Origin of the sequence: Aquimonas sp. (assembly GCF_044377145.1) — a bacterium.
Taxonomy (GTDB): domain Bacteria; phylum Pseudomonadota; class Gammaproteobacteria; order Xanthomonadales; family Xanthomonadaceae; genus Aquimonas.
Genome location: NZ_JBILJQ010000031.1, coordinates 1 through 53,779, shown reverse-complemented (window position 1 = coordinate 53,779; position 53,779 = coordinate 1). Strand labels below are relative to the sequence as shown.

Below are 53,779 nucleotides of genomic sequence, written 5' to 3'. Positions count from 1 at the left end.
AAGATGTTTCTGGCGGGCGAACCCGCAACGGCTTTGGCATGGGAGTCTCCGAACAAAGCCGCCCTAGAATGAGAGATAACGTGCTGCGTCACTGTCTCGTGGAGTGTAGGCGCGTAGGGTGGAAACCGGGCTTTGCCCACGACCGACCGTTACGATCTCCGGCTTCACACTGTAGAAGTACTCGCCATGGCCCGCATTGCCTCCGAATCCGACATAGGCGATGGTGAACTGTACTTCGATGGTCTTGGTATTCATGGCAGCGAATCTCCGTTTTGGGTGGGGTGGTAGAACTGAGTGAATCCGGGATGCTGATAGCCGATCTCCTGCAGCCGGTGCAGCGCCGCCGCGGCATTGCGCTGTTCGCCAAGGCGCTGATGCAGGCGCACCCACAAGTCCAGCAGGCTGCGATCACGCGAGCTCGGCGCAGCCTCCGCCAACAGCGCGCGTGCGCGCAGCCAGTCGTCTCGTGCTGCAGCTTGATCTCCCGCAACGTGTCGCACGTCGCCCTGCCAAGTCAGCGCGTAGGCAAGCGCTGCCGAAATCTGCAGGTCATCGCTCCTGTCGGCATGCATCGTTTCCAGTGTGGCCAGCGCAGGAGCCGCCATCTGAAGCGCAGCCGGCATCGCATCCAGCTTCGCAAGCCGTACGTGTACCAGCGCGTCGAGCAGGCTCCACTCCGGCAACGGTCGGTCGAGATGCATCAGCGGCGCCAAAGTGGCCTGCGCGGCTCGCAGTTGATCGCGCGCGCGCTCAGGCTGTCCCGAGAACTTCGCTACCCAGCCGGCTTGAGCCTGCGCATGGCCAAGATCGCGTCGCCACACGCGGTTGTCCGGCCGCTGTGCTGTCAACACCCTGAGCAGATCGACGCTCTCGTCGACATCACGCTCGGCCTGCGCGATGCGACCCTGGTCGAGCGCGAGATGCGAACTGCGCAACAGCGATGTCGCCAGTCGTCGGCGCCAGGCATCCGCGTCCGGGTCGCTGCGCAGCAGCACGCGCAACATACCAATCTGCTGCCGGTAGCCCGCTGCCGCATTCACCATCAGGCCGCGCGCGTCCTGTGTGCTGCTCAACCACGAAAGACTGTCGATCAATTCGAACTGCAGCGAGCGGTCATCCGGACTTCGCTTGAGCAGTTCGCGCTTCAAATTGACCGAGCGGGCGAACAGGGTTGCGGCTTCGTCAAGGCGCTGCTTCTTGTGCGCCAGGGTTCCGAGATTATTGAGCGCATAGGACAGCTCCAGCCGAGCCCGCGGGTCCTCAGGTGACCGTGCGATCAGATCCTCCGCCGCACGCAGATACGCCTCCCAATGCACCTGCGCCTGGTCCAGACGGCGTTCGCGGAAGGCCAAGTATCCGAGCCAGTACGCCGTCGATCCCGACTCGGCGAGCGCGACCAGCGACTGCGGCGCCAGCTGCCGGGCATGCCGGGTCGCCGCATCGGCGCGCGTGAACGCCGCCTCAGCCTCATCGAAACGCCCCTGCCCCAACAGAACTTCACCCACCGTGCGCAGCGCCTGCGCGTGGCTGACCAGCTCGCTCTCCTGCATGTCCGCTTGCGGCAAGCCTTCGAGATACCCCAGCACTGCACCGCCGACGCCATCGAGCAGCTTCAGATTTCCCATGGGCCGCAGGCGATCGGCCAGCTCGCCAAGCATGAAGCTGACCAGATGCTGCGCCTGGTCGCGCCGCAGTTCCGCCCGTCGCTGCGCCTGTTCAGCCTGAAACCCCAGAACGACGGCCACACAGGTGGACAGCACCAGCGCCGCCACGCCCGCCAGCCGCCAGCCTCGACGGCGCTGATGCTGTCGTTCGGAGGCGCGCAAAAACGCCCGATCTTGCGGATCGATCTCTGCCGCCAGTCGACGCACCACCTCCTGCGCTTCTTCCAGCGGACGCCCCGGGTTCAGCAGATGATCGTGCCGATACTGCTCAGCCTGCCAATGCCGGGCGGCCCGCTGCAGGCGGTGACGCGCCTGCAGCAAACCACGGTTTTCCATGATCCATGCCACTGCACGCGGCCACTGCCTGAACAAGGCTTCATGCGCTACACAGAACACGGGCTCGCCGTCGCGAAGCTCGGCGACGAACAGGCGCACCTGGACAAAGGCCTCGACCAGTTGACGAGCTTCGGCAGATCCGAGTGCAGACAGCAGCGCCGGACGCGCGGTGATCGTGTCGCTGTCGGCCTGGACAACAACCAAGGCCGCGAACACACGCTCCAGCTCCGCGGCGGCAGCCCGCGGCAGGCCGGCAAAAGCCTGCTCGGCGCGATGCGCCAACGCACCTTCCAGCCCACCAAAGTCGCGGTAGCTGCGAAAGCTCAGCTGGCCTTCGGCGCTGCGCCCTTCGTACAGCATGTGCAACGTGTGCTGCAGCAGAGGCAAAGCATCAGGCTGCCGCGCCGCCGCATCCCGCAGCACGTCGTCCAGACGGACCGCCTGGATCGCGTCTTCTTCGAAATGCAGCCCTGCGAGAGCCGCGGGCGAGCGGATGATCTGGCCGATCTCACCGGCGAGAGGGGGCAGCAAGTCGATGTGGCCCGCATTCGACTTGAGTTCGGCGATGCACGGGATCGCCTCGATGAGGCGAGGGAAAAAATCGCTGCGTGTTATCGCCACTACCGCAACGCGGGCCAGACCGCACAGTTGGGTCAGCGCGGCCGCAAAGTCGCTCCGATCGTCTGCAGTCATCGCCGGGACCGCGACGACGGCCTCTGCGTGATCAACCACCAGCAAGAGGACAGGCTGGCAATTGGGATCAAGGCTGCGGTCGAGCCGTCGCAACAACGCATCTTCCAGTCGAAGGCGCAGCGATTCAGAGCCGCATCGCAGCTGCTGCATCAGAGTCGGAACCTCGGGGGGCAGAAAGACCGAACGCCCATCGATCGACCACTGGCACAACGATTCTGCCAATCGAAGCAACAAGTCGCTGCCACGGCAGAGGCCAAGATCGAAGCGTGCGTTGGCGATGGCCTCCAAGCCCTGGAAGCCACCGCTCCGGGTCAGCAAGGGCAGCACGCTCGCGCATACCAGGGATGTCTTGCCACAACCGCTGGCGCCGGAGACGAGCACGAACCGTTGTTGTGCTTCGATCTGACTGCGCAAAGCGATCATCAGGTCAGCGGTCGCTCGACTGCGGCCATAGAAGACGGCTGCGTGATCACTGTCGAACGCGCGCAGGCCGACATAGGGTGAGGCGCCGTCCCAATGGCCGCGCTTCACCGGAGCCGGGCGGTATCCGTCAGGGAAAACCACACTCGCGATCAGGCGGTAGCCGCGCTTGCGGATGGTTTCAATGAAGCGCGGCTCGCGGCGGTCATCGCCCAGGCGGCGGCGCAACTGCGCCATCGTCTTGTGCACCGGGTTGTCGCCGTAGAACGTTCCATGCCAGACCTCGATCAGGAGTTGCTCGGCGCTCAGTACCTCACCTGCGCGCTCGCACAGCGCCACCAGCAGTTCCATCATTCGCGGTTCAAGCGCGATCTCGTCACCCGCCCGAACCAAGCGCAGCCGCTGCGGCTCGACACGCAGCTCACCAAGGCGAAACTGGGCGACACAGGCCAGGGCGCTGACTCGATCGCTGCGAATGCTCATGCGGGAGGGGGTCTGGGTCGCTGCCTGCGAAGAACACGGTCGCTGAAAGGTCACCGCCCAGCTTAGGTGCCCGGTGCTAAGCTCGATACCTGTCGGATTCGCCAGCTTTTCAAGCGCGCGATTCCATGATTTCGACGGCGCCAACGCCCGTCAATGCGCAGGGCGCGCGGAGCTCACAGGCCACGTGCAGGCCAGAGGTACGGGTTTCGCCAACAGGCAGAATTGTCGCCTGCAGTCACTCCTCGCGGTCGCGCCCGCCCGGGCCGAACGCTAGCAGCCTGTCGGGCTTTGGGCGTCGAGGCGAGAATCCGACTGCGCGAGGACAGTTTTTCGACGATTCGCAGGCGCCAGTGGGCTCTCTTGATCAAGAATCGGCGGATAGTGGACCGCGCAGGCGGATTTGCAGCCCGGCCAACCAGAGTCCGACAGGCTGCTAGCGCCACACCGCTGATCCTCACCCGGCATGCTTCGGAAGCGCAGCCAGACTCACGTCACCTGCGCACGCGTCCCCAGCACGAACTCCGCCAGCGCCAGGTCGGCCGGCGTGGTGATCTTGAGGTTGTCGTCGGCGCCTTCGACCAGCATCGGCTGTGCGCCGCTGCGCTCCATCGCCATGGCCTCGTCGGTGACCGCGATGCCCGCCGCGATCGCGGCATCGAGCGCCGCTACCAGCGCCTCGGCGGGGAACAGTTGCGGAGTGAGTGCGCGCCAAAGACCGGCGCGGGCTTCGGTGGCGAGCGCGCGCTGCTGGTCGGCCGGGCGTGATGGATCGACGCGCTTCAGGGTGTCGCGCACCGGTGCCGCCAGCAGACCGCCCTCGCCCGCCTGCAGGCAACGTTCGATGAGACCATCGAGGTCACTGGCGCGCAAGCACGGCCGCGCGGCATCGTGTACCAGCGCCCAATGCGGGCCCGTACCCATGAGCAGCTGCAGGTGCCGCAGTGCCGCCCGCACGCTGTCGGCGCGGTCGCTGCCGCCGACGCAGCGCAGCACCGGCTTGTTCAACAGGGTTTCAAAACCGGGCCACAGCTGATCGTCGGGCGCGAGTGCGACGACGGCGCCCACCACCCGCGGGTGCTGCAGCAAGGCGCGCAGGCTGTGCTCCAGCACGGTTTGCCCGGCGATCTGCAGGTATTGCTTGGGGATCGCAGCGCCCATGCGCTGGCCGCTGCCGGCCGCCGGCACAATGGCCCAGATCGGTGCCTGCCGAAGCGGGTGGCCTGACGCGTTCACTGCTGCGGCTCAGCCTCGACTGCAGGGGCCGGCTCCGGCACCTGATCGCCGTCGACCACGCGGTAGAACTCCTCGCCCGGGCGGATCATGCCGAGTTCGGCGCGGGCGCGTTCCTCGACTGCCGACTCGCCTTCCTTCAGATCGGCGACTTCGGCCTCCAGCGCCTGATTGCGCGCCGCCAGCTGGCGGTTCTCGCTGCGCTGGCGTTTGACCGATTCTTCCAGCGTCGCGACCTGCGCGCGTCCGCCCTCACCGGTCCACAGCTGCACCTGCAGGTAAACCAGCAGGGCGAGCAGGACGAGGGTAAGGAGTCGGAACACGGCAGCCCGCGGGGGCGGAATCCAGAATCAGCGGAACGACTTGAGCTGCGGGAAGGCCGCGCGGCCGGCGTAGCGCGCCGCCGAGCCGAGCGCCTCTTCGATGCGCAGAAGCTGGTTGTACTTGGCCACGCGGTCGCTGCGGCACAGCGAGCCGGTCTTAATCTGGGTCGATGCAGCCGCCACCGCGATATCGGCGATGGTGGTGTCTTCGGTTTCGCCGGAGCGATGCGACACCACCGAGGCATAGCCGGCCGCTTCGGCCATGGCGATCGCTTCCAGGGTTTCGGTCAGCGTGCCGATCTGGTTGACCTTGATCAGGATGGCGTTGCCGATCTGCTTGGCGATGCCCTCGCGGAAGATCTTCGGATTGGTGACGAACAGGTCATCGCCGACCAGCTGCACGCGATCGCGCAGGCGCGCGCTGTGGATCGCCCAGCCGTCCCAGTCGTTCTCGGCCATACCGTCTTCGATGGTGATGATCGGGTACTGTTCGCACCAGCCGGCCAGGAAATCGGTGAACTGCTCCGACGACAGGCGCTGGCCTTCGCCCACCAGCTGGTACTTGCCGTTCTCGTAGAACTCCGAAGCCGCGCAGTCAAGGCCGAGGTAGATGTCCTCACCGGCGCGATAGCCCGATTTGCCGACCGCCTCCAGAATGACTTCGATGGCTTCTTCGTTCGAGCGCAGGTCCGGCGCGAAGCCGCCCTCGTCGCCGACTGCCGTAGACAGGCCACGCCCCTTCAGCACCGACTTCAGCGCGTGAAAAATCTCGGTGCCGGCGCGCAGCGCTTCAGCAAAGCTCGGCAGGCCGACCGGCAGCACCATGAACTCCTGGATGTCGACATTGTTGTCGGCATGCGCACCGCCGTTGATGATGTTCATCATCGGAACGGGCAGCTGGGCCTGACGAGCGCCCAGCAGGTGCTGCCACAGCGGCAGACCCTTGGCCGCCGCCTGCGCATGCGCATTGGCCAGCGACACACCCAACAGCGCATTCGCGCCGAGATGGCTCTTGGTGTCGGTGCCGTCCAGCTCGATCATGCGCTGGTCGAGCCCAGCCTGATCCGCACCGTCAAAACCGCGCAATGCATCGGCAATCGCCCCGCGCACATTGCCGACCGCTCGGGTCACGCCCTTGCCGAGGTAGCGTGTGCGGTCGCCATCGCGCAGCTCCACGGCTTCGCGCGTGCCGGTCGATGCGCCCGAGGGCACCGCGGCGCGGCCCATATGGCCGGACTCCAGGGTGACCTCGGCCTCCAGGGTCGGATTGCCGCGGGAGTCGAGGATTTCGCGGGCGTGGATGCTGCGGATCGTGCTCATGGGGTTTCCGTCAAGTCAGAACGTGGGAAGTCGATAGTCCACCGGGCGCGTCTGCGGCGCTCAGCTCATCTCGATGAAAGGGCGTTTTTTCACAGCGCGGTCGATCTCGACCAGGCTTTCCAGCAGCTCGGCCATGCGGTGCAGCGGCCAGGCATTGGGGCCATCCGACAGCGCCTTGTCCGGGTCGGGGTGGGTTTCGGCGAACAGGCCGGCGATACCGACCGCGACAGCCGCGCGCGACAATACCGGCACGAATTCGCGCTGGCCGCCGCTTTTGCCGCCGGCACCGCCAGGCAGCTGCACCGAATGAGTGGCGTCGAACACCACCGGGCAGCCGGTATCGCGCATCACGCTCAAACTGCGCATGTCGCTGACGAGGTTGTTGTAGCCGAAGCTCACACCACGCTCGCAGGCCATGATCTGGGTGTTGCCGGTGGCCAGCGCCTTGTCGGTGACGTGCTTCATTTCCCAGGGCGACAGGAACTGGCCCTTCTTGATGTTCACCGGTTTGCCGGCACGGGCGACCTTCTGGATGAAGTCGGTCTGCCGGCACAGGAAGGCCGGCGTCTGCAGTACATCGACGACGGAAGCGACCTCATCCATCGGCGTGTATTCGTGCACGTCGGTCAGCACCGACACGCCGAGCTGGCGACGCACTTCGGCCAGCACCTTCAGGCCCTCTTCCATGCCCGGGCCACGGAAACTCGTCGCCGAGGTGCGGTTGGCCTTGTCGAAGCTCGACTTGAAGATGAAAGGCACGCCCAGCTTGGAGGTGATCTCCTTGAGCTTGCCAGCGGTGTCGATCTGCAGCTGCAGGGACTCGATCACGCAGGGCCCGGCGATCAGGAACAGCGGCTGGTCCAGGCCGACTTCAAAGCCACACAGGTTCATGCGTCTGCCTTGGCCGCGTGTGCGGCTTTGTGGTCGCGCGCGGCGCGCACGAAACCGATGAACAGCGGGTGCCCGTCGCGGGGCGTGGAGGTGAACTCCGGGTGGAACTGGCAGGCCAGGAACCACGGATGGCCCGGCAACTCGATGATCTCGACCAGCAGGTCGTCCATCGATTTGCCGGCGATGATCAGGCCGGCATCTTCCAGCTGGGTGCGGTAGTAGTTGTTGAACTCGTAGCGGTGACGATGGCGCTCGCCGATCACGTCCTTGCCGTACAGCTCGCGCGCACGCGTGTTCGGCTTCAGGCGACACTCCTGCAGACCGAGGCGCATGGTGCCGCCGAGGTCCGAGGCCTCGGTGCGACGCTCCACCTCACCGGTGGAGGTGCGCCACTCGGTGATCAGGCCGATCACCGGATGCGGCCCGCTGCGGTCGTTCTCGGTGGTGTTGGCGCCGGTCAGGCCGACCACGTTGCGGGCGAAATCCACTACCGCCGCCTGCATGCCGTAGCAGATACCGAAGTACGGAATGCCCTGCTCGCGCGCATGCTGCACCGTGCGCACCTTGCCCTCGAAACCGCGATCACCGAAGCCGCCCGGCACCAGGATCGCGTCGACGCCATCAAGTGCGGACACGCCCTGCGACTCGACCTCTTCAGACTCGATCCACTTCAGGCGCACGCGGGTGCGCTGGCGCAGGCCGCCGTGCTTCAGCGCCTCGGCCACCGATTTGTAGGCGTCCTGGTGGTCAACGTACTTGCCGACCACGCCGATGGTGACTTCGTCGACCGGGTGGTCGACCGCGTCGATCACTTCCATCCAGTCGGACAGGTCCGCCTCGCGCGGCGCCTGCAGATGCAGCTGGCGCACCGCAAGTTCATCAAGCTTTTGTGCATGCAGCCAGGGCACGATGCTGAAGATGTTGGCGACATCGACCACCGAGATCACCGCGCGCTCGGGCACATTGGTGAACAGCGCGATCTTGCGGCGCTCGCCTTCCGGCAACGGCTGCTCGCTTCGACACAGCAGCACATCGGGCTGGATACCGATCGAGCGCAACTCCTTCACCGAGTGCTGGGTGGGCTTGGTCTTCAGCTCGCCGGCTGCCGCGATGTAGGGCACCAGGGTCAGGTGCATGAACAGCGCACCCTCGGGCCCGCGCTCGCTGCGGATCTGGCGGATCGCTTCCAGGAACGGCAGCGATTCGATATCGCCCACGGTGCCGCCGATCTCGACCAGGCCGACATCGAAGCCATCGGTGGCTGCATCGATACAGCGCTTGATCTCGTCGGTGATGTGCGGGATCACCTGCACCGTGGCGCCGAGGTAATCGCCGCGGCGCTCCTTGCGGATCACGTTCTCGTAGATGCGGCCGGTGGTGACGCTGTTCAGCCGGCCCAGGCGCGTGCGCACGAAGCGCTCGTAGTGGCCCAGGTCGAGGTCGGTTTCGGCGCCGTCGTCGGTGACATACACCTCACCGTGCTGGAACGGGCTCATGGTGCCGGGGTCAACGTTGATGTAGGGGTCGAGCTTCATCAGCGTGACCTTCAGGCCGCGCGATTCGAGGATGGCCGCAAGCGCAGCCGACGCGATGCCCTTGCCAAGCGAAGAGACCACGCCACCGGTGACAAAAATCAGGGGAGTCATGTGTAGACACGCAGCGGGAAAACGCGATTCTACAGGCGCAAACGGCGAACCGCTGCCTTGGCGGCATTTGCGCACCCGCGTCGGCATTGGTGGACGCTTTCAGGCGGCAGGCAAGTCCGACCGGCTGCCGGGTGTGAAGCGGACCACAGGTCCGGCCATAGGGCTTGGAATGAGCCTCGTGCTCAAGCCTCCGCACTCGTCAGGCGCTGCGGCACTGTGCGCGAGGCCATCGACGCGCGAGCTTCGCAGCGCTGCGCCTGCGGCCCGCAAGGGCGGCCGGAGAACCGTCGGCCATGTGGATGCGCCGTCGACGGGCAAAAAAATCCCGCGCGGGTTGCCCGGCGCGGGACTGGTCTGACACTGGAGCGGGAAACGAGACTCGAACTCGCGACCCCGACCTTGGCAAGGTCGTGCTCTACCAACTGAGCTATTCCCGCATTTGAAAGTCCATCCCGAAGGATGGAGGCCTGGGTCGGAATCGAACCGGCGTACACGGCTTTGCAGGCCGCTGCATGACCACTCTGCCACCAGGCCGTGGGGGCGAATCCTAACACCTCGGCTGGGCCCGAACCGCAGCACCAGAAACGTGGCTTCCTCAAAAAACGAAGCCCCGAAAGACCGAAGTCGCAACGGGGCTTCAAGAACCTGGAGCGGGAAACGAGACTCGAACTCGCGACCCCGACCTTGGCAAGGTCGTGCTCTACCAACTGAGCTATTCCCGCACTGGAGCCCGCCATTTTAGGGATTCAGACGCGAGTGTCAACCCTCGTCGCCGCCCTTTTTCACCGTTTTGCCGTCGCCGCGCATCGCCGGCCAGGCGGCCGAGAGGTATTGGATGCCCGACCACAGGGTCAACACCGCCGCCAGCGCCAGCAAGACCTCGCCAATTCGGAAGATCGGCAGGCCGAACAGGTCGGCCCGATACAGCAGCATCACCAGCGCCACCATCTGCACGATGGTCTTGATCTTGCCGATCACGGCGACGCGCACAGTGGCGCGCTGGCCGATTTCGGCCATCCATTCGCGCAACGCGGAGATGGTGATCTCACGGCCGATGATGACCGCGGCAATCAGGGCCATGAACAGCGTCGGGTGTGCCTGCACGATCACGATCAGGGCCACCGCCACCGCGAGTTTGTCGGCCACCGGATCCAGAAACGCGCCGAACGCCGAGTGCAGGCCGTAGCGACGCGCGATGTAGCCGTCGGCCCAGTCGGTGATCGCGCCGATCGCAAAAATCGCCGCAGCGGCGAAGTTGGTCCAGCCGTAGGGCAGGTAGAACACCAGTACCAGCACCGGTATCAGAGCGATCCGGAACAGGGTCAGGATGTTCGGCAGGTTCAGGGGCACGCGGGTTTCCGGGGAGTCGACGGGCTCAGCGCCCGGCCCGGGCGGGCCGTCAGCGTGGCGCTACATTCTGCCCGCTCAACCGCGGGAAGTGTCGAAAACCCGGCCGCGGGGGGCAGCATCACTCTGTCGTCACATCGCTCGCCGCGGGCTCCAGGCCGTGCAGCGCGGCATAGATGCGCTGGGCCAAAGCATCGTTGATGCCTTCAACGCGGGCGATGTCTTCGCTGGAAGCGCGCTTCAGACCGCTCAAGCCGCCGAAGTGTCGGAGCAGGGCGGCTCGGCGCTTCGCGCCAATGCCGTCGATGTCTTCCAACCGGCTGCGATCACGCGCCTTGGCGCGGCGGCCGCGATGACCGGTGATCGCAAAGCGGTGTGCTTCATCGCGCACCTGCTGGATCAACTGCAGGCCCGGCGAATCGGCGCCAGGGCGCAGGCTGCGCCCATCCGGGAAGATCAGAGCCTCATGCCCCGCGCGACGCTCTTCGCCCTTGGCGACACCGATCACCGCCAAGCCCTGCACATCTAGCTCCGCCAGCACCGCGAGTGCCTGATCGAGCTGGCCACGGCCGCCGTCAATCAGCAGCAGATCCGGCAACACACCCTCCTCCACTGCGCGCTTGAAGCGTCGGCTCAGCGCCTGATGCATTGCCGCGTAGTCGTCGCCGGGGGTGATGTCGTTGATGTTGAAGCGCCGGTACTGGCTGCGAACCGGGCCATCGGCATCGAACACCACGCAGGATGCGACCGTGGCCTCGCCCTGGGTGTGGCTGATGTCGAAGCACTCGATGCGCTGCGGCGGCTCCGGCAAGTCGAGCAGCGCTTGCAGCGCATCGAGGCGGGCACGCTGGCTGGCTGCGCTGGCGATCTCGCTCTTCAGCGCCAGCTCGGCGTTCTGTCGCGCCAGCTGCAGCAGCCGGGCGCGATCCGTCCGCACCTGCAGTTTCAACTCGACCTTGCGACCGGCCTGTTCACTCAGGACCGTCTCGATCAAGGTCTGGTCGGGCACCGCATGGCTGAGCACGATTTCCTTGGGCGGCGCCTGGTCTAGGTAGTACTGGGTCAGGAACGCCCCAAGCACCTCGGCCGCATCGTCAGCGCCGTTCAACTTCGGGAAGAAGCTGCGGCTGCCGAGATTGCGTCCATCGCGAAAGCTGAGCAGCAGCACGCAGGCGCGACCGCCGTCGACCACACAGGCCAGCACATCAAGCTCGGCGTGCTCACCATCGACCACCTGCCGCGATTGCACTTTGCGGACGGCCGCAACCATGTCGCGCAAGCGCGCAGCCTGCTCGAACTCCAGTGCGATCGCGGCACGATCCATTTCGGACATCAGCTCGCTGACCAGATCCTCGCTGCGCCCGTCCAACAGCAGGGCCGCGCGACGCACTGACAGCGCATAGTCATCGGCATCGATCATGCCAACACAGGGACCGCTGCAGCGTTTGATCTGGTACTGCAGGCAGGGACGCGTGCGGTTCTTGAACACGCTGTCCTCGCAGCTGCGCAGCCCGAACAGCCGATGGATCAGGCTCAAGGTATCGCGCACCGCCGACACGCCCGGATACGGCCCGAAGTAGCGCCCCGGCTGGCTGCGCGGGCCCCGGTGAAAGCGGATCCGCGGCGATTCATCCGCAGTGGTCAGATGGATGTAGGGATAGCTTTTATCGTCACGCAGCAGAATGTTGTAGCGCGGCTTGAGTGACTTGATCAGCTGGTTTTCCAGCAGCAGCGCCTCACCCTCGCTGCGGGTGACGGTGATCTCGATCCGTGCGATCTGCGCAATCATCACACGCAGCCTCGGCTCGCGCGGGCTGCGGGTGAAATAGCTGGCAACGCGCTTGCGCAGGCTGCTGGCCTTGCCCACGTACAGCACGCCGCCGTCGGCCGCGAGCATGCGGTAGACGCCAGGCGCCAGGGTCAACCGACCGGCAAACTCCTTGCCGTCGAAGCCCGCTGCAGCGGGGTCGCTCATTCGCCGATAGCGAGCCGCCGCGGCAGCTGGCTGTCGAAGTCGACACGCAGGACTTCATGCGCATCGGTGTTGGCGACGAACAGACTGCTGCGGTTCACCGCGAGGGCGGCCGGCTGATGCAGGCGGTAGCCGAGGTTGAGTGTTTTCAGCTCGCGACCGATCGGGTTCAACAGCCGCAGGGTCGAGTTGTAGGTATCGGCGATCCACAGCTGCGGAGCGCGCGGATCCAGCGCCAGCGCCAGCGGCAGCTGCAGCCGCGCCTGCGCAAGCGGCCCATCGACATTGCCGAACTCGTACAAGCCTGAGCCCATCAGGGTCTGCACCTTGCCGGTCGCCAGCTGGATCCCCCGAACGGCCGAGGAGCCCGAGTCAGCGACGAACAGCGTCTGCTGGGCCAGCGCCAGGCCGGCCGGTTGAGCGAAATGACAGTTCAAGGCCTCACCGTCCGACAGCCCCAAGGTGCCTGAGCCGACCAGCGGCGCCAGGCTGCGGCGGCCGAGATCGTACTCCCAGATCTGGTTCCAGCCCGCCATCGAGATGTAGAGCTTGTCGAACGCGGTGGCGACCGACCACGGCGCATTCAGCGCAGCCTGACTGGCATCAGCCGGCGAACCGTCCGGCCGCAGACCGGCCTTGCCGGTGCCACACAGGGTGTCGACATCGCCATCGAGCAGGCTGATCCGGCGCAGCGCATGGTTACCGGTATCCGCGACATAGAGCGCATCCTTCCACAGCGCAAGACCACGTGGCGCCAGAAAGCTGGCCTCGGCGCTGCCGCCATCGATGAAGCCGCTGCTGCCGGAGCCGAACTGGCGCAGGATGCGGCCGTCCAAGGTGCATTCCAGAATTCGATTGTGGCCGGTGTCGGCCACGTACAGATGACGCTCGCTGGCTGCGAGCCCGCTGGGAAACGCCAGCGGCATGCGCGGCTCGGGCCGCGTCACTGAAGCGGCCGACTCATACACGCGACTGTCGGTCTCGCCGGCCTGCTGCAAAACTCGGTCGATCAGCGGCTCCAAACGCTCGCGCAGCGGCTCACCCGCGAGGCTGTCGACGATGCGCCCGTCGGTGCTGATCAGCACCGCGCTCGGCCAGGCGCTGATGCCGTAATGTTGCCAGCAGATGAAATCCGGATCGTGGAGCACCGGGAATCGCACGAACAGCCGATTCAGGGCTTTCAGCACAAGCTTGGTGTCGCGCTCGGCATCGAACTTCGGGCAGTGCACGCCGAGCACCGTCAGGCCGTCGGAAAAGCGGTTCTGCAGCAGGCGCATATCCTCAAGCGCGTTCTGGCAGTAGGCCGACCCGACGTTGAAGAAGTACAGCAGCACCGCACGGCCGGACATCTCAGCCAGGCGCTGTGGCGGCGAGTTGACCCATTCGAGACTGCTATGAAACTCGGGTGCGCGGGCGCCGGGGGGCATGGGCGGGATCTCGTGCAAAGGACGACCCTATGGACGCAGGATCAATCCATCAAAGGGGAAGGCGACTACCACGGAGCGTCGAGTCCGTCACGCACCTCCAAGCGCCTCCATTCTGCCACGCCCAGCAGACGGGCCGTGACCGCTCGGCAGGCGCCATCCAGCAGCCGATGCAACGATTCGAAATCCTCGATCTGCCCGTAGTAGGGATCCGGCACTTCTGCCCCAGAGCCCTGCTCCGCCCAATCCAGCAGCAGGGCAAGCTCGGCGCGCGCCGAGGCCGGGCGTATCCGCTGCAGGTCGCGCAGGTTCTGCTGATCGGCGGCGAGGATCAGATCGAAGCGTTCGAAGTCGCGCGGGCTCACCTGGCGTGCGCGCAATCCGTCGATCGGCGTGCCCTGCCCGCGCGCAACCACGCAGGCGCGCGGGTCCGGCGATGCGCCGATGTGGTAACCGGCGGTGCCGGCGGAATCGATTTGCAGCGCCAGCCCAGCCTGCTCGGCCCGAACCCGCAGGATGCCCTCGGCCATCGGCGATCTGCAGATGTTGCCGAGGCAAACCAGCAGCACGCTGCGGATGTCGCTGCGCGGCGCACTCATGACCGCAGCGCCGCCAGCGCGGCGGCGACGCGCTCCACGTCTTCCGGCGTATCGACGCCGGCCGGGAAAGGCAGCGGATAAACGTCTACAGCGATCCGCCAGCCCGCCTCCAGCACGCGCAGCTGCTCCAAGCATTCGATCTGCTCCAGACGCCCGGCCGGCAGCGCGGCAAAACGCTGCAGGTCGCCGGCACGGTAGGCATACAGGCCGATATGCCGCAGCCAGTGCGGGCCAGGCAGATTCAGGCGATCCGTGGCGAACGCGTCGCGCGCCCAAGGCACGGGTGCCCGGCTGAAGTAGAGCGCATCGCCGTTCGCGGCGCGGACAACCTTGACGCAGTTCGGATTGAACAGTTCATCGCTGTGCTCGATCCGCTGCGCCAGCGTCGCAAGCCGCGCACCACTGTCGGCCAACAGCCGCGCGACTGCGGCGATCGCGCTCGGCGGCGCCAACGGTTCGTCGCCCTGCAGGTTGACCACGATGCGCTGATCGCCCCAGCCCAACTGACGCGCGCAGTCGGCGAGACGGTCGGTGCCCGACGCCAGGTCCGGTGCGGTCATGCAGACCCGCACGCCCAGCGGCAGCAGCACATCGGCGATCCGTTGATCGTCGGTGGCGACCACCACCGCGGCGGCTCCCGCCTCGCGCGCGCGGCGGACGACATGGACGATCATCGGTTCGCCGGCCAGCAGCTGCAGCGGTTTCGCCGGCAGCCGGGTCGACGCATAGCGCGCCGGAATGGCGACGATGAACTCGGGCGTTGCGGAGTCAGCGGTCATCGGATGTCCGTCTTGAAAGGGCGAGTCGAAGCCGCTGGTCAATTTCATCGAACAGCGCATCGGGCAGCTCAGCATCGACCCGCAGTGCGTACCAGTCGGTGCCGGCGAACTGCCGACACTTGACCGCATCCTTCTCGGTCATCAGCACCGGCAGGGCCTCGCTGAACTCGAAGTCGGCGGGTTCGAATGCATGGTGATCGGGAAACGGATGTTCCACTGGCGTCAGGCCCGAAGCCCGCAGGCTGGCGAAGAAGCGCGCCGGGTCACCGATACCGGCGACCGCATGCACGCGCGCGGCAGCCAGCTCGCTCAGCTCAACGCGAGCATCATCATGCAGGCGGCGCAAACCGTTCGGGCGCAGATGCATCTGAACTTCCTCGGGCAGCGCCTCGCCACCGTTGACGACCACCAAGTCGCAGTGCGCAGCGCGCGAGGCCGGCTCACGCAGCGGGCCGGCCGGCAGCAGTGCGCCGTTGCCAAAGCGGCGACGGCCATCGATCACGAGAATCTCGACATCGCGCTGCAAGGCCAGGTGCTGCAGGCCGTCATCGGCGATCAGCACATCGACATCGGCGCAGTCTTCCAGCAGGCGCGCCGCATCCGCACGTCGGCGACCGATCGCCACCTCGGCACCGCTGCGTTGGCGAATCAGGCTGGGCTCGTCGCCATGCACTGTCGGGTTTGGCGTCGCAGGCAGGCGCATCGGCGCGCGCGCGCTGCCACCATGCCCACGCGAGATCACCCCCGGTCGCCAACCGCGCGCGCGCAGCGCATCGATCAGAGCCAGCACCAGCGGCGTCTTGCCGGCACCGCCGACGTTGAGATTCCCGACCACCAGCACCGGCAGGGTCGAGCGATAGCTGCGAAACACACCGCTTGCGTACAGCGTGCGTCGCAGCCCGATCAATCCACGGTAGAGCCAGGCCAGCGGCAGCAAGGGCCGGATCACGCGCGGCGAATACCAGCGCCACAGCAGCCAGGCTTCCAGGCGCGCCTGCAGGCTCATCCGACCGTCGTGGGCTCTGTCACATCGGCATCGTCGCGAAACTGCAGCCGATGCAGCGAGGCATACACGCCACCCTCCGCCAGCAGTTGGGCGTGGGCACCGACTTCAATCACCCGCCCGCCGTCGAGTACCACGATCTGGTCCGCATGCTCAACCGTGGACAGCCGGTGCGCGATCACCAGGGTGGTGCGGTCACGCATCAGCCGGCTCAGCGCATCCTGGATCAGCCGCTCGCTCTCACTGTCGAGCGCGCTTGTGGCCTCGTCGAGGATCAGGATCGGAGCGTTCTTCAGCAGTGCGCGTGCAATCGCGATGCGCTGGCGCTGACCGCCCGACAGCAGCGCCCCGCCCTCGCCCACCGGGCTGTCCAGCCCCTGCGGAAGCTTGCGGATGAACTCCATCGCATTGGCCGCTTCGGCGGCCGCTTCGATCTCGGCGCGCGTGCTGCCACGCAGGGCGCCGAATGCGATGTTGTCGGCGATGCTGCCGGCGAACAGCACCACCCGCTGGCTGACCAGGGCGATCTGGGCGCGCAGATCCGCCAACCGATAGTCCGACAGCGGGTGACCGTCCAACAGCACAGCCCCGCCGCTGGGCTCGTAGAAGCGCGGCAGCAGGCTGACCAGACTGGACTTGCCGCTGCCGGAACGGCCCACCAGTGCGGTGACGGTGCCGGGCGTGCAGCGAAGGCTGACGCGGTCCAAGGCGGGCGCAGCGGCGCCTGAGTAGTCGAGACGCACGCTGTCGAAATGGACCTCGCCGCGTGCACGCTCAACCCGACGCGTGCCGCTGTCCTGCTCAGCCGCGGTATCGAGCACGGCAAACAAGTCGTCTGCGGCAGCAATTCCCCGCTGCAGGATCGACTGCACCGAAGTCAGCCGCTTCAGCGAAGGCAGCATCACCATCATCGCGGTGATCAGGGCCATGAAGCTGCCGGGGTCCATGGTGTCCAGCAGATCGGGGCGGGTCGCGCGCCAGACGATGGCCGCCAACACGATGGCGGCGATCAGCTGGATCGTGGAAGTGCTGAGCGCGTTGGTCGCAGCCACCTTGAGGTTCAATCGAAAGTTGCGCTGTACTACTTCACTGAAGCGCTGCGCCTCGATGACTTGGCCACCGTAAATGCGCACCTCCCTGTGGCCATCCACCGCCTCTTCAACGCGGCCAGTGACTTCACCGATGGCGCCCTGAATCTGTCGATTGATACGGCGGAAACGTCTGCCAACGAACTGCCAAACCACCCCGGCCAAGGGCACCATCACGAACAGATACAGGGTGAGGCTGGCGCTCTTGGAGACCATGACGCCAACCATGGCAATGACCAGCAAAGCGTCCAGCAGCAGCACCTTCAGCGCCTCGGCAACGGCATGGGCCATTTGCTCGGCGCTGTAGATCACACGTGCAATGATCTGACCCGAGGGTTCACGGTCGAACCAGCTTGCCGGCAATCGCTGGTAGTGCTCGAACACGGCAACGCGCAAGTCGCGCACCACTGCACGCCCAACCCGCGCCATGCCGTAGTCGGTCGCGTAGGTGCCGATCCCGCGAACGACAAAAATTCCGACCAGAACCGCAGGCAGCCATTGGATCGCCCAAGGCTCACGGGCGACGAATAGATCGTTGAGCATCGGCTCGATCAGGTTCACGAACGCTGCAGAGGACCCCGCATCGAGCGCGATTCCAAACAACGCGAGCAGGCCAAACCCCCAGTACACGCGTGCATAGCCGAGCAGTCGACGGTAGGCACGCGCGGCCGAGGGCGTTGCCGCCGCTTCGGCGGGGTCAACACTCATCCGCCATCACCGCTGGCCGCATCGTCGGGCGCCTCTGGCAAGGTCGCGATCGAAAGCCGCGTAAATCCGACCGCCCCCAGCGCATCCATCGCGGTCACCACCGCCTGATGCGGCGTGCGCGCGTCGGCGCGCAGGATCACGCTGCGTTCGCGGTCGTCGCCAGCGATCTGCTGCAGGGCCTCGCGCAGGGCCGCGCCGTCTCGACGCAGCACTTCATTGCCAGCGATGAAGTAGCGGCCTTCGGCGTCGATCTGCAGCTGCAGGGGCTCGCCGACGGGCAAGGACTCCGACGGCGCCGCTTTCGGCAACTGGATGTTCAGCGCCGAACGATCGTCAAACGTGGTGGTGACCACGAAGAAGATGATCAGACAGAACACTACGTCGATCAGCGAAGTCAGGTTGAGCTCGGGCTCTTCGACCGGGCGACGGCTGCCCAGATTCATCCGGCGACTCCCGGCGCTGCCGCGGCCGGTCGCCGCGGTCGCGGCGTCGGGCTGACGCTGCCGGGCTGCGGCACGGACTCCAGGGTGTCCAGCAGCGCGATCACCTGCTGCTCCATCTCGACGATGTACTCGCCGATTCGGCCACGGAAGTAGCGATAGAACATCAGCGCCGGAATCGCCACGCACAGGCCAGCGGCGGTTGAAATCAGCGCCTCGCCGATGCCGCCCGCCAACAGGCTGGCATCGCCGACACCGTGGGTGAGAATGCCGAGGAACATGCGGATCATTCCGAACACAGTGCCGAGCAACCCGAGCAGGGGCGTGATGCCGGCGATCGTGCCGAGCGTATTGAGGAAGCGCTCCATCCGATGAAGCTGATGGCGGCCGGTGTCCTCGACGCGCTCCTTGATCTGCTCGCGGGGGCGATGCCGGACTTCCAGTGCCGCCGCCAGAATCGCGCCCAGCGGCGAATTGCCACGCAGGGTTTCAATGTGTTTGGGATCCAACCGGCCGCTCGCCGCCCACTGGCGAACCTCATCGCCCAGATCCAGCGGCAGCACCTTGGAGCGCCGCAGGGTCCAGAAGCGCTCGATGATGATGGCCAGCGCGATCGCCGAGCACAGCAGGATAGGCCACATCACCCAGCCACCGGCAATCAGCAGTTCAAGCACGCGAGTTCTCCGTTGAGGTTCAAGCAGGTAGCGGCAAGTTTACGTGAGCGCGACGCGACTGACGGCAATCCTCCGCGCGCGGGGCTATTCAGGGTGCACTCTGGCCGCGAGCGAGCGCGCTCAAAGCGTCGAACTCGTGGAAGTGAATGCCTCGCTCCGTTCTCCCCAGCAGGGCCGCGGCGGCGCGAGCCACCTCGGTTGCGGCGATCGCGCGATAGCGCCGCAGGCGCCCAGGCAGGAGCGGGTTGAACAGCGGGGCAAGCCGCTGTCCGAGCGACTCGGCGAAGCGCGCCTCGCCTGCGCGTCGCGGGCCCAGCAGCAGGCTTGGCTGCAGGAAATCACAGCGATCGAAACCCACGCCAGCGAGCGCACCCTGCATTTCGCCCTTCACTCGCAGGTAGTCATTGCGCGACCGCGCATCCGCGCCCACCGAGGACACCACGATAGCCTGACGCGCACCGGCAGCCGTAGCCGCCTTCGCGATCGACACCACCAGATCACAGTCGATCGCGGCGAACGCCTGCAGCGAGCCGGCCGCTCGGCGGGTCGTGCCAAGGGCGCAGACGAACGCATCGCAGCACCGATGCGCGCGCTGCCAATCCGCTAGCGCGAGCGTCAGCGGATCTCCGCAGAAAATCTCGCACCCGGCCTGCACCGGCACCGGCTTGCGCAGCAGCAGATCGATGCCCAAGTCGGGGCGTGCTGTCTGCAGCAAATCATGCAGTTGCGTGCCGATCATGCCGCTGACGCCTGCCAACAGCACCCGGCCCACAGGGCTCACCGCGCCGTTCAGGCCAGCACCACCGGAATCTTGCCGATCCGCGACTGCCACTGCTTCGGTCCGGTGTTGTGGACCGACTCTCCGGCCGAATCCACCGCCACCGTCACCGGCATGTCGCGCACGTCGAACTCGTAGATCGCCTCCATGCCGAGATCTTCAAAGCCGACCACCTTGGCGGACTTGATCGCCTTGGAAACCAGGTAGGCAGCGCCGCCCACGGCCATCAGATAGACCGAGCGGTGCTTCTTGATCGCCTCGATCGCGGCGGGGCCGCGTTCGGCCTTGCCGATCATGCCCATCAGGCCGGTTGCGCCGAGCACCTGATCGGTAAACTTGTCCATTCGCGTGGCGGTGGTCGGGCCAGCCGGACCAACCGCTTCGTCGCGCACCGGATCGACCGGGCCGACGTAGTAGATGAAGCGGCCGGTGAAATCGACCGGCAGCTTCTCGCCGCGGTTGAGCATGTCGACCATGCGCTTGTGGGCGGCGTCGCGGCCGGTGAGGATCTTGCCGTTCAGCAGCAGAACTTCGCCGGGCTTCCAGCTGGCGATGTCTTCGCGGGTGACTGCCGACAGGTCGACGCGGCGGCCTTTGCTGGCGTCATAGGTCAGCGTGGGCCAGTCTTCAAGGGAAGGCGGCTCCAGCTGCACGGGGCCCGAACCATCAAGCACGAAGTGGGCGTGGCGGGTGGCGGCGCAGTTCGGAATCAAGGCCACCGGCAGGTTGGCCGCATGGGTCGGATAATCCTTGATCTTGACGTCGAGCACAGTGGTCAAGCCGCCCAGTCCCTGCGCGCCGATGCCCAGCGCATTGACCTTCTCGTACAGCTCCAGCCGCAGCTCCTCGATCCGGTTCTGCGCGCCGCGGGCGATCAGCTCCTGGATGTCGATGTGCTCCATCAGCGCTTCTTTCGCCAGCAGCATCGCCTTCTCCGCAGTGCCGCCGATGCCGATGCCGAGCATGCCGGGCGGGCACCAACCGGCGCCCATGGTTGGCACTGTCTTCATCACCCAGTCGACGATCGAATCCGACGGATTCAGCATCGCGAATTTGGACTTGGCCTCTGAGCCACCGCCCTTCGCTGCGACGATTACATCGACCGTGTTGCCCGGCACCACCGTCATGTTGATGACTGCCGGCGTGTTGTCCTTGGTGTTCTGCCGCTTGCCGGCGGGGTCAGCCAGTACCGAGGCGCGCAGCTTGTTGTCGGGAAAGTGGTAGGCACGGCGCACGCCCTCATTGACCATGTCCTCGACGCTCATCGTCGCGTCCCAGCGCACGTCCATGCCGATCTTGAGAAACACGGTGACGATGCCGGTGTCCTGGCAGATCGGCCGATGCCCTTCCGCACACATGCGCGAGTTGATCAGGATCTGCGCCATCGCGTCCTTGGCGGCGGCGCTTTCCTCGCGCTCGTAGGCAGCCGCCAACGCCTTGATGTAGTCAACCGGGTGGTAGTAGCTGATGTACTGCAAAGCGTCGGCGACGCTGGCAATGAAGTCGTCCTGGCGAATGGTGGCGTGGGTGCTCACGGCGGCCTGCGTCTGGCGGGAAAGGCGGCCATTTTAGGAGATAGCGCGTGCTTGCGGCCTGCGACCGGAGTCGCAGGGGTTGGCGAGTCCTACTCGTCCAGCCCGCCAACCGCGATCAAGGCCCGGCGCAGTTCGGCGACCTCGGCTTCAAGCGCTTCGATACGCGCCTCCAGCCCACCGTTGCCCCGCGCGCCGCGTGGCAGCGCAGCCGACTCCGTCAACAGCGCAGGGTCCACCGGGCCGTACAACAGGTGCATGAAGCGCTCTTCGCGCTGGCCGGGCTGACGCGGCAGGCGCACCACCAATGGCGGATCGCGCTCGATCAGGCGCTCCAGCGTGTCGCGCACATCTTCGACATCGGGAAACGCCGCCAAGCGCTCGCTGCGGGTGTGAATCTCGGCGAGGGTCTGCGGCCCGCGCAGCAACAAGGTGCAGATGACGGCCGCCCGTCGCGGCGTGAGGTTCAGATGCTTGTCGAAGCTGTGTTCCCAGCGCTGCGCACGCTGGCCCTGCGCCGACTGCCGCGACCAGCCGCGATTCTCAAGCGTGCGCAGAGCGTGAATGATCTCGCCGGGGTCGAGCTGCATCAGCGGCTCGCGGTTGTTCTTCTGATTGCAGGCCAATTGCAGGGCGTTGACCGTCAGCGGGTACTGCTCGGGCGTGGTGGCTGCCTTCTCGAGCAGGCTGGCCAGAATGCGGCCCTCTATCGGGCTCAGCAGCGCCTCGACTGCGGAACTGCCGGCGGGCGACTCAGGCTCAGACGCGCGGGTGTCATTCATGTACAGGGCTCGGCGGATCCGGGTTGGCTAGCCTAACCGCTCCGCCGCAGGCGCGCCCGACCCAAGCCACTCAAAAAATGCCGAGTGCGAGCCCCGCTGCCAGTGCTGTGCCCAACGCATGCGCTTCGGTGAGGTCAACCTCGGTCGGCGGGCCGACTACCCGCAGCGGCGGCGCCAACGGCTTCAAGGGGAATCCACGCGCGATCCGCTGCACCGACTCCAACGCGCCGAGGCCATCGTTGCCGGCGCTGATGATCAGCGCATAGCCCAGCCCAGCTACGCGGCCCTCAAGCGGGTAGAAGCTCCGATCAAAGAAATCCTTCAGTGCACCGGCCATGTAGCCGAACTTTTCCGGCGTGGCGAATAGAACTGCACCCGCGTGTTCGAGGTCTGCCGGTCCGGCCGCCAAGGCGGGGCGAAGTAGCACCGGCAGGCGAGGTTCAGCCGATCGCGCTCCGGCAAGGGCCGCTTCGATCAGCTGCCAGGTGGTGCCGGCATGAGCGCCGGCATAGACGATAAGGAGCGGCTTCATGGCGACAGCCTAAGCGAGGTTGTCGTAAAAAAAGAAAGCCCCGGCATGCCGGGGCTTTCGATCAACCGCGTGGGCGGTTTGAATTACAGCGGCTGAACCTGGTCAGCCTGCAGGCCCTTCGGGCCCTTGGTGACAACGAAGCTCACGCTCTGGCCTTCCTGCAGCGACTTGAAGCCGGTGCCCAGAATCGCGCGGAAATGCACGAAGAGGTCCTCGCCGTCCGGGCGGCTGATGAAGCCGAAGCCCTTAGCGTCGTTGAACCACTTCACGGTACCAGTCTGACGATCAGACATGTCTAACTCCTTGAGACTTGAATGGATAAAAACGGCGGCCGACTAGCCGCCTTACTGGGTCTGCTCGGAGAAAGACACGAGGTGAAGCGATGAACGTTGTGGAACCAACACCATCGGGTCACGAGTCACGGTGACCCCAGCAAACACAGCGAAGCCACTATACGCCAACTGGCCAGCTAAAGCGACCACTCAGATCTGACAGGGTCGCAGGGCAGCCAGAACTCGGTCAAAACCGCGGGTCGGCTGCCCCGTGAACTCAGTGCTCAACTCCACCCGCGCCATGGACATGGCCGTGCAGGGTCTCTTCCAGCGTGGCGTCGCGCACTTGGGTGACTTCGACCTCGAAGTTCAGGGTTTTGCCGGCCAACGGATGGTTGCCGTCGATGGTGACGGTCTCGCCTTCTATCCCGGTGACGGTGACCGCCAGCATTCCCTGCGGGCCCTGGGCATGGAACTCCATCCCGACCTCGACCTGATCCACGCCGCCGAAGGCGCTGATCGGCACCTGCTGGACCAGACCCTCGTGGTGCACGCCGTAGCCCTCTTCCGGCGCGACGGCTACCTTGAACGTATCGCCCGCCTGGCGACCGGCCAGCGCAGCCTCAAGGCCCGGCACGATGTTGCCGGCTCCGTGCAGGTAGGCCAACGGCTCGCGGCCCGCCGAGCTGTCAAGCACCTCACCGCTATCGTCGGTCAGGGTGTAGTGGAAGGAAACGACGCGGCGTTCTGCGATCAACATGGAAACTCCGGGGCGGTAGCAGGTGCTTGTGGCCTGCGAACAGGTGGGTGAATCAGGGTCAACACACTGATTCGGCGGCCCCGGCTGCCGCTTGGGCAGCTTTTAGGGGCGCACAGGCTAGGCCACCCCGGGGGCCGGCGCAAATCTTTCTGCGGGCAGTTGACACCTGGAAATCTAGTGTTATAGTTAACTACAACACCAGTCGCCCAAGCGGATTCCGCTGCAGGAGCTCCCATGAAACACCGCCCCATATCCGTCGCGATCGCCCTCACCTTGGCCTTGGCTTACAGCGCCCTGATTGCGGCAGCACTCGATCTGCTGGGCCCGGCGCCGAGACTGCAGGCGGCCCTGGTTTCAGGCGCTGCGATCGAGCAACTCGTCGACGCACCTTTAGCGGCTTCAAACACGGCAGACCACAGTGCGATGCGCCTGCGCATGACCCTGCCCTATGTCCCGGTTGGACCCACCCGCGTGCACGTTCAGGAGATCTAGGACGATGAGCGTGATCTGGAACGAGAACACACCGATCTACCTTCAGCTCAAGGAGCGGGTCATCGGCATGCTGCTGGATGGCGTGTTGAAGCCGGGCGATGCCTTGCCCTCCGTGCGCCAAGTGGCGGCGGATTTCCAGCTGAATCCCATCACCGTCTCCCGCGCCTATCAGGAGCTGGTTGACGAAACCCTGGTCGAAAAACGTCGAGGTCTCGGCATGTACGTCACCGATGGAGCTCCGGAAAAACTGCTGGCCAGCGAACGCGAACGCTTCCTACAGGAAGAATGGCCGGCGGTGCTGGCCCGGATCGAACGCCTGGGTCTGAAGCTGACCGACCTGCTGCGCAGCGCTGAAGCCAAGGAGGCACGTTCATGAGCGCCGTCATCACTGCCCGCGGCTTGTCCAAGCACTACGGCAAGACCACCGCCCTCAAGGGTTTGAACTTCTCGATCGAGCCCGGCCGCATCGTCGGCCTGATTGGCCCCAACGGCGCGGGCAAGACCACCGCGCTCAAGGCGATCCTGGGCCTGGCGCCGTATGAAGGCGAACTCACCGTGCTGGGCCTGGACCCGCGCACCCAGCGCAACCAGCTGATGCAGGACGTCTGCTTCATCGCCGACGTGGCCGTGCTGCCACGCTGGATCCGCGTTCGCGAGGCGATCGACTTTGTCGAAGGCGTGCACCCGCGGTTCTCTCGCGCCAAGTGCGAGGCCTTTCTGAAGGCGACCAAACTGACGCCGGAGATGAAGGTCAAGGCCATGTCCAAGGGCATGATCGTGCAACTGCATCTGGCGCTGGTGATGGCGATCGACGCCAAGCTGCTGGTGCTGGATGAGCCGACGCTGGGCCTCGACATTCTCTACCGCAAGAACTTCTATCAGCACCTGCTGAACGACTACTTCGATCAGGAGAAGACGATCATCGTCACCACCCACCAGGTGGAAGAGATCGAGCACATCCTGACCGACCTCATCTTCATTCGCGACGGCGAAGTCAGCCTGTCGACCAGCATGGAAGATCTGGCCGAGCGCTTTACCGAGGTGATGGTCGGCGCTGAACACGCCGCCACCTGTCGGGCCATGGGCGCACTCGACGAACGCCAGGTGTTCGGCAAGAGCATCTTCCTGTTTGACGGCGCCGACCGCACCAAGCTTGCACAGATGGGTGAGCTGCGCACACCCGGCGTCGCCGACATCTTCGTGGCCACCATGAAAGGAACCTACGCATGAAGACCACCCTGCCCTGGCTGCTGAAGCGCGAGTACTGGGAAAACCGAGGCGGCTTTCTGTGGGCCCCGGCGGTGACAGCCGGTGTGATCCTGCTGCTGACCCTGATGGGAATGGTGGTCGCGGAGGTGTTCCGCAAGCAGTTCACCGGCGATATCCAGATCGGCATATCTCTGAACAAACTCACCGAAAAACTGTCGCCCGACGACCTGCTGAAACTCGGCGCTGGACTGGACATGGCCCTGCTGTCGCTGTCCGGATTTCTGCAGATGGTGCTGTTCTTCGTGGTGTTCTTCTACCTGCTGGGTGCGCTCTACGATGACCGCCGCGACCGCAGCGTGCTGTTCTGGAAGTCACTGCCGATCTCGGACAGTTCGATGGTCGCCTCCAAGGTCATCGCCGCCGCGTTTGCCGCGCCGCTGATCTCGACCGTCATCGCGATGCTGCTGCAGCTGGCGCTGTTGATCCTGCTCAGCCTGTACGTGCTGTTTCACGGCCTCAACCCCTTCAGCGTGCTGTGGGGACCGGTGTCGCTGCTGAACGTGTGGGGACAGATGCTGGCGAACATTCCGGTGAACGCGCTATGGGCCCTGCCCACGATCGGCTGGCTGTTGATGGTGTCCTCGTTCGCACGCAGCAAGCCCTTCCTGTGGGCGCTGCTGGTGCCGGTGGCGGTCGGCGTGTTGGTCGGCTGGTTTGACCTGCTGAGCCTGATCAACGTCGACAACTCGGCCTACTGGCGCCACGTGGTGATGCGCGCACTCTTGGGTGTGCTGCCGGGCAGCTTCCCGCTGCACCTTGCTTTGACTGATCCCGCCGCCTTGGTGAGCGAGGAACAGATCGAGAACATCGCCAGCACCTTTGGCTGGACGCTGATGGGCCAGGCGCTGACCTCGACGAGCCTGTGGGTGGGCGCTGTGATCGGCGGCGCGATGATCGTCGTCGCCACCCGCATGCGCCGCTGGCGGGACGAGGGCTGATCCGCTGCATGCCTGCAGCTGCCTTGATCGGTGGCTGCAGGCCTCTTCGTTCGCCCCGGCAACGAACACTCCGAACACCTCGCCGCAATCGCGACGATGCCCGTCTGGCACGCATGGCTTCGCAGGCGCCACCGAATCACGGATGAACCCGGAGGCCACGGACGGCCTCACCCTGCCGCCTGTGTTCCAACCCGCGGAACACGCTGATTCTGCAACACAATTCACTTGGCAGGCACTGACAGCTCGTGCGATCTGCGGCATACTCCACGCCCGAACATACGCACGCGTATGGCGATAGCTCGCCAAGCGCGACACCATTCGATCGTTGGAGCCCTCCCGATGCCGAGCTACACCGCCCCATTGCGCGACATGCGCTTCGTTCTGTTCGAGCTGCTGGATGCCGAGCAGGCACTGAAGGACCTGCCGGCTTACGAGGCAGTGGACGCTGAAATGTTGAACGCGGTCATGGAGGAGGCTGCGCGTTTCGCCAGCACGGTCATCCACCCGCTGAACCTGAGCGGCGACCGCGAAGGCTGCACCTACCACGGCGACGGCGTCGTCACCGCGCCGACCGGCTTCAAGGCCGCCTATCAGCAGTACGTCGAATCCGGCTGGCCCTCGCTGGCCTGCGCGCCGGAATTCGGCGGACAAGGTCTGCCGATCCTGCTCAACAACTCGGTCTACGAGATGTTCAACTCGGCCAATCAGGCGTGGCTGATGTACGCAGGCCTTTCGCACAGCGCCTACGAGTGCATCAAGGCGCACGGCAGCGATGCTCAGAAGCAGCTGTATCTGCCGAAGATCGTGTCGGGCGAGTGGACCGGCACCATGTGCCTGACCGAGCCGCATTGCGGCACTGATCTGGGCATCCTGCGCACCCGCGCCGAACCGCAGAACGACGGCAGCCACCTGCTGTCGGGCACCAAGATCTTCATCTCCGCCGGCGAACACGACCTCGCCGAGAACATCCTGCATCTGGTGCTGGCGCGGCTGCCCGATGCCCCCGCCGGCACCAAGGGTATCTCGCTGTTTCTGGTACCGAAGTTCGTGCCCAATGCCGACGGCAGCCTCGGCGAGCGCAACGGCATCAAGGCCGGCTCGATCGAACACAAGATGGGCATCCACGGCAATGCCACCTGCGTGATGAATCTGGACTCGGCCCGCGGCTGGCTGATCGGCGAGCCGAACCGCGGCTTGAACGCGATGTTCGTGATGATGAACTCGGCCCGGCTCGGCGTCGGCATGCAGTCGCTAGGCTTGGCCGAAGCGGCTTACCAGAACGCGGTGGCTTACGCGCGCGAACGTCTGCAAAGCCGTGCCGCGACCGGCCCGAAGCGGCCTGACAAAGCCGCCGACCCGATCATCGTCCATCCCGATGTGCGGCGCATGCTGCTCACCGCCAAGGCCTACACCGAAGGCGGCCGCGCCTTCAGCAGCTGGATCGCATTGATGATCGATCGCGAGCTGTCGCACCCGGATGCCGCGGTGCGCGACGAGGCCGCCGAGCTGGTCGCCCTGCTCACACCGATCGTCAAGGCCTTCATCACCGACAACACCTGGGAAACCAACACCCTGGCCCAGCAGGTGTTCGGTGGCCACGGCTACATCGAAGAATGGGGCATGAGCCAATACGTGCGCGACGCTCGCATCAACATGATCTACGAGGGCACCAATGGCATCCAGGCGCTGGATCTGCTGGCGCGCAAAGTGCTGAGCGATGGTGGCAAGCGTCTGCAAGAATTCGGCGCCCATGTCGCCGCCTTTGCCGAGGCCGAGCAGGCCTACCCGGGCATGGCCGAGTTCATCGCGCCACTGGCCGAACTGGGGCAGAAACTGACCCAGCTGACCATGGAGATCGGCGGCAAGGCGATGAGCAACCCGGATGAAGTCGGCGCCGCCGCCAACCACTACCTGCGCATCGTCGGCCATTTGGTCTATGGCTACTTCTGGGCGCGAATGGCGCGCGTCGCGCTGGAGAAGAAGGACAGCGGCGATACCTTCTATGCCGGCAAACTGCATACCGCGCGCTTCTACTTCGCCCGTCTGCTGCCAGAGACCGCCTACCACTTCCGCGCCGCCCGCGCTGGCGCGGATAGCCTGATGGCGATTGATGAGGCGATGTTCTGAAGCGGTGAGATTCGGGATTCGGGATTGGCTCCCGGAAGACCGGACCGAGTGTGTCGCTCGCGCTCTGCGCCGAAGTCGACGTGCAAGGCGCAAAAACCAGGGGGCGAGCCCAAATCCTAGTGGGTTGGGACTCGCCGCAGGCGTCGAGTCCCAGGCAGTTCGCGCACGCGCCACAGCGAAGCCCACCCACCCCACCTCAATCGTGGCCTGGTTGGTCGAATCCCGAATCCCGAATCCCGACCGACCACAGGCATACTCCGGCGCATCCAAAAGCACGAAGCGATCGATGAACTCTGTCCTTGCTGCGCTGCGCGCCGCGTTTACGTTCTGTCTGGTGGCGCTGAACACCGGCATCCATGTGCCGATCCTGCTGCTGTTCGCCCTGTTCAAACTGGTGCTGCGCTTCCGTGCCGCTCAGGTCGGGCTGACCCGTCTGCTGATGGCGATCGCCGCCAGCTGGATCGCGGTCAACAGCGCGCTGATGCGCACGCTGACGCCGACCCGTTTCGAGTTCGAGGGCCTGGACGCCCTCAAGGACGGCGGTTGGTACCTCGTGATCTGCAACCATCAGAGCTGGGTCGACATCCCGGTGCTGCAGATGGCGATGAACCGGCGCATTCCGATGCTGAAGTTCTTCCTGAAGCAGCAGCTGATGTGGGTGCCGGTGATGGGCCTGGCCTGGTGGGCGCTTGATTTCCCCTTCATGCGCCGCCACAGCCGAGAGCAGATCGAGCGCAATCCGGCCCTGCGCGGGCAGGACATCGCCGCCACCCGCAAGGCCTGCGCGAAGTTCAGCTACACGCCGGTGTCGGTGATGAACTTCGTCGAAGGCTCACGCTTCACCCCGGCCAAGCACGCGCGGCAGAAGTCGCCCTACCGGCACCTGCTGGCGCCGAAAGCCGGCGGCGTTGCCTTCGTGCTGCAGACCATGGGCGAGAGCCTGCAGGCCTTGGTCGATGTCAGCATCGTCTATCCAGGCGGACGGCCAAGCCTGTTCGACCTGTTGTCAGGGCGAATTCCGCGCGTGTGCCTGCGCGTGCACACGCGCGAACTGCCGCGCGACCTGCTGGGCCGCGACTACCAGGACGACCCCGAGTTCCGCGCCCGCTTCCAGGCCTGGTTGAATGCGCAGTGGCAGCGCAAGGACGAGGAGCTGGAGCAGATGCTGCAGGGCCCTTCCGCGCCCGGGTAGCGTCTCCGATCCAATCGAACAGATCCGTCAGCGACAGCCCGGACACGCGGTGGTAGACCGGCGTCAAGCCTGATTGATCCGGATCAACGCGCTGGCGCGAAAGCCGCAGGAGACTGCGGCGCATGCATACACTTCCGCCCTTCGACGCCGACCTGCTACGCCGCTACGATCGCCCAGGCCCGCGTTACACCTCGTATCCGACCGCGCCGAATTTCAGCGAGAAGTTCGACGCCCGTGCCTATCGCGAGGTCGCACGCGCCAGCAATGCCGACCCGATCCCGCGCGCGCTGTCGCTGTATGTGCACGTGCCGTTCTGCCTGTCGCCCTGTTTCTACTGCGGCTGCAATCGCATCATCACCCGCGACCTCGGCCGCGGGGAAACCTACCTCGGCCAGCTGCAGCATGAGATTGGACTGGTCGCGCCGCTGTTCGATCGCGACCGCGAAGTGGTGCAGCTGCATCTGGGCGGCGGCACCCCGAACTTCCTCACACCCGAGCTGCTTGAAGCGCTGATCGCAAGCCTCGGGCGCGAGTTCCAGTTCAGCACCCGCAGCGATCGCGATTTCTCGATCGAGCTAGACCCGCGCAGCGTCAACCCGGACGGCATCGCCCGGCTGGCCGCGCTTGGCTTCAACCGCGCCAGCCTCGGCGTACAGGATTTCGACCCCGACGTGCAGGCCGCGGTCAATCGAATCCAGAGCGTCGAAGAGACCTTGGCGGTGATCGATGCCTGCCGCCGCTACGGCTTCCGCTCGATCAATGTCGACCTGATCTACGGCCTGCCGCGGCAGAACCTGGCGGGCTTCGCGCGCACGCTCGACAGCGTGATCGCAGTGCGGCCCGACCGTCTGGCCGTCTACAGCTACGCCCACCTGCCCGACCTGTTCAAGGCGCAGAAACAGATCAAGCACGAGGACCTGCTCGCCCCCGACATGAAGCTGCGCCTGCTGGAGCTGGCGATCGAGAAGCTGTCCGCCGCCGGCTACCGCTACATCGGCATGGACCATTTCGCTCTGCCCGAAGACGAGCTTTCGCTCGCGCAGGAGAAGGGCAGCCTGCAGCGCAACTTCATGGGATACACCACGCATGCCGAGACCGATCTGATCGGCCTGGGCGTGAGTGCGATCAGCCATATCGGCAACAGCTACTCGCAGAACGCGCGCGATTTGAACAGTTACGTCACCGCGGTCGAATCCGGACGACTGCCGGTGATCAAGGGGCTGCAGCTGGATGCCGATGACGAGCTGCGTGCCGACCTGATCAATCACCTGATGTGTCAGGGGGAGATCGACAAGCGCGGACTGGAAGCGCGCTTCGACATCGATTTCGACCAGTACTTCGCCCACTCGATCGATCTGCTGCCGCCGCTGATCGCTGACGGGCTGGTGATCGTCGACAAGGACTTCATACGCGTCACGCTGCGCGGTCGCCTGCTGCTGCGCGTCGTCGCGATGTGCTTCGACCGCTACCTGCAGCGGGTCGCCGAGCCGGCGCGGTTCTCCAAGGCGATCTGAACCGCGGCAGGGCTCCCGTTCCGACAGCCCTGCCCGTCCACCTAGCGGCGGACAGGCAGGGCCATGTCAGTGCTTCGACGACAGCGCGAGTGCCCTCAGAGCGCGTCGCAGCGGGTGCCGCTCGCATTGAACACCCGCTGCAGGCTCAGCCGGCCGCTGGCGTAGTCCGGCAAGCCCGGCTGGTAGTCGACCACGGCGAGGTTGCAGTCCAGCACGCGCAGCTCAGCGGTTCCGAACGGGCGACGCACGACCTCGCGCGGATCAAAGCGCGTGCCGAACTGCGCGCCCGCGGTGACCTGCAGCGGAATCAGGATCCGACCGTCGGCATCCGCGGTGCCGACACCGACCAGCCACATCTGCCGGCGGTCGATGTCGTAGGTGTTCCACTGCAGCACCACCTGCCCGCCCGCATCAACCTGGATCGAGACGCCTTCGCCATCACGCTGCGGGTCCATCCACACGCCGGTGAATTCGGCCGAGATCGGCAGTGCACCGTGGCTGAGTGCGGCCACCCGCGACAACACCTGTTCGGCCACGCGGTCACCAATCTCACGCCCGCGCAGATCGCCGTCCTGGATGTGGATGCCGCCGTAGAGACGCGAGAAACCCGCTTCGTCGGCGGCATCGCGGAAAGTCGGCCAGCTCAAGGTGACCGGCTGCGCGGGGCCGGTCTCGAAGCGCAGATAGCCGGGGCGAGCGATGAACTGCCCGGCCAGATCGTTCTGGCCATCGCCGTCCAGATCGCGGTCAATCCGGGTCACGCCATCGAAGAACCGCTCACTGCCGGTGATCGCCTCCAGCACGGTCGCCGCGGCGGCGCTGAAGCCGCTGTGGCCGGAGGTGTATTCGCCGAACGGCGGCGTGACGAAGGTCGCCTCCTGGTAAGGCTGCCAGTCCTCGCCGCGAATGCTGCGGCTGCCCTGGTTGGGCCCGGCCCAGGATTGGATCATCTGGCCCTTGAAGTAGTGGCGGATCGCCGACACCGGGCGCACCGTGTCGTAGACGCGCTTGGCATTCCAGGTCGCGATGCTGGCGTCGAACAGGGCACCGTTCAGGGCCAGGAACAAGCGCGCATCCTCGGCGATACCGTGGTCATCGCGCAGCGACACACCCTGGGCGAGCTGGTTCCAGTGCCCGGGCGGCGTTTCCGAACGCGGGCCATCGGCCCAGAACTCGGCGATGACCTTGGTCCGATCATTCAGGCCCGCGCTGATCTCGACGACTTCGGTGAACTGCCGAACCCAGGCTTCGTGCGAGGTCGATGCGTGGCCGAGTCCGTCCACGTACGGCAGGGTTGAACCGTGACGCGGTGGCGCGGGCGGCAGCAGCGCCTGCGCCGAGGCGATGGCGAACGGTCGCACCGAACCCCAGTGCGGGGTCAGGAAGCGCTGGTCGGTGTAGGAGTCCGGCCGCGCCGGGTCGACATACGGGCGACCGTTGGCATCCCGCAGGGCGCCGGTCGGCACGCGCAGCGGCTGCCAGTGATTGATATCGAAACTGACCCCGCCCGGCGCATTGGCTGCCGCCGGATCGGCCGCATTGACCGCCGCGTAAGGCACCGGAAACAGCGCGTTCGCGGTGTCGGCGAAGTTGGCGCCGGCATTGCTGCCGTCATCGGCCCGCGCGGCCAGCACCCGCGCCGCGATCAGGTTGCCCAAGCCGGCCGGGGTGGCGGGATCCTGGGCCGACAGGGCCGGGTCAAAACCGTACTCACGCATCCGCGCATCGAACCGCGCCTTCTCGTTCGGGTAGGCGGCGAGCAGCACCCGGTACATCGCATAGCTGACCGCCACCCGCCGATTGGCCTCGGTCCGCTCGGATTGAGGCCGCTTGAGTGCGCGATTGGCCGGCGTCGCCGCCAGCGCGGTGGCGTCGAACGCCGCCCAGGCATCGAACGCCGCAGCCGAGGACAGAAACAGTGTTCGCGACACCACGGTCGGCCGTGGCGCATTGCCGCGCACGGCTTCCAGCAGGGTCTCGTTCCAGTCGCGGATGACGCTGGCATGGGCCGACGGCGCGGCCAAGCCGGTCAGCACTCCGGCGAGCGCCAGAGCGAGGAGGGTGTTCTTCACGGTGTCTGATCCCTTGAGTCGCAGGTGAGGAAAGCGGGTGGACACCCACTTTCACACAATGCTCAGATTTATGAAATGTGTCTCTCCGCCCAGACACGGTGTATCGACGATCGCTGCAGAGTCGGTCTGGCGTCAGGACGCAGCGGCCGCGTGCTGCGCCCGCAGCCGCGCGAAGATCTCGGTCGCTGCCGCGTTCCACACCACCCATTTGTGCCCGCCCGGACGCGGCAGAATCTGCTCGGGACGCAACGCGGGCGCGATCACCGGCACCGTCTTGGCCAGACCATCCTCCTCGCCATAGGCCAGCCAGACCCGCGCCTGCGAATCGGCATCGCGGGTCAAGCTGTGAATCTGTCGCCACAGCAGCTCGCGGTCAAAGTTGCTGCGATCGACCACGGCCGGCTTGTCGCCCGGCTGCCAGCTCGCGACGCCTCCGACTTCCGTGATCTCGCGCATCACCCGCTTCCGGCCGAGGTAGGGCGCCATCAGCACCACGTGCTCGAACACCCCCGGGTGCGCTTCATCCACCACCAGGCTGCCCATGCCGCCCATGGACGCGCCCATCAGAATCAGACGTTCATACCCCTGCGCCCGCGCCGGCTGGATGAACTGCTGACTGATCCGCTGCGGCAGGCCGCCATCGGTGTAGTAGGCGAGCGTGGCCGAGGTCAGCTGCACATCGACCTCGGGCCAGCCGGCATGGATGGCCTCAGCGACGGCGAAACTCTGCATCACCTCGACATTGTCGGCGCGGCCGGGCAGCACGATCACCAGGGTTTTGCGGTCGGCCGTGCCCTTGCCGGGGACCAGCACGCTTGGAATCGGCGCGCTGCGATCTCCAAGATTGAAGCAACCGGTCAGCAATACGGGGATCAGCAGCAGCCAAAGCAGATGCAAGCGTGGCGGCGGGGCGGCGAAAGGCATGGCGGGCATCCAGTCAGGTTTTCACGATCATGAAACCCGCAGCCGCGTGAAGCTGGCGGCAGCTTCATAGCCGCGCCCTGCCGGGGTGGTCGACTTCAGCGCACCACGGCGGGCCGCTCAAGCCCGGCCGCGCGCAGCCGCTGTGCGAATTCTTCGGCATCGAGTCGTCGCTCGATCATCGCTGCACCGACCTCCTGCATCGAGGCCAGCCGATCCAGACTGGGCGATTCGCGCCCGCGATAGTCGTGCAGGGCGAGAGCAATTGCGCCTGCCCGCGGAGCGCGCGCGTAGAGCGCCCTCACCGTACGCAGGGCCATCAGCAGGCTCAGGTCAGGGCCGGGATGCTGGCCGTCCTCCGGGTCCAGCCACGCCCAGTCGGAATGCATCGACAGCAGCTGCGGGAAGTCGCCCAGGCCAATATGCAGTGCACCGATCTGCCGGGCCAGTTCGGCCTCTTTGGCCACCAGCTCCGCGGCGGAACCGGTGTGCTGACGGTAGACGCCGAGCAGCACCGCGCGCGCGCCGGCAGCACGTGCGGCTTCCGCCAATTCGGCGTGGGCGGCGTGGGAGGTTTCGCAGCTGAAACCGAACTTGAGCATGCCGGGGCTACAGCTCAGGCCGCCGCCAAACTCCTGCAGCACCAGTGCGCTGTAGCGGCCGCTGGACAATTCGCGCTGGACAAGACCGAGCTTGGCGTGGTGACTGATATGCGCACCGCCGCGCGCCAACATCTCGGCCTCGACCCTGCGCCCGAGCGCCATCGAGGCCAGCTGGGCGAACTGCCCCGGCATATCGTTGTAGTAGATCAGGCTGTTGCCGACGAACAGCACCCGCTCCGGCGGCGGCTTGATCGCCTTGCCGCAGGCGCTGAGCAGCACCGCCGATGCCGCGCCCGCGAGCAGACCGCGCCGGCTCAGACCCGGCGCGGCGAACTCGTCGACGCACTCAATCATGTCGAAACACCAGCGCACCGCCCTGAGCGTCAACCCGGATCAGATCGCCAGCGGTATAGGTCCCGGACAGGATCGCCGTGGCCAGCGGGTTCTCCAGCTGCTGCTGAATCGCACGCTTCAGCGGCCGTGCGCCGTAGACCGGATCGAAGCCGCTGCTGCCGAGCAGGTCCAGCGCGCTGTCGGAGAGCTCGATCCTGAGCTGACGCTCGCCCAATCGTTTCGCCAGATACGCCGTCTGGATCCGCGCGATCTCGCGGATCTGGCTGCGGCCCAGCGGATGGAACACCACCAGCTCGTCGAGACGGTTGATGAACTCGGGCCGGAAGTGCGCCTGCACCACGCCCATCACCGCCGCCTTCATCTTGGTGTAAGCCTCGGCCGCCGCGGGCCTGTCATCGGTGTCCAGCACGCCATCACCGGCAAGCTCCTGGATCATCTGCGAGCCCAGGTTCGAGGTCATCACGATGACCGTGTTGCGGAAGTCGACCGTGCGGCCTTGGCCATCGGTCAAGCGACCATCGTCGAGCACCTGCAGCAGCACGTTGAACACGTCCGGGTGCGCCTTCTCGACCTCGTCGAGCAGGATCACGCTGTAGGGCCGCCGACGCACGGCTTCGGTCAGGTAGCCGCCCTCTTCGTAGCCGACATAGCCGGGCGGCGCGCCGATCAGGCGGGCGACAGAGTGCTTTTCCATGAACTCGCTCATGTCGATGCGCACCATCGCATCGGCGGAGTCGAACAGGAATTCCGCCAGGGCCTTGCACAGCTCGGTCTTGCCGACGCCGGTCGGGCCGAGGAACAGGAAACTGCCGTTGGGACGGTTGGGATCGGACAGGCCCGCGCGCGAACGGCGGATCGCATCGGAGACGGCCTTCACCGCCTCGCCCTGGCCGACCACGCGGTGGGTCAACACGTCTTCCATCCGCAGCAGCTTGTCGCGTTCGCCTTCCAGCATCTTGCTGACCGGAATGCCGGTCCAGCGGCTGACGACCTCGGCGATTTCCTCCGCCGTCACCTTCTGCTGCAGCAGCTTGAAGCCCTTCTGCTCGGTATCCGCCGCCGCCTGCAGCTGGCGCTCCAGCTCGGGGATACGGCCGTACTGGATCTCGGACGCACGTGCCAGATCCTGATGCCGGTGCGCGGCCTCCAGTTCGTTCTTGGCCTGCTCGATCTGTTCCTTGATCTTGGTGGTGCCCGCGACTGCCGCCTTCTCTGCCTTCCAGATTTCTTCGAGATCGGAGAACTCGCGCTCAAGACGTTCGATCTCGGCCTGCAGGTCCGCCAGGCGCTGCTTCGATTCGTCGTCCTTCTCCTTCTTCAGCGCCTCGCGCTGGATCTTCAGCTGGATCAGCCGGCGCTCCTTGCGGTCCATTTCCTCCGGCTTGGAATCGATCTCCATGCGGATGCGCGAGGCCGCCTCGTCCATCAGATCGATCGCCTTGTCGGGCAGCTGACGGTCGGCGATGTAGCGATGGGAAAGCGTGGCCGCAGCGACGATCGCCGGGTCGGTGATCTCGACGCCGTGATGCACCGCGTAGCGTTCTTTGAGGCCACGCAGGATGGCGATGGTGTCCTCGACGCTGGGCTCACCCACCAGCACTTTCTGGAAGCGACGCTCGAGCGCGGCGTCCTTCTCGACGTACTTGCGGTACTCATCCAGCGTGGTCGCGCCGATGCAGTGCAGCTCGCCGCGGGCCAGCGCGGGTTTCAGCATGTTGCCGGCATCCATCGAGCCTTCGGCCTTGCCGGCGCCGACCATCGTGTGCAGCTCATCGATGAACAGGATGACATTGCCTTCCTGCTTGGACAGGTCGCTCAGCACCGCCTTCAGCCGCTCCTCGAACTCGCCGCGGAACTTGGCGCCGGCGATCAGCGCGCCCATGTCGAGGCTCAGCACGCGGCGGCCGCGCAGTCCTTCAGGCACCTCGTTGTTGATGATGCGCTGGGCCAGACCTTCGACAATCGCGGTCTTGCCGACGCCGGGCTCGCCGATCAGCACCGGGTTGTTCTTGGTCCGACGCTGCAGTACCTGGATGGTGCGGCGGATTTCTTCATCGCGGCCGATCACCGGATCGAGCTTGTTGCTCTCGGCGCGCGCGGTCAGGTCGATGCAGTACTTCTCCAGCGCCTGGCGCTGCTCTTCGGCGTTCTCCGACTGAACTTTCTCGCCGCCGCGCAGCTTTTCGATACCAGCCTCGATACGCGCACGCTCGCCGCCCACGGCTTTCAGCAGGCTGCCGATGTCGCCCTTGTCGTCGACACAGGCCAGCACGAACAGCTCGCTGGCGATGAAGGCATCGCCGCGCTGCTGGGCCAGTTTGTCGGTGAGGTTCAACAGCCGCGTCAGATCATTGCCGATGGCGAGGTTGCCTTCCTGCCCTTTGACCTTGGGCAAACGGTCCAGCACCTCGCCCAGGCGCGTGCGCAGCGCGGTCGCATTCACCCCGGCCTGCTGCAGCAAGGGGCGCGTGCTGCCGCCCTGCTGATCGAGCAGGGCGCTCAGTACATGCGCAGGTTCGAGCATATTGTGGTCACGGCCGACGGCCAGCGACTGGGCGTCGGCAAGCGCCTGCTGAAAGCGCGAGGTCAATTTGTCCATGCGCATGGGAACACCTTCGTTTGCGAGGAGTGCCGGCGATCCGGCGATCTGCCCTTAATGAGGCTGTGAAATCGGCGTTCAAGAGCAAACCCGGACTTTTCGCACTGGCGCCCGATCGTGGGCGCGATGCGCCTCGAACGCTGCGGCTGCAGCACTGCTGACATTCCGCTGTCAGTAGGGCACACCCAAGCTGGGCTCCCCAACACGGCAGGAGAGCCGCCATGCAGCAGGATGTTATCGAGCAGGTCAGTTTCAATGCGCGCAATGCTGAGGCCGATGCACAGATGGCCGAGGTGGCCTGGGCGGCGCAGGCGGCGATCGAGCGACTGCCCGGCTTCGTCAGCCGCCAGTTCGGCCGCAATGAGGACGGTGGCTGGGTCGATGTGGTGCGTTGGAAATCACTGCAGGACGCGAAGCACGCCGCCGAGCATGCGGGCCGCGAGCCGGCCATCGCGGCGTTGTTCGGACTGATCGACATGCAGTCGGTACAGATGCGGCACTACGCCGCACCGGCGCCGGCCTCGCTGTGGAGCCGGCAGCCGCCGGCGCGACGCGCCTGTCTCAGCCTGAGTCTGGCCGACTTCGCGCCGCTCCGGCGATTCTATGAGCGCCACTTCAACGCCCGCGCTCTGTTCGAAGCCGAGGTCTATCTGATCCTGCAGCTGGGCGGCCCGCTGGCCCCCGAGCTGCACGTGATGCAGCTCTGCGAAGCCCAGGCGCCGTTCAACGGCCAGGGTCTGATGATGAACATCGAATTCGACGAGGTCGATGCGCTGCACGCAGGCATGGCCGCCGCGGGCGTGGAGATGCGGATGCCGCTGGAAGACCACCCCTGGGGCGATCGCGCGTTCTCCTGCGTCGACCCGGCGGGGCTGGAGCTGTACTGCTACAGTCCGCGCCCGATGGCCGCCGAGTACACCGGCGGCCTGCGTGAACCCTGGCGGCTGGAAGTGCCGGCCGCACACGAGCGCGAGGACGCAGTCTCCGCATGAGCCCTGACGCATGAGCCGCCGCGCCGATCGCCTGTTCCGCCTTGTCCGCCAGCTGCAGATCCACGGTCGCCGCACCGCGGCCGAGCTGGCTGCGGTTGAAGAGGTGTCGGTGCGCACGGTGTATCGCGATCTCGATGACCTGTCCGCGTCGGGCGTGCCGATCGTTGGCACGCCCGGCGAGGGCTATCGGCTGAGTCCCGGGTGGAAGATGCCGGCACTACGCTTCGACATTGAGGAAATCGAGGCCCTGATGCTCGGCCTTTCGATCTCGGCCGCCTGGGGCGACAGTGAGCTGGCGCGGGCGGCACGCTCGGCCCGGGACCGCATTCTCGATGCTCTGCCCGCCGCGCTGGCCGCAGGCGCGCAGGCACTCGCCCTGCATGTTCCCGACTTCCACATCGACCCCGCCACGCGGCGCTGGCTCGGCCCCCTGCGCTTGGCCTTGCGCGAACGGCGCAGCCTGCAGTTCGACTACGCCGACGTCGAAAGCCGACCCAGCTCGCGCCAGGTCGATCCCTTGGGTCTGTTCTTCTGGGGCGACCGCTGGACTCTGGTTGGCTGGTGCCATCTGCGCACCGATTTCCGGCATTTCCGGGTTGATCGCATCCAGCGCCTGGACAGCGGAGACCCCCAACCGGACTGGCCTGCCGGGCGTCGTCTTGAGGATTATCTGCAGCGGGTTCGCGCCTGCTGAGGCCTCACAGAACCTTGCGCAGCTCGGCTTCCAGTTCCTTCAGTCGACGCGCGCCGGCGGTGCTGGTTTCGATACAGCGTTTCCACTCCTGCAGGCTGTCGCGCAGCACGCTGCTGTCGGTCGCCGCCTGGACTTTCTTCATCAGATCGGGGTTTGCGTACTGGCCGACGAAGGTGATCAGGGTGTTGATCATGAAGTTTTTGGCCATCTCGATCTGCTTCGGCGTGCGTGGCTCGGCCGGCCAGCCCGGCTCGGCCGAGGTCGCGCTGGGTGCGACAGCCGATGTCGCCACGGGCACGCCCCCGGGCCAGACCACACAGCCACAGGCGATCAAGGCTTCCAACAGCGGACCGACCTCGGTCTTGCCCATCAGTTGCTGCAGATCTGCAGCGGTGCGCTGGCCATCGATGAAGATCAACAGACGCCGCGCAAGCGGGCTCAAGCCGTGCGCGCGTGCTTCAAGTTCGGCGACGCCCTCGGGCGTTTTTCGTGGAGCGCTGGACATACCTTCCCCTGCAACTTGGACAGCTGAATTCGTTTCGGCGGCGAGACCCGAGGCCCGTCGGCCGCGACACCTTAGCCGACCTCCGCGGCGGCGATAAGCCCGCCGATGCGAGGTCGGCTCCACCGCCGCCGTGCAAAGTCTGGATTGCCTACGCGGACAAGACTCGCTTGCGTGGCGGGTTGTCGATAATTCGCGCCGAACCTGTAGGCTTATGACCCGAAAGGCATGAGTGCCGCCAATGCATCGCTTCACACCAGCACTCCTCTTGAACAACGCTGCCGTTCGGATCAGCCGCCGGAGTGTTCGCGATGTCGATGCAAAGCCCGTACCGACAGCAACAAGGGTCGCCACCCTTGGCGGTGAGCGGAACGCTGGGCTCTGGCCTGTGGCTGGATGCAGCGCCTGCCCCCGCGAATCGGTGCGAACCGATCGAGCTGCCAGTTGGAGCTGAAGCGTCGCGGCGACCGCTGGGGTTCAGCACGCCAGACATTGTCCGCGCCGAACTGAACGCAAGCGCCGCGCGGCTCGCGCCACGTAAGAGCGCGGCGCAGGCACCTCCAGCTTGAGCGATTCCCTAGAGGACCCAGCATCGATATCGCGCTGACCCGCTTCGAAGCTGCCGCTGCCGGTGCGAATCTGAGAGACCAAGCGCGCACTGTTCTCTCGCATCCAAGTCAGCTACTGATTGATTTCCAAGGAGTCCGCCATGCGCAGCTTAGTCCTTTTCACCGCACTCGCGATGTTCGGCCTCGGCACCGCCCAGTCCCAGCAGCAGACCCTGCTGAACGTGTCTTACGACCCGACGCGAGAGTTCTACCGCGAATACAACGCCGAGTTCGCCCGTCATTGGCAATCGCTGCACAACCCGGAGCCCGAGATCCGGACCAGTCACGGCGGCTCGGGCAAGCAGGCGCGCTCTGTCATCGATGGGCTGGAGGCAGACGTGGTCACGCTGGCGCTGGCCTATGACATCGATGCGCTGGCCGAGCACGGCCGACTGCTCGATCCGGGCTGGCAGCAGCGGCTGCCGCACAACAGTGCGCCCTACACCTCGACCATCGTGTTTCTGGTCCGCAAGGACAACCCGAAGCAGATCAGCGACTGGGGCGATCTGGTCAATGACGGCGTCGGCGTCATCACCCCCAACCCCAAGACCTCGGGCGGCGCGCGCTGGAACTACCTGGCCGCCTGGGCGTTCGCGCAGCGCCAGAACAACGGCGACGAGGCCCAGACCCGCACATTCTTGGCGAGCCTGTTCAAGAACGTGCCGGTGCTCGACACCGGCGCCCGCGGCTCGGTGACCACCTTCGCCCAGCGCGGCATCGGCGATGTGCTGTTGACCTGGGAGAACGAGGCCTTTCTGGCGCTGAAGGAATTCCCCGACGCCGGCTTCGAGATCGTGGTGCCCTCGCTGTCGATCCTGGCCGAGCCGCCGGTCGCGGTGGTCGACAAAAACGTCGACAAGAACGGCACCCGCGCGCTGGCCGAGGCCTTTCTGCAGCATCTGTACTCGCCCGCCGCGCAGGCGCTGGCCGCCAAGCATTTCTACCGCCCCAGGCTGCCCGAGCACGCGGCCGCCGAAGACCTCGCCCGTTTCGCGCAGACCGAGCTTGTGACCATCGATGCCGAGTTCGGCAGCTGGGCCAATGCCCAGCGCGCCCACTTCGGCGACGGCGGCGTGTTCGACCAGATCTATGCGGACTGACGCCCTGCCGCTGCCGCGCATCAAGCCGCGCCGGGCCCTGCCCGGCTTCGGCTTGAGCCTTGGCTACAGCATGATCTGGCTTGGCCTGATCGTGCTGATTCCGTTGTCCGCGGTGTTCCTGAAAACGGCCGGGCTGGGCCTTGAGGGCTTCATCGCCAAGATCGGCGACACCCGCACCCTGGCCGCGCTCAAGCTCAGTTTCGGCACCGCGCTGCTGGCCGCGGCCATCAGTACCGTGGCGGGTCTGCTGATCGCCTGGGTGCTGGAACGCTATCGCTTTCCGGGGCGGCGCTTCTTCGATGCCCTGGTCGACCTGCCCTTCGCCCTGCCGACCGCCGTGGCCGGCATCGCGTTGACGGCGCTGTATGCCCCCAATGGCTGGATCGGCCAGTGGCTGACTGCCATCGGAATCCAGGTCGCCTACACCCCGCTCGGGATCGGGCTGGCCCTTGTATTCGTCGGCCTGCCCTTTGTGGTGCGCACGGTGCAACCGGTGCTGGCCGAGGCCGAACGCGAGCTGGAGGAAGCCGCAGCAACCCTCGGCGCCAACAGCTTCCAGACCGCTGTGCGGGTGATTCTGCCGAGCGTGCTGCCGGCCGCGATCGGCGGGTTTGCGCTGGCGTTCGCGCGCGGCGTGGGCGAGTACGGCTCGGTGATCTTTATCGCCGGCAACCTGCCACGGGTCAGCGAGATCGCGCCGCTGCTGATCGTGATCCGGCTGGAAGAATTCGACTACGCCGGTGCGGCAGCCATCGCCACCACGATGCTGTTGCTCAGCTTCGCGATTCTGCTGGCGGTGAATCTGGTGCAAGCTCGGATCAGTCGCCGTGGACGCTGAGACCGCGCTGATGCACATACCCCAATCGCGCCCATCGGCGCAGTCGGCCCCTGCGATCACCACTGCGCAGATTGGCGCACGCCTGCTCCGGGCACTGTTGATCGGCGCCGCGCTGCTGCTGCTGATCGGGCTGATCCTGCTGCCGCTGATCGCGGTGTTCGCCGAAGCCTTGCGCAACGGTCTGCCGGCATTCCTGAAAGCCTTTGAAGACCCGGACGCCTGGCATGCGATCAAGCTCACATTGATCGTCGCGGCGATCGCGGTGCCGCTCAACACCGTGTTCGGCGTGGCCGCCGCCTGGCTGATCGCCAAGCACAGCTTTCGCGGGCGCAGCCTGCTGCAAAGCCTGATCGACCTGCCGTTCTCGGTTTCGCCGGTGGTGGCGGGCCTGGTGTTCGTGCTGATTTTTGGCGCCCAGGGCTGGGGGCTGGGGCCGTGGCTGGCCGAGTACGGCATCAAGGTGCTGTTCTCGCTGCCCGGGTTGGTTCTGGCCACCGTATTCATCACCTTCCCGTTCGTGGCCCGCGAGCTTATCCCGCTGATGGAAGAGCAAGGCAAGGATGCCGAGGAAGCCGCACTCAGCCTCGGTGCGAGCGGCTGGCAGAGCTTCTGGTATGTGACCCTGCCGAACATCCGCTGGGCACTGATGTACGGCGTGCTGCTGTGCAATGCGCGGGCGATGGGCGAATTCGGCGCGGTCAGCGTGGTGTCCGGCCACATCCGCGGCCAGACCAACACCCTGCCCCTGCAGGTCGAGATTCTCTACAACGAATATGCCTTCACTTCCGCCTTTGCGCTGGCCGCGGTATTGGCCGGTCTGGCCCTGGTGACGCTGGCCCTGAAGTGCTTCCTCGAATGGCGACACGGCGACGAGCTCGCCGCCAACCGCCGCCACTGAGCCCCTGCCATGACCGACATCGATCTCCACGGCGACGCCCTCAGCCTTGAGGGCATCCACAAACGCTACGGCGCTTTCCAGGCGCTGTCCGATATCCAGCTGAACATCGAGGCCGGTGAGCTGGTTGCCCTGCTGGGGCCGTCCGGCTCCGGCAAAACCACCCTGCTGCGGATCATCGCCGGCCTGGAGCAGGCTGATCGCGGGCGGCTGAAGTTCGGCCCGCGCGACGCAGCAGATCTCAGCGTGCAGGCGCGGCGGGTGGGCTTCGTGTTCCAGCACTACGCGCTGTTCAAGCACATGAAGGTCGCCGACAACATCGGCTTCGGCCTGAAGGTGCGACCGCGTGGCGAGCGCCCGGACACCGCATCGATTCGCGCGCGGGTCGAGCGCCTGCTTGATCTGGTGCAGTTGCCTGGTCTGGGTGATCGCTACCCTAGCCAGCTCTCGGGCGGCCAGCGTCAGCGCGTGGCGTTGGCGCGGGCGCTGGCGATCGAGCCGCGCGTGCTGCTGCTCGACGAACCCTTCGGTGCCCTTGATGCCCGCGTGCGCAAGGACCTGCGCCGCTGGCTGCGCGAACTGCACCAGCAGACCGGCGTGACCACGGTTTTCGTCACCCACGACCAGGATGAAGCGCTGGAGCTGGCCGACCGTGTGGTGGTGATGCGCGACGGCCGCATCGAGCAGGTCGACACGCCCGAACAGGCCTATGGCCGGCCGGCCACACCGTTCGTATTCGAGTTCCTGGGCGATGCGGTGAAGCTGAGTGCCGAAGCGCGCGACGGCCAGATCGTTCTCGATGGCGTACGCCTTGGCCCGGCCGCCAGCCCGCGGGTCGGCACGGTCGAGCTGCACCTGCGGCCGAATGCGGTCAGCCTTCTCGATGTGCCCGCCGACGACGCCGTGCCGGTGGATGTGCTGGCGAGCCAATCCACCGGTGCCCGCCACCGCCTGCGCCTGCGGCTGGCGCAGAGCGGACAGCAGCTCGATGTTGAGGTGGATGCGACGCGCTCGCGGGCCGCCAACGGCGCACGGCTGCACCTGCGCTGCGCGCAGTGGCAGGTGTTTTGAGGCCGGGAATCGGAAATCGGAAATCGAGAGTTGTGAGCCGGCGCTAGCCGAGGCTCCACAGCTGCGGAATCAGCAGCCAGCACACCGCGCACACCAGCAGCTTCAGCGGCAGGCCGAGGCGTACGCCGCCCGGCACCACGATAAGCGCGGCCAGCGGGGCCGCCTGCGGCAGCTGTAGCAGGCCCAACGCGGGCAGCAGCACTGCACTCAGCGCCACCAGCGCCACCCACAGCCGGCCGCGCGCGTGGCTGGCGCGGCATACTCTCGCAGTCTGTCCATCCGGTCGCGGTCTGCATGCTGTCGATGAAAGCCAAATACGCCCTGCGCGCGCTGTGTGTCCTCGCCGACCCCGAGCACGGCCTGGTGCCAGCCCGGGTGCTGGCAACCCAGGCCCTGGTGCCCGAGAAGTTTCTCGAAGCGATCCTGGTCGAGCTGCGCAACGCCGGCCTGGTGCAAAGCAAGCGCGGCCTGCTCGGCGGCCACAGTCTGGCGCGGCCGGCCAGCGAAATCGGGGTCGGCGACATCATCCGCTGCATCGACGGCCCGATCGCGCCGCTGCGCTGCGCCAGCGTCACCGCCTACGCACCTTGCGAGGACTGTGTCGATCCGCACAACTGCTCGATCCGCGACCTGATGGCCGATGTGCGGGTCGCGATGTGCGAAGTGCTGGACCGGCGCTCGCTGGCCGAACTTGCCGAGCGCGCCAGCAGCGGCCGCGAGTCGTTGCTGGTATAGGCCGGATCGACTCCTGACGACGGTCAGGCGGGCCGGATGCGACCGGCACGAAAGCCTCCAACATCTACTTAAGCCAATGATTTAATTCACTTAAACCACCCCATCTGACGCAAGCGGTTGGCACTGGTCAAATATCCTACTTGAATGATAGAAATTTAACGTGCGCTAAACACAACACGAGTCAATCGCTGTCAGCCTGTACGCAATGCTGTGTCGCCACCGGTTCGTTCGCCCGGTGGCCATGGCGCGTGGCAGACGGACTTTCATTGAGGACCTGCACCATGCACATCGCCATCGTCGGCGCCGGCTTCTCTGGCGCGGCTCTGCTCAGGCAGCTGATCGACCTGCGCGCCCCGGTCACCCGCGTCAGCCTGTTCGGCAGCGCGCCCGACTTCGGCCGCGGCAGGGCGTACAGCCCGCCGGGGGACCTGCATCTGCTGAACGTGCGGGCGGCCGACATGGGTATGAGCCCGGACTGCCCCGGCGAGTTCGCCGACTGGCTGGAACTCGCCGGCAGCAACCGCGACAGCTTTCTGCCACGCAGCCTGTACGGCGACTACTTGCAGCACGCGCTGCAGAACAGCATCGAGCGCAGCCCGTTCGCGGTGGAGCGCATCGCGACCGAAGTGAGTTCGATCACCCCGACCGGCGCCGGTTTCCGCCTGCGCATCGGCGAAGCTCGACAGATGCATGCCGATGCGGTCGTTCTGGCGCTGGGCAGTCTGCCGCCACAGCCGCTGGCGGGAATCGCGCCGGCGCTGCGGCGCAGTGCCGCCTATGTGGAGGATCCCTGGGCGCCAACCGCGCTGGACGGGATCGCACTCGACGCCGATGTGGTCATCGTCGGCACCGGCCTGACCTGCTTCGACCTGCTGCAAACCCTGCACGCGCGCGGCCACCGCGGTCGCGTGCGGGCGATCAGCCGGCATGGTCTGCTGCCGCAGCCGCAGACCCTGCGCCGCGGCGCGCCGCATGTGCTCAGTGCCGCCCTGCAGGCGCAAGTGCACCAGCCCGACCTTGCCGGCCTGACCCGTGCCCTGCGCAGCGCCTGCGAGGCCGCGCAAGACTGGCGCGGGATCATTGATGCCCTGCGTCCACATTTGAGCCGGCTCTGGCGTGGCCTGGGCCAGACCGAGCGCGCGCGCTTCATGCGCCATCTGCGCAGCTACTGGGAAGTGCATCGCCATCGCCTGCCGCTGCAAAGCCACAGCCAACTGATCGACTGGCAGCGCAGCCGCTGGCTGAGCGTCAGCGCCGCGCGTCTCGAAGGCGCGCACGTGAAGGGCAAGCGCCTGCAGCTTGAAGTGCGCCCGCGCGGCGCCGCACTCAGCGAGACCTGGCAGGCCGACGCGCTGGTGCGCGCCACCGGCCTCGACACCGACGCCGCGCGCACGCCTCTGCCGCTGATCAAGCAGCTGCTCGACGACGGCTGGGTCGGCGCGGACCCGTTGGGCCTGGGCCTGAAGTCCGACGGCGGCTTCGGCCTGCTGAACCGGCTCGGGCGTCGCTCGGAGGGTTTGTACGCACTCGGCCCGCTGCTGCGCGGCGAATACTGGGAGATGACCGCCGTCCCCGAGCTGCGCATCTCGGCGCAGGTACTGGCGACCGAGCTGGCGGCGTGTGCGGTTGAAGCCCAGCCTGTTGCTGCGCAGCACCTGCGCTAGCGCCTTGCTGCACAGGCGATTGATCGGGTCCCGTTGGTTCAGGGGCACCGACAAGCCTGGGGCGGCGGCCTGCCGCGGGGCGACACGGAATCTACGCCTGCGCCCTCAGGATGACGGCACCCCCACGCAGGCTGCATCCTGATGCGTATGCCCGTCCTCCTCAGACACACGCTATCGGCGATCTGCGTGCTCAGCTTCGTCTGCGCGGGGTACGCCCGGGCGCAGGCCGGCAGCCTGGCGGAGTTCGATGCCCGCACCAGCGGCGTGCCGGCAAAACTGGCCACGACTGCGGCCGCGCAATCAGAACACTCTCCTCGGCTGCGCTTGTTGCCCTGGACTGCATCGACGCCGGTCGCGTCTGCAACCGCTGCGATCAACCCGCTGCAGCGGGCGCGCGAACTGCTGCAGTCGCCATCGGCACCGGCCCGATCCGTTGGCGCGCAACAGTTGCGCCTGCATGACCTGCAGCGTCTGCCGGGCGGAGCACATCTGCTGCGCTTTGTGCCCGAGCGCGCCGGAGTGGAGATTTTCGGCGAACGGATCAACCTGCTGCTGGACGCCGACGGCCACGCGCGCGCTGTCAGCGGCGGCGGCTCCGGTGACGCTGCGAGCAATCTGCGCGCCGCATCCAGCTGGGCGCTGGATGCAGGTTCCGCTGCCAGCGCCGCACTCTCCGACTACGGCTTCGTCGCGGGAAACCTGAAAGGTGCCTGGCAGATCGAAGCCGACCCGACCGGCCTGCGCGGGCCCTATCTTCGTCTGCAGCTGCCGGCCTTGCTGACGCGCTCGGCCACGGGCGCCGAGCTGCACGCCGGCCCGCGGCTGAAGCGGGTATGGTTCCGCCGCGCCGGCACCCTGCGCCCGGCCTGGTATGTGGAGACCGCTGTGGTGCCTTCGCACGGCCCGGTACGCGCGGAGCATTACGCGCAAGTGATCGATGCCGCCAGCGGCGAGCTGCTGCTGCGCATGAACCAGTCGGCGCACCAGTCGTTCCGTTACCAGGCCTATGCAGAGCCCCACGGCGCCCTGCTGCCACAGCCGGGGCCGCAGGGCCGACTCGATATGCCACATCCCACGGCACAGCCGGATGGCTACGTGCCGCCGCTGAATCTGCCCGGCAGCGTCGAACTCTCATTCGCGCCGCTGTCCGACGTATGGCCCAGTACGAGCTATGCGGACCGATGGCTCGGCCCGCGCGATGGATCGACCAAGGGCAACAACGTGGATGTCTATGCCGACCTGGTTGAGCCCGATGGCTTCAGCCCCGGCGACCTTCGCGCGCGCCTGACCGCCGCGGGCGAGTTCATGCCCGGCTACGACCTCAGCATCGAACCCGACAAGAACAGCGCCCAGATCGAGGCCGGCATCGTCAATGCGTTCTACCTGGGCAATTACCTGCACGACTGGTTCTACCTGGCCGGTTTCGATGAGGCCGCCGGCAATGCGCAGGACAGCAACTTCGGTCGCGGTGGTCTGGAAGGTGATCCGCTCAAGGTCGAGACCTTGGACTTTGCAGGCGTCGACAACGCCAGCATGGTCACGCTTGCCGACGGCGAATCCAGCCGACTGCAGCTGCTGCCCTTCCGCGGCCCGTGGGCCGCCGGTCTGCGCCCGCCCGCGCCGGCGCCCGAAATGCGCGTGCAGATCGCCACCTTCGGTCCGACCACTTATGCGTTGAGCGCGCCGCTGGCCGCCGGCCTGGATGCCAGCGGCGACGCGCTGGACGGATGTCAGCCGCTGCTGGACGCGCACGCCGGGCAGATCGTGCTGCTCGATCGCGGCAGCTGCACTTTCGTGCAGCAGGCGCTGAACGCGCAGGCGGCCGGCGCATTGGGCCTGGTGATCGCCAACAACCAGGCTACGGGCTACCCCGGCATGGACGGCGCGCTGGAGGGCGTGCTGATTCCGGCGCAGGGCGTGAGCCAGGCCGACGGCCTGCTGCTGCGCGAGCAACTGGCCGCGGCGGCGATCTCAGTCGAGATGCACGCGCGCCGGCTGCCGCGTCGCGACAGCGCGATGGATGCCGCGATCGTGGTGCATGAATGGGGCCACTTCATCAGCAATCGTCTGGTCGGTGATGCGACTGGATTGTCCAACCATCAGGCCCGCGCGATGGGCGAAGGCTGGGCCGATTTCCACGCCCTGCTGATGCTGGTCCGGCCCGAGGACGCGCTCAGCCCGCAGGGCGCGAACTTCAGCGGCAGCTACGGCGTGATGAACTTCGTCAGCGCCGGCCTGTTCCCCTCATTCAGCCCCAACGCCAGCTACTTCGGTATCCGCCGCTTTCCCTACTCGACCCGGCGAGAGATCAACCCGCTGAGCTTCGGACTGATCTCCAACGCGGCCAGCATCCCCGACAGCGCACCGCGCTCGCCGGCCGCACCGCCCAACAACAACGCCTCGGTGCACAACGCCGGCGAAGTCTGGGGCAGCCTGCTGTGGGAGTGCTATGCCGGCCTGCTGCGCGACACGCTCGGGCCGGCGCCGCGGCTGTCCTTCGTCGAGGCACAGCGGCGCATGAGCGAATATCTGGTCGCGGGCTACAAGCTGACCCCGAACGCACCGACCTACACCGAAGCCCGCGACGCCCTGCTGGCGGCGATGGCGGTGTCCGACCTCGACGACCTGAGAATTTGTGGCAGCGCGTTCGCCAGCCGTGGCGCCGGACTGCGCGCGAAGTCGCCCAGCCGCGCGAGCTTGAGCCTGCAGGGCGTGCAGGAGAGCTTCGTCGAAGGCGGCGACCTCGCCGTCGATGCGCTGGAACTGATCGAAACCGACAGCTGCGATGCCGATGGTGTGCTCGATGCAGGCGAACAGGGTCTGCTGCGGCTGCGCCTGCGCAATGCCGGCAGTACGCCGTTGGGCAACAGCTCGGTGGTGGTCGAGTCTCCCTCCCGTCGATTGAGCTTCCCCCAAGGCGACAGCCGCGTGCTGCCTCCGAGCCTGCCGCTGCAGCAGTTCGAGATCGAGCTGCCGGTGGTGCTCGGCCCGGGCATCGGCCGCGAAGCGATCACCTTCATCGCAACGCCGAACGACCTCGCGATCGACTTCGACACCGGCATCGCAGGCAGCAATGCGTTTGCGGTCGACTTCGACACCCGCTACCAGGTCAGCCGCAGCGACCGCTTCGACGCCGCCGAACTGGCCTGGGCCACCGCGCTGGATGAAGGCCTGGAGCCTGAGCTTGCGCAGTGGCGGCGGCAGCCGCTCAGCGCGCTGCAGGCCGTGGTGGTCGGGCCTGGCTTTGGCAGCGAAGGCACCTCGTGGTTGATCTCACCGCCGCTGCAGGTGGCGACGGATGCCGACCTGGTGGTCGAGTTCGACGCCCGCTACAGCTTCGAGGCTGGCAGCAGCAGCTGGTACGACGGCGGCGTGATCGAGCTCAGTACCGATGGCGGAGCGAGCTGGCGCGATGTCAGCGAGGTCGCGGTGCTCAGCCCCGACTACGGCGGTGCGCTGTCGGACTGCTGCGACAACCCGCTGAGCACGCGTCGCGCCTTTGTCGGCAACAGCCCCGGCTGGCCGCAGGCGTTCGTGGACCACCGGATCGACTTCGGCCGCGCGCTGGCCGGCTTGAGCGTGCAGCTCCGTTTCGGTGTCGCCACCGATGCCGCCGTAGCCACCGTCGGCTGGGAAATCGATCAGGTGCGGGTGAGCGGCATCGGCAACACGCCCTTCCCGCAGGTGGTTGCGGACGCCACAGCGTGTACCCTCGGCGGCATCTTCGGCGATGGCTTCGAGCCCAACTGACATGAGCACCCCCGCACGCTACCGTCCCCGCCCCGAGATCTGGCTGCTGGCCGCGGCCGCCGTGCTGCTGCTGGCGCAGGCTGTGTTCCATCTGTTGGCCTACGCGCGGCTGGACGCCGGCCTGGTCGAACTGGCCAGCCTGCCGATGCAGCTGGCCCTGCCCGATTTCAACGTGCTGCGCGGCGCCTGGGTGCTGTACGCCGTGCACCTGTTGATCGCCGCCCTGCTCAGTGCCGCCTGCGCGGTTTCGCCGAGTCGCTTCGGACGCGGTCTGCGGGTGGCGCTGGCGCTGTGGATGAGCCTGGACGCCAGCGTGCTGCTGTGCTTCGTCGGGCTGTTCCTCGGCAGCATCCTGATGGCCCTGGCGGCACTGCTGCTGATCATCGCCGCGCTGTGGCCGATGCCGGGCGCCGATCCCGCCTGAGCGCAGCGAACCGCACCGTTGCAGACATCGATCGCTACTGCCGCCCGGCGCGTGCGTCGTGGTCGCGGCCAAGCGGCTAGACTGCGCGGTCTTTCCGCCGCCTGAGATTGATCACGGATGAGCACTGAGGCCCCCGCGAAACCCACCGGTTTTTCAGCCGTCACGCCGCTGCGCCGACTTTGGCCGTTCGTGCGTCCGTATCGCGGACTGGTCGCCCTGTGGCTGGGCGCGCTGGCGCTGTCGAGCGTGGCCACGCTCAGTCTGCCGGTGGCGGTGCGCTTCATGATCGACCGCGGTTTCGCCGGGGAAGACCCCGGCGCGGTCGACCGCTGGTTCCTCGGCCTGCTCGGCGTCGCCGTGCTGCTGGCGGCGGCGACCGCCGCGCGCTTTTTCTTCGTCAGCCTGCTCGGCGAGAAGGTGATCGCCGATCTGCGCCGCAGCCTGTACGGCCATCTGCTGCGGCTGGACATCGAGTTCTTCGAGCGCACGCGCTCGGGCGAACTGGTGTCACGACTGTCGGCAGACACCGAGCTGCTGCGCACGGTGGTGGGTTCCAGCGCGTCGGTGGCGCTGCGCAGCTTTCTCACGTTCGTCGGCAGCAGCGCTGCGCTGGCCTGGACCAGCCCGCGCCTTGCCGGCTTTGCCGCGATCGGTATCCCGCTGATCATTCTGCCGATCGTGTTCTTCGGCCGACGGGTGTCGAAGCTGTCGCGCGAAGCGCAGGATCGCGTCGCCGATGCCAATGCCCGCGCCAGCGAAACCCTCAATGCGATCCACACGGTGCAGAGCCACGCCCGCGAAGCGCATGAGTCCGAGCGTTTCAGCGGTGCTGTCGGCATCGCACTCGCTGCAGCGCGGCGGCGCATCGGCACCCAAGCCGGGCTGACCGCCGCGGTCATCGTGCTGATCTTCGGCGCGATCACGGCGGTGCTGTGGATCGGCGCCAAGGACGTGATCGCCGGCACCATGACCGCCGGCTTGCTCAGTCAGTTCGTGCTGTATGCGGTGATCGGCGCCGGCTCGGTCGGCGCGCTGACCGAAGTCTGGGCCGAGGTGCAGCGCGCCGCCGGCGGCATGGCGCGGATCAATGAGCTGTTGGGCGAACAACGCAAGATCACCGCACCCGCAGAGCCGCTGGCACTGCCCGCACCGGTCAGCGGTCACATCCACTTCCACGCGGTGGGCTTCCATTACCCGAGCCGGCCGGACACCGCCGCGCTGACCGACTTCGAGCTGGAAATCCGGCCCGGCGAAACGGTCGCGCTGGTGGGGCCGTCGGGCGCCGGCAAAAGTACCGTGCTGCAGCTGCTGCTGCGCTTCCACGACCCGGACTCCGGGCGGATCGAGATCGATGGCGTCGAGCTGCGCCAGCTCGACCCGCAGGCCCTGCGCGAGCACATCGCACTGGTGCCGCAGGCGCCCCTGCTGTTCGGCGCCGATGCGTGGGACAACCTCCGCTACGGCCGGCTGGATGCGAGCGAAGCCGAAGTGATCGAGGCCGCACGAAGCGCCGAAGCGCACGACTTCATCAGCGCCCTGCCTGATGGCTATCGCACCTTCCTCGGCGAGCGTGGCGTGCGCCTGTCCGGCGGCCAGCAGCAGCGGCTGATCATCGCCCGTGCGCTGCTCAAGAATGCGCCGATCCTGCTGCTCGATGAGGCCACCAGCGCACTGGATGCGCACAGCGAACGCGCGATCCAGCAGGCGCTGGAGCGGCTGATGCACGGTCGCACCACCCTGGTGATCGCGCACCGGCTGGCGACCGTACGCCGCGCCGACCGCATCGTGGTGCTGGACGCCGGACGCATCGTCGCGCAGGGCACGCATGAGCAGCTGATGGCACAGGGCGGCCTGTATTCGGAGCTGGCGCGGCTGCAGTTCGTCGCCTGAACAACTGAGCCGGGGCATTCGAAGGCTCTGGCCCCGAAAAACCACGGGCGGCCCCGAGGCCGCCCGTGGTGTCAGATCGAGACTCACCGCTGGGCGATCAGCCCAGCAGATGCGCCACGCCGGCGCGCTCTTCTTCCAGCTCGTTCAGCGTGAAATTGATGCGCTCCCGCGAGAACTCGTCAATCGCCAGGCCCTGCACGATCTCGTACTTGCCATTCGTGCAGGTGACCGGGTAGCCGAACATCACGTCCTTCGGAATGCCATAGCTGCCATCCGACGGAATGCCCATCGTGACCCACTTGCCATTGCTGCCCAGCACCCAGTCGCGGATGTGGTCGATGGCGGCATTGGCCGCCGAGGCCGCCGAGGACAGACCGCGTGCCTCGATAATCGCGGCGCCGCGCTTGGCCACCTTGGGAATGAAGGTCTCGCGGTTCCAGGCTTCGTCGCCGATCTTGTCCTTCAGCGATGCGGAGCTCGCGGTGGCGAAGCGGTAGTCGGGGTACATGGTCGGGCTGTGGTTGCCCCACACCACCAGCTTCTCGATGTCGGCCACGGCAACGCCGGCCTTGATCGCCAGCTGGCTCAGCGCGCGGTTGTGGTCGAGACGCAGCATCGCGGTGAAGTTGTTCGGGTTCAGATCCGGCGCCGACTTCATCGCGATGTAGGCATTGGTGTTGGCGGGGTTGCCGACCACCAGCACCTTGATGTCACGCGAGGCGACGGCATTGATCGCTTTGCCCTGCACGGTAAAGATCTCGGCATTCTTCAGCAGCAGATCCTTGCGCTCCATGCCCGGGCCGCGCGGCATCGCACCGACCAGCAGGGCGACGTCGGCGT

The 53,779-nt window shown here is 66.4% G+C and carries 47 protein-coding genes and 3 tRNA genes; 18 read left to right on the top strand and 32 right to left on the bottom strand.

The features are described 5' to 3' along the window. Nucleotides 1-63: 63 nt before the first annotated feature. The 25 genes from ACIQ7H_RS11210 to ACIQ7H_RS11090 all read right to left on the bottom strand — a co-directional run bounded on the left by ACIQ7H_RS11210 (nucleotide 64) and on the right by ACIQ7H_RS11090 (nucleotide 23,696). Complete coding sequence (locus ACIQ7H_RS11210) at nucleotides 64-255, bottom strand: hypothetical protein (protein WP_395791421.1); 192 nt, start codon at nucleotides 253-255, stop codon at nucleotides 64-66. Next, nucleotides 252-3,596 carry a winged helix-turn-helix domain-containing protein gene (locus tag ACIQ7H_RS11205; protein ID WP_395791419.1) on the bottom strand — a complete coding sequence of 1,115 codons (3,345 nt, stop codon included), beginning with the start codon at nucleotides 3,594-3,596 and terminating at the stop codon, nucleotides 252-254. Before ACIQ7H_RS11205 ends, ACIQ7H_RS11210 begins: the two co-directional genes overlap by 4 nt. Nucleotides 3,597-4,082: 486 nt before the next feature. Beyond that, nucleotides 4,083-4,829 carry a 2-C-methyl-D-erythritol 4-phosphate cytidylyltransferase gene (ispD, locus tag ACIQ7H_RS11200; protein ID WP_395791417.1) on the bottom strand — a complete coding sequence of 249 codons (747 nt, stop codon included), beginning with the start codon at nucleotides 4,827-4,829 and terminating at the stop codon, nucleotides 4,083-4,085. Continuing rightward, entirely contained in the window at nucleotides 4,826-5,149 is a 324-nt protein-coding gene (gene ftsB, locus ACIQ7H_RS11195) for a cell division protein FtsB (protein ID WP_395791415.1), read from the bottom strand. The genes ispD and ftsB overlap by 4 nt, the downstream gene beginning before the upstream one ends. A 27-nt stretch (nucleotides 5,150-5,176) precedes the next feature. Then, nucleotides 5,177-6,469, bottom strand: coding sequence for a phosphopyruvate hydratase (eno, locus tag ACIQ7H_RS11190; RefSeq protein WP_395791413.1), 1,293 nt, complete (start codon nucleotides 6,467-6,469; stop codon nucleotides 5,177-5,179). A 60-nt stretch (nucleotides 6,470-6,529) separates the two neighbouring features. After that, on the bottom strand, nucleotides 6,530-7,360 hold the full coding sequence (gene kdsA, locus ACIQ7H_RS11185) for a 3-deoxy-8-phosphooctulonate synthase (protein WP_395791411.1): 831 nt from the start codon (nucleotides 7,358-7,360) through the stop codon (nucleotides 6,530-6,532). Further along, nucleotides 7,357-9,006 (bottom strand): CTP synthase, encoded by a 1,650-nt coding sequence (locus tag ACIQ7H_RS11180; protein WP_395791409.1) that lies wholly within the window; start codon nucleotides 9,004-9,006, stop codon nucleotides 7,357-7,359. The genes kdsA and ACIQ7H_RS11180 overlap by 4 nt, the downstream gene beginning before the upstream one ends. 361 nt (nucleotides 9,007-9,367) lie before the next feature. Further along, nucleotides 9,368-9,443, bottom strand: a tRNA-Gly gene (locus ACIQ7H_RS11175). 23 nt (nucleotides 9,444-9,466) lie between these two features. Further along, nucleotides 9,467-9,540, bottom strand: a tRNA-Cys gene (locus ACIQ7H_RS11170). Nucleotides 9,541-9,652: 112 nt separating this feature from the next. Beyond that, a tRNA-Gly gene (locus tag ACIQ7H_RS11165) sits at nucleotides 9,653-9,728 on the bottom strand. A gap of 37 nt (nucleotides 9,729-9,765) precedes the next feature. Continuing rightward, on the bottom strand, nucleotides 9,766-10,356 hold the full coding sequence (gene pgsA, locus ACIQ7H_RS11160; RefSeq protein WP_395791407.1) for a CDP-diacylglycerol--glycerol-3-phosphate 3-phosphatidyltransferase: 591 nt from the start codon (nucleotides 10,354-10,356) through the stop codon (nucleotides 9,766-9,768). A 118-nt stretch (nucleotides 10,357-10,474) separates the two neighbouring features. Further along, nucleotides 10,475-12,328 carry an excinuclease ABC subunit UvrC gene (gene uvrC, locus ACIQ7H_RS11155; RefSeq protein WP_395791405.1) on the bottom strand — a complete coding sequence of 618 codons (1,854 nt, stop codon included), beginning with the start codon at nucleotides 12,326-12,328 and terminating at the stop codon, nucleotides 10,475-10,477. Next, nucleotides 12,325-13,752: a redoxin domain-containing protein gene (locus ACIQ7H_RS11150; RefSeq protein ID WP_395791403.1), complete on the bottom strand. Its 1,428-nt coding sequence runs from the start codon at nucleotides 13,750-13,752 to the stop codon at nucleotides 12,325-12,327. The genes uvrC and ACIQ7H_RS11150 overlap by 4 nt, the downstream gene beginning before the upstream one ends. A gap of 65 nt (nucleotides 13,753-13,817) precedes the next feature. Continuing rightward, complete coding sequence (locus ACIQ7H_RS11145; RefSeq protein ID WP_395791401.1) at nucleotides 13,818-14,348, bottom strand: low molecular weight protein-tyrosine-phosphatase; 531 nt, start codon at nucleotides 14,346-14,348, stop codon at nucleotides 13,818-13,820. Further along, nucleotides 14,345-15,127, bottom strand: coding sequence for a 3-deoxy-manno-octulosonate cytidylyltransferase (kdsB, locus tag ACIQ7H_RS11140; protein ID WP_395791399.1), 783 nt, complete (start codon nucleotides 15,125-15,127; stop codon nucleotides 14,345-14,347). The genes ACIQ7H_RS11145 and kdsB overlap by 4 nt, the downstream gene beginning before the upstream one ends. Beyond that, nucleotides 15,117-16,133: a tetraacyldisaccharide 4'-kinase gene (gene lpxK, locus ACIQ7H_RS11135; protein WP_395791397.1), complete on the bottom strand. Its 1,017-nt coding sequence runs from the start codon at nucleotides 16,131-16,133 to the stop codon at nucleotides 15,117-15,119. Before lpxK ends, kdsB begins: the two co-directional genes overlap by 11 nt. Beyond that, on the bottom strand, nucleotides 16,130-17,926 hold the full coding sequence (gene msbA, locus ACIQ7H_RS11130) for a lipid A export permease/ATP-binding protein MsbA (RefSeq protein WP_395791395.1): 1,797 nt from the start codon (nucleotides 17,924-17,926) through the stop codon (nucleotides 16,130-16,132). The genes lpxK and msbA overlap by 4 nt, the downstream gene beginning before the upstream one ends. Then, nucleotides 17,923-18,369 carry an ExbD/TolR family protein gene (locus ACIQ7H_RS11125; RefSeq protein WP_395791393.1) on the bottom strand — a complete coding sequence of 149 codons (447 nt, stop codon included), beginning with the start codon at nucleotides 18,367-18,369 and terminating at the stop codon, nucleotides 17,923-17,925. The genes msbA and ACIQ7H_RS11125 overlap by 4 nt, the downstream gene beginning before the upstream one ends. Continuing rightward, the gene (locus tag ACIQ7H_RS11120; protein ID WP_395791391.1) at nucleotides 18,366-19,040 is read right to left on the bottom strand and encodes a MotA/TolQ/ExbB proton channel family protein; all 675 of its coding nucleotides are present in this window, start codon (nucleotides 19,038-19,040) and stop codon (nucleotides 18,366-18,368) included. The genes ACIQ7H_RS11125 and ACIQ7H_RS11120 overlap by 4 nt, the downstream gene beginning before the upstream one ends. Before the next feature lie 88 nt (nucleotides 19,041-19,128). Further along, complete coding sequence (locus tag ACIQ7H_RS11115) at nucleotides 19,129-19,821, bottom strand: NAD(P)H-binding protein (RefSeq protein WP_395791389.1); 693 nt, start codon at nucleotides 19,819-19,821, stop codon at nucleotides 19,129-19,131. 8 nt (nucleotides 19,822-19,829) lie between these two features. Continuing rightward, complete coding sequence (locus tag ACIQ7H_RS11110) at nucleotides 19,830-21,353, bottom strand: fumarate hydratase (RefSeq protein WP_395791387.1); 1,524 nt, start codon at nucleotides 21,351-21,353, stop codon at nucleotides 19,830-19,832. Between the two features lie 89 nt (nucleotides 21,354-21,442). Next, nucleotides 21,443-22,132 carry a YceH family protein gene (locus ACIQ7H_RS11105; RefSeq protein WP_395791385.1) on the bottom strand — a complete coding sequence of 230 codons (690 nt, stop codon included), beginning with the start codon at nucleotides 22,130-22,132 and terminating at the stop codon, nucleotides 21,443-21,445. A 70-nt stretch (nucleotides 22,133-22,202) separates the two neighbouring features. Beyond that, complete coding sequence (locus tag ACIQ7H_RS11100; RefSeq protein WP_395791383.1) at nucleotides 22,203-22,664, bottom strand: flavodoxin family protein; 462 nt, start codon at nucleotides 22,662-22,664, stop codon at nucleotides 22,203-22,205. Between the two features lie 83 nt (nucleotides 22,665-22,747). Then, nucleotides 22,748-22,957: a cold-shock protein gene (locus ACIQ7H_RS11095; protein WP_091238385.1), complete on the bottom strand. Its 210-nt coding sequence runs from the start codon at nucleotides 22,955-22,957 to the stop codon at nucleotides 22,748-22,750. Between the two features lie 256 nt (nucleotides 22,958-23,213). Beyond that, on the bottom strand, nucleotides 23,214-23,696 hold the full coding sequence (locus ACIQ7H_RS11090) for a peptidylprolyl isomerase (RefSeq protein ID WP_395791381.1): 483 nt from the start codon (nucleotides 23,694-23,696) through the stop codon (nucleotides 23,214-23,216). Nucleotides 23,697-23,930: 234 nt separating this feature from the next. On the opposite strand from ACIQ7H_RS11090, the gene ACIQ7H_RS11085 reads away from it, so the two are divergent. The 7 genes from ACIQ7H_RS11085 (at nucleotide 23,931) to hemN (ending at nucleotide 31,228) form a co-directional block, all read left to right on the top strand. Beyond that, the gene (locus tag ACIQ7H_RS11085; RefSeq protein ID WP_395791379.1) at nucleotides 23,931-24,188 is read left to right on the top strand and encodes a hypothetical protein; all 258 of its coding nucleotides are present in this window, start codon (nucleotides 23,931-23,933) and stop codon (nucleotides 24,186-24,188) included. A gap of 4 nt (nucleotides 24,189-24,192) precedes the next feature. Next, entirely contained in the window at nucleotides 24,193-24,564 is a 372-nt protein-coding gene (locus ACIQ7H_RS11080) for a GntR family transcriptional regulator (RefSeq protein ID WP_395791377.1), read from the top strand. After that, nucleotides 24,561-25,418 (top strand): ABC transporter ATP-binding protein, encoded by an 858-nt coding sequence (locus ACIQ7H_RS11075; protein WP_395791375.1) that lies wholly within the window; start codon nucleotides 24,561-24,563, stop codon nucleotides 25,416-25,418. The genes ACIQ7H_RS11080 and ACIQ7H_RS11075 overlap by 4 nt, the downstream gene beginning before the upstream one ends. After that, entirely contained in the window at nucleotides 25,415-26,395 is a 981-nt protein-coding gene (locus ACIQ7H_RS11070; protein WP_395791373.1) for a hypothetical protein, read from the top strand. The genes ACIQ7H_RS11075 and ACIQ7H_RS11070 overlap by 4 nt, the downstream gene beginning before the upstream one ends. Nucleotides 26,396-26,734: 339 nt before the next feature. Next, entirely contained in the window at nucleotides 26,735-28,522 is a 1,788-nt protein-coding gene (locus ACIQ7H_RS11065; protein ID WP_395791371.1) for an acyl-CoA dehydrogenase C-terminal domain-containing protein, read from the top strand. A 286-nt stretch (nucleotides 28,523-28,808) separates the two neighbouring features. Then, nucleotides 28,809-29,714, top strand: a complete 906-nt coding sequence (locus tag ACIQ7H_RS11060) for an acyltransferase (protein WP_395791369.1) — start codon at nucleotides 28,809-28,811, stop codon at nucleotides 29,712-29,714. A gap of 122 nt (nucleotides 29,715-29,836) precedes the next feature. Continuing rightward, on the top strand, nucleotides 29,837-31,228 hold the full coding sequence (hemN, locus tag ACIQ7H_RS11055; RefSeq protein ID WP_395791367.1) for an oxygen-independent coproporphyrinogen III oxidase: 1,392 nt from the start codon (nucleotides 29,837-29,839) through the stop codon (nucleotides 31,226-31,228). A 95-nt stretch (nucleotides 31,229-31,323) separates the two neighbouring features. Here the strand turns inward: hemN and ACIQ7H_RS11050 are convergent, their stop codons facing one another. From ACIQ7H_RS11050 to clpB, 4 genes are all read right to left on the bottom strand, one after another. Further along, a complete protein-coding gene (locus ACIQ7H_RS11050; RefSeq protein WP_395791365.1) occupies nucleotides 31,324-33,300 on the bottom strand; it encodes a vanadium-dependent haloperoxidase in 1,977 nt (658 codons plus the stop codon). A gap of 132 nt (nucleotides 33,301-33,432) precedes the next feature. Further along, nucleotides 33,433-34,224: an alpha/beta hydrolase-fold protein gene (locus ACIQ7H_RS11045; protein ID WP_395791363.1), complete on the bottom strand. Its 792-nt coding sequence runs from the start codon at nucleotides 34,222-34,224 to the stop codon at nucleotides 33,433-33,435. Nucleotides 34,225-34,319: 95 nt separating this feature from the next. Continuing rightward, on the bottom strand, nucleotides 34,320-35,177 hold the full coding sequence (locus tag ACIQ7H_RS11040; protein ID WP_395791361.1) for a hypothetical protein: 858 nt from the start codon (nucleotides 35,175-35,177) through the stop codon (nucleotides 34,320-34,322). Further along, entirely contained in the window at nucleotides 35,170-37,782 is a 2,613-nt protein-coding gene (gene clpB / locus ACIQ7H_RS11035) for an ATP-dependent chaperone ClpB (protein ID WP_395791359.1), read from the bottom strand. The genes ACIQ7H_RS11040 and clpB overlap by 8 nt, the downstream gene beginning before the upstream one ends. Nucleotides 37,783-37,997: 215 nt before the next feature. Between clpB and ACIQ7H_RS11030 the strand changes: the two genes are divergently transcribed. Next, entirely contained in the window at nucleotides 37,998-38,768 is a 771-nt protein-coding gene (locus ACIQ7H_RS11030) for a VOC family protein (protein ID WP_395791357.1), read from the top strand. A gap of 10 nt (nucleotides 38,769-38,778) precedes the next feature. After that, nucleotides 38,779-39,462, top strand: a complete 684-nt coding sequence (locus ACIQ7H_RS11025) for a helix-turn-helix transcriptional regulator (protein WP_395791355.1) — start codon at nucleotides 38,779-38,781, stop codon at nucleotides 39,460-39,462. A 4-nt stretch (nucleotides 39,463-39,466) separates the two neighbouring features. Here the strand turns inward: ACIQ7H_RS11025 and ACIQ7H_RS11020 are convergent, their stop codons facing one another. Beyond that, the gene (locus tag ACIQ7H_RS11020) at nucleotides 39,467-39,967 is read right to left on the bottom strand and encodes a hypothetical protein (RefSeq protein WP_395791353.1); all 501 of its coding nucleotides are present in this window, start codon (nucleotides 39,965-39,967) and stop codon (nucleotides 39,467-39,469) included. Nucleotides 39,968-40,673: 706 nt separating this feature from the next. Here ACIQ7H_RS11020 and ACIQ7H_RS11015 point away from each other — a divergent pair. From ACIQ7H_RS11015 to ACIQ7H_RS11000, 4 genes are read left to right on the top strand one after another with little or no spacing between them, the layout of a single operon-like run. After that, nucleotides 40,674-41,672, top strand: a complete 999-nt coding sequence (locus ACIQ7H_RS11015; RefSeq protein ID WP_395791351.1) for a sulfate ABC transporter substrate-binding protein — start codon at nucleotides 40,674-40,676, stop codon at nucleotides 41,670-41,672. After that, complete coding sequence (gene cysT, locus ACIQ7H_RS11010; protein ID WP_395791349.1) at nucleotides 41,662-42,510, top strand: sulfate ABC transporter permease subunit CysT; 849 nt, start codon at nucleotides 41,662-41,664, stop codon at nucleotides 42,508-42,510. Before ACIQ7H_RS11015 ends, cysT begins: the two co-directional genes overlap by 11 nt. A gap of 10 nt (nucleotides 42,511-42,520) precedes the next feature. Continuing rightward, nucleotides 42,521-43,408 (top strand): sulfate ABC transporter permease subunit CysW, encoded by an 888-nt coding sequence (gene cysW, locus ACIQ7H_RS11005; RefSeq protein ID WP_395791423.1) that lies wholly within the window; start codon nucleotides 42,521-42,523, stop codon nucleotides 43,406-43,408. A 9-nt stretch (nucleotides 43,409-43,417) separates the two neighbouring features. After that, nucleotides 43,418-44,476 (top strand): sulfate/molybdate ABC transporter ATP-binding protein, encoded by a 1,059-nt coding sequence (locus ACIQ7H_RS11000; protein WP_395791347.1) that lies wholly within the window; start codon nucleotides 43,418-43,420, stop codon nucleotides 44,474-44,476. A gap of 43 nt (nucleotides 44,477-44,519) precedes the next feature. On the opposite strand, the gene ACIQ7H_RS10995 is transcribed toward ACIQ7H_RS11000, so the two are convergent. Beyond that, nucleotides 44,520-44,693: a hypothetical protein gene (locus ACIQ7H_RS10995; RefSeq protein WP_395791345.1), complete on the bottom strand. Its 174-nt coding sequence runs from the start codon at nucleotides 44,691-44,693 to the stop codon at nucleotides 44,520-44,522. Nucleotides 44,694-44,779: 86 nt separating this feature from the next. Between ACIQ7H_RS10995 and ACIQ7H_RS10990 the strand changes: the two genes are divergently transcribed. The 5 genes from ACIQ7H_RS10990 (at nucleotide 44,780) to ACIQ7H_RS10970 (ending at nucleotide 52,939) form a co-directional block, all read left to right on the top strand. Continuing rightward, nucleotides 44,780-45,211 (top strand): RrF2 family transcriptional regulator, encoded by a 432-nt coding sequence (locus ACIQ7H_RS10990; RefSeq protein ID WP_395791343.1) that lies wholly within the window; start codon nucleotides 44,780-44,782, stop codon nucleotides 45,209-45,211. 281 nt (nucleotides 45,212-45,492) lie between these two features. Beyond that, the gene (locus tag ACIQ7H_RS10985; protein ID WP_395791341.1) at nucleotides 45,493-46,875 is read left to right on the top strand and encodes an FAD/NAD(P)-binding protein; all 1,383 of its coding nucleotides are present in this window, start codon (nucleotides 45,493-45,495) and stop codon (nucleotides 46,873-46,875) included. 141 nt (nucleotides 46,876-47,016) lie between these two features. Next, entirely contained in the window at nucleotides 47,017-50,625 is a 3,609-nt protein-coding gene (locus tag ACIQ7H_RS10980; RefSeq protein ID WP_395791339.1) for a M36 family metallopeptidase, read from the top strand. Between the two features lies 1 nt (nucleotide 50,626). Beyond that, nucleotides 50,627-51,049, top strand: a complete 423-nt coding sequence (locus tag ACIQ7H_RS10975; protein WP_395791337.1) for a hypothetical protein — start codon at nucleotides 50,627-50,629, stop codon at nucleotides 51,047-51,049. A gap of 117 nt (nucleotides 51,050-51,166) precedes the next feature. After that, nucleotides 51,167-52,939 (top strand): ABC transporter transmembrane domain-containing protein, encoded by a 1,773-nt coding sequence (locus ACIQ7H_RS10970; RefSeq protein WP_395791335.1) that lies wholly within the window; start codon nucleotides 51,167-51,169, stop codon nucleotides 52,937-52,939. A gap of 97 nt (nucleotides 52,940-53,036) precedes the next feature. On the opposite strand, the gene ACIQ7H_RS10965 is transcribed toward ACIQ7H_RS10970, so the two are convergent. Then, a partial coding sequence (locus ACIQ7H_RS10965) for a malate dehydrogenase (RefSeq protein ID WP_395791333.1) occupies nucleotides 53,037-53,779 on the bottom strand: 743 nt, incomplete at its 5' end.

What these genes read in the sequence shown, in the direction of transcription:
- ACIQ7H_RS11210 (WP_395791421.1), bottom strand. Translation starts at nt 255, where the DNA reads ATGAATACCAAGACCATCGAAGTACAGTTCACCATCGCCTATGTCGGA.
- ACIQ7H_RS11205 (WP_395791419.1), bottom strand. Translation starts at nt 3,596, where the DNA reads ATGAGCATTCGCAGCGATCGAGTCAGCGCCCTGGCCTGTGTCGCCCAG.
- eno (WP_395791413.1), bottom strand. Translation starts at nt 6,469, where the DNA reads ATGAGCACGATCCGCAGCATCCACGCCCGCGAAATCCTCGACTCCCGC.
- kdsA (WP_395791411.1), bottom strand. Translation starts at nt 7,360, where the DNA reads ATGAACCTGTGTGGCTTTGAAGTCGGCCTGGACCAGCCGCTGTTCCTG.
- ACIQ7H_RS11180 (WP_395791409.1), bottom strand. Translation starts at nt 9,006, where the DNA reads ATGACTCCCCTGATTTTTGTCACCGGTGGCGTGGTCTCTTCGCTTGGC.
- uvrC (WP_395791405.1), bottom strand. Translation starts at nt 12,328, where the DNA reads ATGAGCGACCCCGCTGCAGCGGGCTTCGACGGCAAGGAGTTTGCCGGT.
- ACIQ7H_RS11150 (WP_395791403.1), bottom strand. Translation starts at nt 13,752, where the DNA reads ATGCCCCCCGGCGCCCGCGCACCCGAGTTTCATAGCAGTCTCGAATGG.
- ACIQ7H_RS11145 (WP_395791401.1), bottom strand. Translation starts at nt 14,348, where the DNA reads ATGAGTGCGCCGCGCAGCGACATCCGCAGCGTGCTGCTGGTTTGCCTC.
- kdsB (WP_395791399.1), bottom strand. Translation starts at nt 15,127, where the DNA reads ATGACCGCTGACTCCGCAACGCCCGAGTTCATCGTCGCCATTCCGGCG.
- lpxK (WP_395791397.1), bottom strand. Translation starts at nt 16,133, where the DNA reads ATGAGCCTGCAGGCGCGCCTGGAAGCCTGGCTGCTGTGGCGCTGGTAT.
- msbA (WP_395791395.1), bottom strand. Translation starts at nt 17,926, where the DNA reads ATGAGTGTTGACCCCGCCGAAGCGGCGGCAACGCCCTCGGCCGCGCGT.
- ACIQ7H_RS11125 (WP_395791393.1), bottom strand. Translation starts at nt 18,369, where the DNA reads ATGAATCTGGGCAGCCGTCGCCCGGTCGAAGAGCCCGAGCTCAACCTG.
- ACIQ7H_RS11105 (WP_395791385.1), bottom strand. Translation starts at nt 22,132, where the DNA reads ATGAATGACACCCGCGCGTCTGAGCCTGAGTCGCCCGCCGGCAGTTCC.
- ACIQ7H_RS11100 (WP_395791383.1), bottom strand. Translation starts at nt 22,664, where the DNA reads ATGAAGCCGCTCCTTATCGTCTATGCCGGCGCTCATGCCGGCACCACC.
- ACIQ7H_RS11095 (WP_091238385.1), bottom strand. Translation starts at nt 22,957, where the DNA reads ATGTCTGATCGTCAGACTGGTACCGTGAAGTGGTTCAACGACGCTAAG.
- ACIQ7H_RS11090 (WP_395791381.1), bottom strand. Translation starts at nt 23,696, where the DNA reads ATGTTGATCGCAGAACGCCGCGTCGTTTCCTTCCACTACACCCTGACC.
- ACIQ7H_RS11085 (WP_395791379.1), top strand. Translation starts at nt 23,931, where the DNA reads ATGAAACACCGCCCCATATCCGTCGCGATCGCCCTCACCTTGGCCTTG.
- ACIQ7H_RS11080 (WP_395791377.1), top strand. Translation starts at nt 24,193, where the DNA reads ATGAGCGTGATCTGGAACGAGAACACACCGATCTACCTTCAGCTCAAG.
- ACIQ7H_RS11075 (WP_395791375.1), top strand. Translation starts at nt 24,561, where the DNA reads ATGAGCGCCGTCATCACTGCCCGCGGCTTGTCCAAGCACTACGGCAAG.
- ACIQ7H_RS11070 (WP_395791373.1), top strand. Translation starts at nt 25,415, where the DNA reads ATGAAGACCACCCTGCCCTGGCTGCTGAAGCGCGAGTACTGGGAAAAC.
- ACIQ7H_RS11065 (WP_395791371.1), top strand. Translation starts at nt 26,735, where the DNA reads ATGCCGAGCTACACCGCCCCATTGCGCGACATGCGCTTCGTTCTGTTC.
- ACIQ7H_RS11060 (WP_395791369.1), top strand. Translation starts at nt 28,809, where the DNA reads ATGAACTCTGTCCTTGCTGCGCTGCGCGCCGCGTTTACGTTCTGTCTG.
- hemN (WP_395791367.1), top strand. Translation starts at nt 29,837, where the DNA reads ATGCATACACTTCCGCCCTTCGACGCCGACCTGCTACGCCGCTACGAT.
- ACIQ7H_RS11045 (WP_395791363.1), bottom strand. Translation starts at nt 34,224, where the DNA reads ATGCCTTTCGCCGCCCCGCCGCCACGCTTGCATCTGCTTTGGCTGCTG.
- ACIQ7H_RS11040 (WP_395791361.1), bottom strand. Translation starts at nt 35,177, where the DNA reads ATGATTGAGTGCGTCGACGAGTTCGCCGCGCCGGGTCTGAGCCGGCGC.
- clpB (WP_395791359.1), bottom strand. Translation starts at nt 37,782, where the DNA reads ATGCGCATGGACAAATTGACCTCGCGCTTTCAGCAGGCGCTTGCCGAC.
- ACIQ7H_RS11030 (WP_395791357.1), top strand. Translation starts at nt 37,998, where the DNA reads ATGCAGCAGGATGTTATCGAGCAGGTCAGTTTCAATGCGCGCAATGCT.
- ACIQ7H_RS11025 (WP_395791355.1), top strand. Translation starts at nt 38,779, where the DNA reads ATGAGCCGCCGCGCCGATCGCCTGTTCCGCCTTGTCCGCCAGCTGCAG.
- ACIQ7H_RS11020 (WP_395791353.1), bottom strand. Translation starts at nt 39,967, where the DNA reads ATGTCCAGCGCTCCACGAAAAACGCCCGAGGGCGTCGCCGAACTTGAA.
- ACIQ7H_RS11015 (WP_395791351.1), top strand. Translation starts at nt 40,674, where the DNA reads ATGCGCAGCTTAGTCCTTTTCACCGCACTCGCGATGTTCGGCCTCGGC.
- cysT (WP_395791349.1), top strand. Translation starts at nt 41,662, where the DNA reads ATGCGGACTGACGCCCTGCCGCTGCCGCGCATCAAGCCGCGCCGGGCC.
- cysW (WP_395791423.1), top strand. Translation starts at nt 42,521, where the DNA reads ATGCACATACCCCAATCGCGCCCATCGGCGCAGTCGGCCCCTGCGATC.
- ACIQ7H_RS11000 (WP_395791347.1), top strand. Translation starts at nt 43,418, where the DNA reads ATGACCGACATCGATCTCCACGGCGACGCCCTCAGCCTTGAGGGCATC.
- ACIQ7H_RS10990 (WP_395791343.1), top strand. Translation starts at nt 44,780, where the DNA reads ATGAAAGCCAAATACGCCCTGCGCGCGCTGTGTGTCCTCGCCGACCCC.
- ACIQ7H_RS10985 (WP_395791341.1), top strand. Translation starts at nt 45,493, where the DNA reads ATGCACATCGCCATCGTCGGCGCCGGCTTCTCTGGCGCGGCTCTGCTC.
- ACIQ7H_RS10980 (WP_395791339.1), top strand. Translation starts at nt 47,017, where the DNA reads ATGCGTATGCCCGTCCTCCTCAGACACACGCTATCGGCGATCTGCGTG.
- ACIQ7H_RS10975 (WP_395791337.1), top strand. Translation starts at nt 50,627, where the DNA reads ATGAGCACCCCCGCACGCTACCGTCCCCGCCCCGAGATCTGGCTGCTG.
- ACIQ7H_RS10970 (WP_395791335.1), top strand. Translation starts at nt 51,167, where the DNA reads ATGAGCACTGAGGCCCCCGCGAAACCCACCGGTTTTTCAGCCGTCACG.